Below are 47573 nucleotides of genomic sequence, written 5' to 3' on the forward strand. Positions count from 1 at the left end.
TCCATCGACCTGGCGGCGGTCGCGGAGGAGACGGCCAAGGTCCGCGAGGAGATCCGCCGGCCGATCGGCTGACCGTCGCTCAGCGATGTCCCGGTGGCGGCGGCGTCGGCGCGGCGGGCAGGGCATCCTCCACCGCGCGGGCCGCGGCGAGCAGCCCCAGGTCCGCGCCGCGCGAGGCCACCAGCTGGAGACCCACCGGACAGCCGTCCCCGGTGAACCCGGCGGGCAGGCTCGCCGCCGGATGCCCGCTCAGGTTGAACGCCCAGGTGAGCGCCGTGGAGTAGCGGGAGCCCGGGCCCTCATGGCCGTGCGGCCGGTTCGGGGTGGCCGGGGTCAGCAGCAGGGCCCCTCCGGAGAACAGCGCCTCCAGCCGCTCGCCGTTCGTCCGCCGCACCCGCACCGCCTCCGGGTCGTCCGGCGGCCCGCCCCGTACCGCCGTCCAGGCTCCCGCCGGGTCGAGCAGTCCGGCGTCGCGGTCCAGCAGGCGTACGGTCCCCGCCGCGACGAGCCGGTCCACCGCCGCCCGGACGACGGCCGCCACCTCCGGGTCCACCTCCGCGAACCCGAGGTCCTCGCTGTACACGGCGGGCAGGGGGAGAGGCAGCGGAAGCCCGAAGGCCTCGTCCGGCGGGCCGCCACCGCCCAGCACCCGGCGCAGATACGGCTCCGCTGCCGCCGCCGACCGGGCGAACACGCCGGCCGAGGCCAGTCCGGTCCGGTCGGGGGAGGGGAGCAGCCCGTTCGTCGTCTTCAGCCCGAACACCCCGCACCAGGCGGCCGGGATGCGGACCGAGCCGGCCCCGTCGCTGCCCGTCGCCGCCTCCGCCATCCCGGCCGCCACCGCGACCGCCGACCCGGCCGACGACCCGCCCGGAGTACGGTCAGCCCGCCACGGGTTGACCGTACGACCGCGCGCGCCCTGCCCCCAGGTCTGCCAGACGGTGCCGGGGTCGGGCACCGAGGTCGCGCCCACCGGGACCCCGCCCGCCGCGATCAGCCGGCGGGCCGCGTACGAGCGGATGCCGGAAGGGCCCTTCACCGCGAACGGCAGCCCGCCCAGGGGGAGTCGCCGCGCCAGGGCCTCCCGCTCCCGGGCGAGCGCCGTCTCCGGCCAGACCTCGATGAACGCGTGCAGCGCCGGGTCCAGCCGCTCGATCCGTTCCAGGGCCCGCGCCACGGCGGAGGTCGTACGCGTCATGGGCCCAGTCTGCCCGCACCGTCCGACGCCTGGCGGGTCACTCCTCCATTGCCGCCTCCATCACGGCCCGGGCGATCGGGGCCGCGCTGCCGCCGCCGCTGATGTCGGCCCGGTCGGCGGCCGCGTCCTCCACCACCACCGCCACCGCGACGGCGGGGCGGCCGGAGTCGGGGGCCTGGGCCCAGGAGATGAACCAGGCGTACGGCAGACCGGAGTTGTCGACGCCGTGCTGGGCGGTGCCGGTCTTGCCGCCGACCCGGACCCCGTCGATCGCCGCGTTCGACCCGGTGCCGTTCTCCACCACCTCGACCATCATCCGCTGGAGCTGCACGGCCGTCGCCGGGTTCATCGGCCGCTCGTACGACTCCGACCCCTCCTGCCGGACGGTGTCCCCGGTGTTCGTGGTCACCCGGTCCACCAGATGCGGGCGCCGCAGATCCCCGCCGTTGGCGACCGCCGACGCGACCATCGCCATCTGGAGCGGGGTCGCCGTCGTGTTGAACTGCCCGATCGAGGACAGGGCCAACTGGTCCTCGCTCATGTCCGTGTCGAAGTTGCTCCTCGCCACCCCGGACGGGATGCGCAGCCCGGTGTCGTTGAAGCCGAACTTCTCCGCCGTCCCCACCATCCCGTCGAGGCCGACCTCCACCCCCAGATGGGCCATCACCGTGTTGCAGGAGACCCGGATCGCGTCCGCCAGCGACGCGTTCTCGCAGCCCCTCGCCTCGTTCGGCAGGGTCGTCCGCGTCCCCGGCAGGACGTACGGCGACGGGGTGTCCGTGGCCGCGTCCGCGTCCGTCACCACCCGGTCGTCCAGAGCCGCCGCCGCCGTCACGATCTTGAACGTGGAGCCCGGCGGATAGGTCTGCCGGATGGCCCGGTTGAGCATCGGCATGCTCGTGGAGTCGTTCAGCCGGGACCACGCGTCGGTCACCGCCGCCCCGGTCCCTGACAGCCGCTCGGGGTCGTACGAGGGGGTCGACACCAGGGCCAGGATCGCGCCCGTCGACGGGTCCAGGGCAGCCACCGCGCCCCGCCGCCCGCGCAGCCCCTCGTACGCGGCCTGCTGCATCGAGGCCTTGATGGTCGTGACGACATCGCCGCCCGGCTGCCGGCCCCGGGTGAACTCGTTCCAGAAGGGCAGCGGAGCCAGCAGCGAGTCCGTACCGGAGAGCACGGCGTCCTCGGCGTTCTCGATCAGCGTGGTGCCGTACGTCTGCGAGGCGTATCCGGTCACCGGTGCGTACAGCGGGCCGTGCAGATAGGTGCGCTCGAAACTGAGCTGTTCGCCGGTCTCCTTGTTGCCGGTCACGGACCGGTCGCCGACCAGGATGTTCCCGCGCGGCTGGTCGTAACGGACGATGGCGTCACGGCGGTTGGCCGGGTTGTCGTCCAGCTCGTCGGCCTCGAAGAGCTGGACGCGGGCCGCGTTGACGAGCAGCGCCACGAGCAGCAGCAGACAGAAGGCGGCGGCCCGCCGGATGTAGCGGATCACCGGTTCTCCTCCTCCACGGCCGCCGCGACGACCCCCGTCTCCACCTGCTCCGGATGGGGCCGGCGTGCCACGTCGCTGAGCCGGATCAGCAGCGCCACGATGATCCAGTTGGTGACGACGGACGAGCCGCCCTGCGCGAGGAACGGCATCGCCATCCCGGTCAGCGGGATCAGCCCCATCACCCCGCCCGCGATCACGAACATTTGGAGCGCCAGGATCGAGGCGAGACCGATGGCGAGCAGCCGCCCGAACGGGTCGCGCAGGGCGAGCCCGGCCCGGTAGCCGCGCGCCACGAGCAGCGCGTAGAGCAGGAAGATCGCGGTCAGCCCGGACAGGCCCAGCTCCTCGCCCGCGGTCGCGAGGATGAAGTCGGACTTGGCGGCGAAGCCGATCAGGATGGAGTTCCCGGCGCCGAGCCCCGTCCCGAGCATCCCGCCCGCCGCGAACGCGAACAGCGACTGGGCGAGCTGGCCCGGGCCCCGCCCCGCGTCGATCGAGGCGAACGGGTCCAGCCAGTCCTCCACCCGGCTGTGGACGTGCGGTTCGAAGGAGCCGACGACGAACGCCCCCACGGCCGCCAGGAGCAGCCCGACCGCGATCCAGCCGGTCCGGCCCGTCGCCACGTACAGCATGATGACGAACAGCCCGAAGAACAGCAGCGAGGTGCCGAGGTCGCGCTCCAGCACCAGCACGCCGACGCTCAGCAGCCAGATCGCCACGATCGGCCCGAGCACCCGGCCCGCGGGCAGTTGCAGCTTCCACACCCTGCGGCCGGTGTACGCGAGCGCATTGCGGTTGGCGGCGAGATAGGCGGCGAAGAAGACCGCCAGCAGGATCTTGGCGAACTCCCCGGGCTGGAAGGAGAGTCCGCCGATCCGGATCCAGATCTTCGCCCCGTTCACCGCCGGGAAGAAGATCGGCACGATCAGGAGCACCAGCGCCGTGGCCACCGAGAGGTACGCGTACCGCTGGAGCACCCGGTGGTCGCGCAGCAGCACCACCACGGCGGTGAACAGCGCGACGCCGAGCGTGGACCAGACGAGCTGGGTGGGCGCGGCCTGGTCCCTCGGGGTCTCCAGGTCGAGCCGGTAGATCAGCACCAGGCCGAGGCCGTTGAGCAGCACGGCGATCGGCAGCAGCAGCGGATCGGCGTACGGGGCCCGGAAGCGGACCGCGACATGGGCGAGCAGCGCGAGCGCCCCGAGCCCGGCGCCGTATCCGGCGACATCGGGCGGCACGGCTCCGTCGTGGGTGAGCCCGACCGCCGCATAGCCGAAGACGGAGATCAGGACGCCCCCGACGAGGAGGGCGAGCTCCACCCCGCGCCGCTTGGGCAGGCGGAGCTCGGGCGGGGGAGCGTCCGCCGTCTTTGCGGTCATGCTCCGCAACGTAGCAAGAGGTGGGCGGTATTTCCCTTATGTCACAACTTTGTCGCTTCCGAAGCCCTCTCGCACCCGCGCCCGCCCGTGGAGCGCGCGGCGACAGGGGCCGGGCTCCAGGGGCGGGCGCAGGTGCGGATGTGCGGGTGACGCGAGGTCAGCACCACTTCGGCGCGGTGCCGATGTTCTCGATGTAGCGGGCCGAACCCCAGGCCCAGGTGCCGTCGGTCAGCAGGTACCAGCGGTTGTTGCCGTCGACGTTGTCGCCCTTCGTCTTGCAGAAGATGTTGACGTACGAGCCGTACTTCACCGAGCCGACGACGCGGCTGCTGCGGGTCGGCTTGTCACGGAGCAGCAGGTACGGCTTGGCGATGACCCGTCCCTTGTAGGTCCGCTTGGGCGCCTGGGGCCGCGCCTGGCCCTGCTGCTGCGCCTCCTTCTGCTGCGCCTCCTTCTGCTGCGCCTCGTGCTCGCGCTGCAGCGCCGAGGCGGAGAGCTCGTCGGACGTCGGGTCCGGAGCGGTGGCCTCCGCACGCTGGCCGACGGGCTGGGGGTCGGCCGCCATGGCGGCGGGAGCGGCGGCCGTGAGCGCCGCGAGCGTGCCGGTGGCGACGCAGAGACCGAGCCGGCGGAGCCGCGAGGGGCGGGACAGGGGGGACATGCTGCCTCCATGCGATGAGGAAAGCGGAACGTGGGGGACACGAGCTGGGCTCGTGATCGTCACGCTAAAATCGCCACTCACGGTCTGCAACGCGTCACGATGCGTGAGGGCCGTTCCCCGTTGAGCCGTCCGGGTCGTCCGGGCCCCGCCGACCCCTGTCCCCACCGGGATTCCCGGCGGAATCACCGTCGTCGAGCCGCACGTACTCCGGCAGGGTCAACCGGGCGAGCGCCCCGCCGTCCGGCGCGTTGCCGAAGTCCAGCCGGGCGCCGATGACCTGGGCCTGGCCGAGCGCGATGGTCAGCCCGAGACCGTGCCCCTTGCCCGCGCCGTCCGTACGGAACCGCTGCGGTCCGCCGTCCAGCAGATACGCCGGGAACCCGGGCCCGTGGTCCGTTACGGAGACCACCGCGCCGTCCACGCTCAGCACCACCGGAGGGGCCCCGTGCCGGTGGGCGTTGGCCACCAGATTGCCGATCACCCGCTCCAGCCGCCGCCGGTCGGTCTCCACCCGGGCCGCGCCGCTCACCCGTACCTCGGTGTCGGTGCCCGACGCCCGGACGACCCGCTCCGCGATCGGCGCGAGATCGTGCACGGCGAGGTCGACCTGCTCGGTACGGGCGTCCAGTCGGGAGATCTCCAGCAGGTCCTCCGTCAGCGCCCGCATCGCCTGCACCCGGTCGCGCACCAGCTCCGCCGGGCGGCCCGGCGGCAGCAGTTCGGCGGCGGCCGACAGACCGGTCAGCGGAGTGCGCAGCTCGTGCGCCACATCGGCGGTGAACCGCTGCTCGGTCTGGAGCTTGCGCTGGAGGGTCGAGGCCATCGTGTCGAGCGCGCCCGCCACGATCGCCACCTCGTCCTGGGCGCGGACCGGACGCGCCGTACGCGGATCGTTCACCCGCGCGTCGAGATCGCCCGCGCTGATCCGGCGGGCCACCCGGGCGCTCTGGTGGAGGCGGCGGGTCACCCGGCCGACGGCGAACAGCCCGACGAGCAGCGTGGCGGCGATGGCCAGCAGCGAGGAGCCGATGATCGCCCGGTCGAGGCCGCCGATGGTGCGCGCGCTGTGGCTGTAGTCCGTCCAGGTGGCCAGCGCCCGCCCGTCCGCCGGGCCCGCCGCCCACATCGCGGGGCCGCCCTGGCCGTCCGGGTCGCCCGGCCGGTGCGGCCCGTCCGCGACGACCGTGCCCCGCTCGCCCCCGGCCGCGAGGGCGCGCAGCGAGCCCGGCAGGCCGGGCGGGTCGATACCGGACCCCCGGGGCAGCGGCTCCCCGGCCTCGTACGCGTCGGTGACGACCTCCAGCCGGGCGAGCGCCTTCTCGCGGGCGTGCTCGACGGTCTGCCGGGTGACGGCGGTGTGCACTAGGACGCCGAGGAGGGCGGCCAGGGTGCAGCACATGGCGGTCAGGAAGACCGCGGACTTCCAGGTGAGGCTCGCGGTCCAGGAGGGCGAGCGGAACCGGCGCCGACGCCTCATCGCGTCCCCGTGGCGGAGTCGGAAGGCGTCGGCGTGCCCGGGCTCGATGGGGCGTCGGCGGACGGGGTGGGCGTGCCCGTCGCCGGGTTCGTCGGCGTGCCCGTCGGTGTGCGTTTCGGCCTCGGGGCCTTCCGGTGTTCGGGCGTCCGCAGGATCTCGTCCCGGGTCGGCAGCATCGCGCGCTGCCGGTCGTCCCAGGACCACGCGGTCCGGTACTCGTACCCCGGGATCACCGAGGGCGCCCGCATGATCAGGTCCCGGCCCGCCAGCTCCACGCTGATCACGGCGTCGTAGGTGGACATGATCCGGGTCAGCCCGCCCGCGTCGGGCATGTAGACGCGCACGGCGAGCTGCTGATCGGGCATGCGGATGCCGAGCACGAGTTCGTCCCTGCCGTCACCGGTCAGGTCGCGGTAGTACGGCGGGAGGACCGGGCAGTCGTCCGGGGCGGTCCGGCACGCCTTGATCTGCCGCACCGTGCCGTCCGGCAGCTCGTCCAGGCCGCTGTCCCGGTCCGTCTTGGCCTTCAGGCCGGCCTGCGCCACGGCCACCGGATCCAGTCGCCGCACATCCCCGCCGGTGACCCGGATCCCCGGGATCCGCGCGGTCTCGCCCTCCCCGTAGTCGTACGGGGCGGAGGAGGCGGGCGGCAGCTCCGGCCACAGGGCCTTGGGCTCGACGGCCGACGGCGCGTCCCCCGCGCTCTTCAGCCCGCCCGCCGCGCCGCAGCCGGACAGCAGGGCGAGCGCGGCGACGGCGCACACGGCGGTGCGGGTCGCCGCCGGGGCGCGGTGCGGTCGCACGGCTCGCCTCCTCCTCGACGACAGAGGCTTCACACCCTAATCGGACGGCCGTGTGCAATGCCCGGTTCGCACCACTGTGTGACGTTGCGTGGCCCTACGGTCGCCGCAGGGTCAGCGCCGGGGGCAGGACCGGGTCAGCGCTGGTACGGGTTCTGCCCGGGCGGCGTGACACCGGGCTGCTGCGGGGCCTGGCCGTAGGCGTTGCCGTCCTGCCCGGCCGCGGCCTGGGCGAGCAGCTGGTCCGCCTCCTCCTTGGATATCTGCCGCTCCCCGCCGCAGAACGTGCACTGCGTGGCGTACTTCGTCGAGAACGGGAACAGCGGCACGAAGAACAGCGTGAACTTCGTGACCCGCTTGCGCAGGGTGTGCGCCGCCGGATTGCCGCACCAGCCGCACACCATCGTCAGGACGGCCAGTTGGTAGAGGTAGCCCTTGGTACCGAAAATGATCATGACGTGCTTCCTTTCCCCGTCCCCCGCAGTGCCTGCCGGCACAGCGCCAGGAGCTTTTCGTCCTCGTGGATGTCATGACTGCCGTACCCGCCGTCCATCGCGTTGTGACGGCGTACGGAGACGAGTTCGCTCCGCAGGACGTGTGCCGCGGCCGACCCCTCCGGGACCGGCCCCATCCGTGCCAGGCATTCTGCCACCCGGACCCGGACATGGCGGTTCTGCTCCCAGGCGGTGAGCAGGGCCCCGACGGTCTCCCGCGTCCGGCCGGACACCTCCCACAGCGCGATCGCCGCGTCCACCCGCAGCCACAGCTCCTCGTGCGCCAGCAGCCCGCGCAGCCGGGGCGCGACCACCGCGGCTTGCGGCCCGAGGGCACCCAGCGCCACCGCCGCCGCCCGCCGGTCGTGCACCTGGTCCGACTGGAGGCCCTCGATCAGCACCGGCAGCACCGCTTCGGCATCCCCGGAGACCGCCCACAGGGCCTCGGCCGCCTCCGTCGCGGACGCCGTCCCCGGGCGGCGGACCAGCGCCCGCAGCTCGGGGACGGCCTCCCGCGCGGCGGGCCCGAAAGCGCCGAGTGCCCGCAGCGCCGCCGTACGCAGCCACTCGCCCCGGTACTCCGGTGCCCCGCGCAGCACCCGCAGCACCTCGGGGGCCGCCTCGCCCGCCCGCAGCGCGGTCAGCCCGGCCAGCAGCGGGCTCGCCCGGTCGTAGGCGCCCTCGTCCAGCTCCACCTCCGCGAGCCTGCGCCGCAGCGCCCCGGCGAGCGGCCGGGCCGTCGCCCCCAGGTGCCCCACCGCGAACCCGACGTCGTGCGCCACCTCCGGCAGCTCCAGGGCCCCCGCGAGCGCGGGCACCGCACGGGCGTCGCCGAGCCGGGCCAGGGCCTTCACGGTGGAGGAGAGCCCGGGCGGACCGCTGGCCCACGTCTTCACCCAGCTCCCGGGATCGGCGGCCAGCCGGGCGGCCAGGGCGTCCGCGGCGGGCGCGGCGAGCCCGAACAACTCCTCCAGCACATGGGACGCGGCCTCGGCGAGCCGTGGCTCGGGGTCGGACAACTGCTCGCCGACGAGCGCCACCAACTCCTCGTAGGGGCCGCGCCAGGCCCGTATGAGCCCGCCGCTCATCCGTACGGCGTCGATGCGCTGGCGGCGGTCGGGGCTGCGCAACTGGTCGGCGAGCAGCGCGGTGCGGTCGCCCACCCGGTCGTCGAGTCCGACGTGCAGGGTGCGCAGCAGATCCGCGGCCCAGGGGGCGCCGCGCCCGGCGTTCTCCTGGGCGGACAGCGAACGCAGCTGCCCCACGAGCGTCGGCGTCGCGACGTGCTCGCAACGCCCGGTCTCCGCCGAGGGCAGCGGCTCGGGGTCCACGGGCTCCGCGTCCGGCGTCGTGTCCTGGCCGGGCTCCGGCTCGTCGTCCTCCCGCGCGGCGATCCCTCCGGCAGGGGCGTGCTCACCCCCGTCGCCGGACTCCTCCGGCGCCGAACGCATCTCGCGCAGCAGCCCCGCGACCACCGGCACCACATCGCCGGGCAGCCCGTCGGGCGAACAGCGCGCCAGCTGGGCCAGCGCCGCGAGCCGCAGCCCGGGGGAGTCGGCCCGCTCCGCCAGCAGGCCCAGCCACTTCCCGACCCGCTCCGCCAGCGGCCGGTGCCGCAGGGCGACCCGCCCGGCCGCCTCCACGAGGGCGAGCCGCACCTCTTCGTCGGGCTCCACCGGCAACCGCTCCCGCAGCAGCGCGAGCACCCGCACCGGGTGCCGGTGCAGCGTGGCGAGCGCCAGCGGGGCCGCGAGCCGCACCCCGGGATCCTCGTCGGCGATCAGCTCGAAGAACACCCCGGCGCCCGCGGTGACCGCGGCCGCCGCCATCGCGTAGTTCGCGGCGCCCTCGATCTCGTCCTCGTCGATCTCCGCCTCGTCGTCCTCGTCGAGGTCGAAGCCCCCGATGCTGGTGAGCAGTTCGACGACACCGCCGCGGTCCTGCACCCCCGGGTCCACCACCAGCTCGAACAGGAACGGGATGCACGCGAGCGTGCACGCGTACACATCGCCCTGGTGGTGCACGGCCCCGTACATACCGTCGAGCGCGGCCTCCCGCTCCGCCGGATCGGCGGAGGCGAGCCCCCGCAGCAGCTCCGGTACGTCGTCGGCCGGCCCGTAGGCATGCTCCATCGAAGCCCAGTCGACCTCGTCGATCCCCGAGAACACGCCATCCCCTCCCCACGATCACGACAGCGCCCGGACCGGCGCACCGCATGGCGCACCCGGCCCGTCACACCCCTCCCGGCGCGCCCCGTAGAAAGCGCCTGCGCAGAGTGTGCACCACGGCCCCGACAATCCACCCGCCACTTGTGGCCTTTCCTCGCGCCGTAACCAGGTCATGACCGGGTCAAGACGATCCGGCTGTGAGGCCGCTGTGAGCGGTGGGCGTCGCAGGGCTCCCCAAGGTGTCACGCGGGCAGCGGACGCGCCTGTTCCGGGTCGTTCAGCGGGGCGAGCAGATCGCCGTGCAGGTCCAGGCGGGCGGCCATGTCCCCGGCCCGGAACACCAGGGCCCCGGCCTCCCGGCACCCCGTGATCTCGTCCCAGGTGACGGGGGCCGAGACGGTGGGCTCGGGCCGGGCGCGGAGGGTGTAGGGCGTGGCGGTCGTCTTCGACGCGGAGTTCTGGCTGAAGTCGACGAACACCTTGCCCGGCCGCAGGGCGCGCTTCATCCGGTGCAGGGCGAGCGCCGGAAGGGCCTCCTCCGCCTCCATGGCGAGCCGCTTCGCGTACGCGGACACCTCGCCGGACGGTGTGGGCTCCAGCGGAACCAGCAGATGCAGCCCCTTGGACCCGGACGTCTTCCCGTACGCCGCCAGCCCGTCGTCCGCGAGCCGCTTCCGCAGCCAGAGCGTCACCGCGCAGCACTCCACGACGGTCGCGGGGGAGCCGGGGTCCAGGTCGAAGACCATCCGGTCGGCGACCCCCGGCGCGCCCGTGCGCCACTGCGGGGTGTGGAACTCCACCACCAGGTTCGCCGCCCACATCAACGAGGCCAGATCGCGCACGACCACCTGCCGCGCACCCTGGTCCTCGCTCCGGGGGACCGGGGTGGTCTCCACCCAGGCGGGTGTACCGGGCGGCGGATTCTTGGTGAAGAAGAGCTGGCCGCCGGGCCCGTCCGGATACCGCAGGAAGGAGACGGGACGGTCGGCCAGGTGGGGCAGGATCACGCTGCCCACGGTGGCCGCGTAGTAGTGCAGCACCTCGCCCTTGGTCGTTCCCGTGGCCGGATACAGGACCTTGTCGAGATTGCTGAGCGAGACCCGTCGCCCCTCCACCTCGGTGATCGGCGTCATACGATAAGAGTCACACGAAATCAGGCCAAAGCGTCTTTATCCGCCACAGAGTCCTTCACGGTCGACAAGGGGTGAACGGTGAGGTCCATATGGAACGGCGCGATCTCCTTCGGTCTGGTCAGCATCCCGATCAAGCTGGTCAACGCCACTGAGAACCACTCGATCCACTTCCGGCAGATCCACCTCGCCGACGGTGGCCGGATCCGGTACCGCAAGGTCTGTGAACTGGACGAGGAAGAGGTCCAGGGCGGCGAGATCGGCAAGGCGTACGAGGACGCCGACGGCACGATGATCCCGATCACCGACGAGGATCTCGCCCAGCTCCCGCTGCCCACCGCGAAGACCATCGAGATCGTCGCCTTCGTGCCCGCGGACCAGATCGACCCGCTCCAGATGGACGCGGCGTACTACCTCTCCGCCAACGGCGTACCCGCCGCCAAGCCGTACACCCTGCTCCGCGAGGCCCTCAAGCGCAGCAACAAGGTCGCCGTCGCCAAGTACGCCCTGCGCGGCCGTGAACGGCTCGGCATGCTCCGCGTCGTGGACGACGTGATCGCCATGCACGGACTGCTCTGGCCCGACGAGATCCGCGCCCCCGAGGGCGTCGCGCCGGACGGTGACGTCACGGTCCGCGACGCCGAACTCGACCTGGCGGACGCCCTGATGGACACCCTCGGCGAGGTCGACATGGACAGCCTCCACGACGACTACCGGGAAGCGGTGGAGGAACTCATCGCCGCGAAGGCCTCCGGCGAGACCGTGCGCCCGGCCGAGTCCGGGGACGCCGGCGGCGGCAAGGTCATCGACCTGATCGCGGCCCTGGAGAACAGCGTCCAGGCGGCGAAGAAGTCCCGGGGCGAGGAGGGGGCCGGGGCGGAGGACAAGAGCGACGGCGAGATGGCCGACGTGCACCCCATCAAGAAGACGTCCGGGAAGCCGACCGGGAAGTCCTCCGCGCAGACCACGAAGAAGAGCACCACGGCAGCGAAGAAGTCCACCCCCAAGTCCACCGGCGCGAAGAAGTCCACGTCGACGACGAAGAAGGCCACCGGAAGCCGGTCGACCGCGAAGAAGACGACGACGAAGACGGCGGCGAAGAAGCAGACGTCGTCGGGCGGCGGCACCGGGACGAAGAAGACGGCATCGTCCCGCAAACGCGCCTCGGCCTGACGGCGGTTGCCGACCCGGCCCCCGGCCCCGCCCCCGCTCCCCGCTGTCCGACGCCCCCCGTACGCTACGGCCCATGAGCGAAGAGGTCCCCTCGGGACGGGTGATCGACGGCCGTTTCACGCTGGTCGAGCGGCTCGGCAGCGGTGGCATGGGCATGGTATGGCGGGCCCGCGACGAGGCGCTCCACCGCGACGTCGCGCTCAAGGAGGTGCGGCCCCCGGACCCCGCGCTCGCGGAGTACGACCCCGAGGGCGCCCGCACCCTGCGCGCCCGGGTGCTCCGTGAGGCCCGCGCCCTGGCCCGGGTCGACCACCCCAACGTGGTCACCGTCCACCACATCGTCGACCCCGGCGAGGACGGCTACCCGTGGATCGTGATGGAGCTGGTGGCCGGCTCCTCCCTGCACGACCGGCTCGCCACCGGCCCCATGGAGCCCGACGACGCCGCCGAGCTGGGGCGCGGCATCCTCTCCGCCCTCCGCGCCGCCCATGCGGCCGGAATCCAGCACCGGGACGTCAAGCCCGCCAACGTCCTGCTGCGCCCCGACGGCCGCCCCGTCCTCACGGACTTCGGCATCGCCGCCATCCGCGAGTCGACCAGCCTGACGATGACGGGCGCCCTCATCGGCTCGCCCGACTACATAGCCCCCGAGCGCATCCGGGGCACGGAGGGCGACCCGTCCTCCGACCTCTGGTCGCTCGGCATGATGCTGTACGTCGCCGTCGAGGGCCGCCACCCGCTGCGCCGGGCCACCACCCTCGCCACGCTGGCCGCCGTGCTCGACGAGGAGATCCCGCCGCCGGTACGGGCCGGGGCCCTCGCCCCGGTCCTGAGCGCGCTCCTCACCCGGGACATTCCGGCCCGCCCGGACGCGGCAACCCTCGACCGGCTGCTGGACGAGGCCGCACGGGGTGTCGGGAGCACGCCCCCGACACCCACGCAGCCCGTACGGGAACGGCCCGCCTCCGCACACCCCGTCTCCGCGCACCCCGTCTCCGCGCACCCCGGGTCCGTACACGCCGCGCCCACGCAGTCTGCCGCCACACCGCCGCCCCGGCCGGGGCCCGCGCCCTTCGGAGCCCCGGAGGACCGCGTCCCGACGGGCTACGGCACCCCGCCCCCCGCTTCCGACACCGTCTCGCGGGAGCGCGGACGCCGCATCGAGCGCCGGGTCTGGCGGATCAGTGCCGCGTCGTCCGTCGTCTCGGCCGTGGTGATCGCGGGCGCCATCCTCTGGACGGCCGGTGCCTTCTCCTCCGAGGGCTCCGGCGGCGACGACCTCCCGCGCGACCGGGCGAGCGCACCCCAGGTCCCGGCCCCCACGCCGGACCCGATCGCCGACGGATCCGACGAGCAGGACGTACCGGGGGCGGACGCGGCGAACCTCCTGACCCCGGACGGCGCGCGGACCGCGATCGAGGCGCTGAAGCCGCTCATGGGCGGAACGAAGGTCACCGACTTCACGCTCTACGGCGAACACGCCTCCGCCGAGGCGCCGCTGAAGTCCAACGCCGCTCTGTACGACCGTTTCAGCTACCGAGACGGCCGGGCGAAGAACGACGACATGGGCGGCACCCTGATGTCCGGGTCCACGACGGTCGACCTGGACTCCGTCGACTGGGACGCGCTGCCCGCGCTGCTGAAGGCGGCGGAGAAGACGCTCAACGTCGAGGATCCGGAGAGCAGTTACGTGATCGTGGACCCCTCGTCGCCCTTCCACGACGACCGCCCGGTGCTGCGCGTGTACGTCTCCGACGCGCACGGCGGCGCCTTCCTCACCGCCGAACTGGACGGCCGGGTCATCGAGAAGAACCCGCGCCCCAAGGGCTGACCACCGGCTGGATCGGATCGGGGAGCAGCGGCAGGTCCAGGTCGAACGGGCTCCGCTCGATGACGTAGGTGCAACTGGTGTAGGTGTAGCCCGGCTGGACCCGGGTCCCGGAGGAGTAGCTGTCCACCCGGGCGGCCGCGCCCGTGCCGTGCTTGTAGAGGAAGTGGTACTCCCCGGCGGGCAGTTGGAGCCGCGCCTTCGGGTAGTTCCTGCCGCTCGCCTTGCAGGCCCGCCGCGGTCCTTCGGAGGCGCTGTACCGCTCGCACCCCGCGCACGCCCTCAGCGTGACGGTGCCGGTGACCGGGCCGGTGTAGAGGACCTCGACCGTGTTCGGCGCGTCATTGCTGATGACCAGCTCCATCCGGGCCCCGCCGGGCCGCTTCGACGGCGGCAGCCGCTTGCCCGCGGCCGGCCGGTCGTCGGCTATCTCCGCGGCTACCGCGATGTTGCGGGCCTGCCGCACCCGACCGTCGCTCTTGTACGTCCGCGCGAAATCGGTCAGCGTCGTGCGCGCGGCGCCGAACTTCCCGTCCTTGAACTGGTCGACCCCGCAGGCGTACACCCCGTCCACGACCCCCTCGTCGGCGTCGGCGCTCAGCTTCTTCACGCTGTCGTCGGGCAGCCGGGACGCGGTGGCGCCGAGGCCGCGCAGCACTTCGGTGGCCGTACACGGCTCGGCCCCCTTCAACGCCGTGACCTGGTCCTCGATCCGCTCGTCGATCGCAGGCGCGACCCGCCGCGCGGAGGCGGAATCGGGGAACGTACGCAGCAACTGCCCCAGCTCCGCACCGCCGTCACCGCCACCACTGCTGCCGCTACCGCTCCCCGCCCCGCCCAGGCGCGAGACGCCGCACGCATAGAGCGACTCGGCGAGCGGTGTGTCGGGCCAGGCGGCCAGCTCGCCCAGCACCTTCTTGTCCACCGAGTCCGGCAGCGTCCGCAGATACGTCAACGGCGCGACGGCCTCGCAGTGCCGCTTCTTCGCGTACGGGGCGGAGACGGCGTCGTAGTACGCCTCCAGCCGGTCCGGCACGAGCTTCGCGGCCCGGGACCCGGGATGGTCCTCGCCGAGCGCGCGATAGACGTCGAGGGCCTTCCCGTACTCGCCCTTCGCCGCCTCGAACGGCTGCCCCGAGGCGGTGGCGACCCGCTCGTCCCCGGACTCCAGCCTCTCCAGCAGCATCTGCTCCCGCGCCTCGTCCCGCGCGGAGCCGTACACCACGGCCCCACCCGCCGGCACGGCCAGCAGCACCACGCCGAGACCGACCGCAAGCCCGGGCCGCCACGCCCCGCCCACCGCCGAACGCCGGGCGATCCGGCCCCCGTCGACGGCGGCGAGCACCAGGACGAGCAGATACCCGACGAGCACCCCCGCGGGCACCCCGTCCGGATCGGCGGGCAACGCCACCCACAGCAGCACCGCCGTGGCCGCCCAGCACACCGCGGCCCGCCCCCAGCGCCCCAACAGGGCGTAACCGAGCCCGAGCCCGGTCAGGTTGAGCAACGCGGCGGCGGCCGCCCGCAACGACGCACCGGGCGGCGGCGGCCCGACGGACGGCGCGTGAGCAGGCGGAGGCGGCACCGCCCCGTCGCCCCCGGACCCGTACCCCGCAACGCCGTAACGATCACCGGACTCCATAACGGTCCCCCACCGCCGAGCCGAAAAAGTCACCGGGAATCTGCCCCGTTCTGTCACCGATCACGCACGGTCGCGGCAGCCTCTTCGTGCGCCGGGCCACCGCCGCCCGGGCCCACCCCCTAAACTGCCGAACGCCGCGACTGGCGCGCGCCCCGGCAGGGGCGCTCCGTGGAACCGACCACGAGGAAGCGGCACACCCCGGGCGTGCCCGGGGCGTCATCTCCGGAGAGCCGTCCGCCTGGGCATCCGGGTCCACGCCGCGTCGAGCGGCCGACCCGGAAGGACCTCTTCCATGACCACCCGGCCCATCACCGCCACCGCGACCACCACCGCGCCCCACCATCCGGCCCTCACCGCGTCCGACCCGGAACTGGCCGCCCTGATCGGTGCGGAGGAGCAGCTCCAGGCCGACACCCTGCGCCTGATCCCCAGCGAGAACTACGTCTCCGCCGCCGTGCTCGAAGCCTCGGGCACCGTGCTCCAGAACAAGTACTCCGAGGGCTACCCCGGCAAGCGGTACTACGAGGGCCAGCAGGTCATCGACCAGGTCGAGACCTTGGCGATCCGCCGCGCCCAGGCCCTCTTCGGGATGGACCACGCCAACGTCCAGCCGTACTCCGGCTCCCCGGCCAACCTCGCCGCCTACCTGGCCTTCCTCCAGCCCGGTGACACCGTCCTCGGCATGTCCCTCCCGATGGGCGGCCACCTCACGCACGGCTGGGACGTCTCGGCCACCGGCCGCTGGTTCCGGGGTGTCCGGTACGGGGTGCGCCGGGACACCGGCCGGATCGACCTGGACGAGGTCCGCGACCTGGCCCTCGCCGAACGGCCCCAGCTCATCTTCTGCGGCGGTACGGCCGTTCCCCGCACGATCGACTTCGCGGGCTTCGCGGAGATCGCCCGCGAGACGGGCGCCGTCCTGGTCGCGGACATCGCGCACATCGCCGGCCTGATCGCGGGCGGCGCGCACCCCTCGCCCGCCGGTCACGCGGACGTCGTCTCCACCACCACGCACAAGACCCTGCGCGGCCCGCGCGGCGCGATGCTGCTCTCCACCGCCGAACACGCCCGCGCCGTCGACCGCGCGGTCTTCCCCGGCCTCCAGGGCGGCCCGCACAACCAGACCACGGCCGCCATCGCGGTCGCCCTCGGCGAAGCCGCCACCGCCGGCTTCTGCTCCTACGCCCACCAGGTCGTCGCCAACGCCCGCGCTCTGGGCGAGGAGTTGGCCGCCCGCGGCTTCGACCTGGTCTCCGGCGGCACCGACAACCACCTGCTGCTGATCGACCTCACGAACAAGGACGTCCCCGGCAAGACCGCGGCCAAGGCCCTCGACCGCGCGGGCATCGTCGTCAACTACAACACCGTCCCCTACGACCCCCGTAAGCCCTTCGACCCCTCCGGCATCCGGATCGGCACCCCGGCCCTCACCTCCCGGGGCGTCCCGGCCTCCGCGATGGGCACGGTCGCCACCTGGATCACCACGGCGGTCGACGCGGCACGCACGGGCGACGAGGCGGCGATCAGGAAGGTACGGGAAGAGGTGAAGGAGCTGATGGACGCTTATCCGGCACCGGGGCTGCCGGTCGGCTGACGCGGCACTCTCTGCGCCTTCTTCACCTGATCTCCGCCCGCCCAACCCCCCTCTGTGGCACCGTGGATCGACTGATGACCCGGGTGTCCGGGCATCCGCGTAGGGGGGATTTCCATGCGACTTCGTACCGCCGCGGCTTCAGCCGCCCTCGTCCTGTGCGCCACGGCGGGCCTGGCGGCCTGTTCGTCCTCGCCGGGCACGGCGGACGCCGAGCGGCCCGCCGCCCCCACGGGACCGGCTTCGGTGAAGGAACTCGCGGAGAACATCGAGACGGGCAAGCTGCAGACGGAGCCGCCCGAGCTGAACGAGCAGAGCGTGGCGGGCCCCGAGAAGTGCGCCCGCTCCGCCGCCGACATCCCGGCGGAGTGCGCCGTCGACCCCTCGTTCGCCGAAGTCACCGAGGGGGAGCGGGCCGCCGAACCGCCCACCCTGCCGTGAGCGCGTCCCCGGTGAGCGGGTGAGAGAACCGGAACGGGAGGGCGGGCACACAACCGTGTGCCCGCCCTCCCGTTCCGCGTACCCCACCGTCCTCGGCACCCGTGCGACTCGCAGGATCACGGGCACCGTTAACCACTTGCGTCACAGGGGCCCCTTCCTTCCGTCACAGCGATCTCTTAGTCTCACACCCTGTTCACATTTGATAATTGATGATCTCGCCACAGAGGTCAGGCGCGGGGGTAGTGAAGCATGCGTGAAAACTGGCGCTCGAAGTTGAGCGTTCTCGCCGGGGCGTCGGCACTCGCCCTCTCGGCCGTCACCGCGACGCCGGCGCTCGCCGACGATGCCCCGGAGACCCCCGTGGAAGTCCAGCTGCCCATCGACGTGAAGATCGTCGAAGGCCTCGCCACGGAACCCGGCACGGAGTTCCCCTTCCCGTCGGACGAGGACGAGAAGACGGGACCGGCGGGCGCGATGGCCGCCAAGGCCGCCCCGCCGTCGAACACCTGCCTGGGCGCGACCGCCGCCTACGGCACCAGCGGGTGCTTCCAGCACAACGGCGACATCATCTGGGCGGGCGACACGAAGAAGGACGGCATGTCCGCCGCCGTCGGGGTCTACACCGACTACGGGCGCGCCGAGGAGGTCTGTGTCAACAAGCTCGGCGTGAACACCTGGGCGACCTGCAACAAGGACTACCGCGAGACCGGCAACGTACGCCTGCGCGTCCTGCGCTACGACGGCGACACCGGCAAGTTCTACCAGCCCGAGGCGTGGTCCGGCTGGATCCCGGTCGACGGGAAGTTCTGACCACCCCCTGTGAGGGCGAGCCGGACCGCATCCCGCTCGCCCTCACAGGGCTGCGGCATGCGCGGCGGACACGAAAAAACCGGACCAGCCTCTGCTGGTCCGGTTCTTCAATCCGGAAGTGCCCCCGGCAGGATTCGAACCTGCGCACCCGGCTCCGGAGGCCGATGCTCTATCCCCTGAGCTACGGGGGCGAATCGCGGTGTTGCTCTGCGACGGGTGAAACACTACCAGCTCCCACGGGGTCTCCGTGAACAGGTATTCCGCCGTGCCTCCGCGCCTCTTCCTCCCGGTCGGGCGGGGTGCGGAAGCGGCGTGGTGAGGCAGTGGCCACCCGTCCGGGGTCGAAGTGGACAAAACCCGGACGCGGTCCCTCGGGCCGACCTACTCTCGAAGGGTGTCAGGGGCGTACGGCCGCGTGCTTGTTGTCGACGACAACAAGGTCATCCGGCAGCTGATCAGGGTCAATCTCGAGCTGGAGGGCTTCGAGGTCGTGACCGCGGCCGATGGTGTCGAGGCCCTGGACCTGGTCGCGAGAGTCCGCCCCGACGCCATCACGCTCGACGTCGTGATGCCCCGGCTGGACGGTCTGGAGACCGCCACCCGGCTGCGCTCCGACCCCCGCACCCGCCGGCTTCCCATCGCCGTCATCAGCGCCTGTACGCCTCACGAGGTCGACGCGGGCGTGGCGGCCGGGGTCGACGCGTTCCTGGCGAAGCCGTTCGAGCCGAGCGAACTGGTGCGGATCATGCGCCGGCTGGTGACCGGGGAGGAAGAGGCACCGGCGGACGGGCGGCGCGGTGCCGGGCGGGCGGGGAGCACCGCCGGCTGACCGGCGTGGCGGGCCGGGAGCGGCTGCCCCGCGCCGTGGAACCGGGCCCGGCTGACCGGATGGCGAAACCGGGTCGCAAAGTGCCCCCCTCTCTCACCTACGCTTGACCCGTGACCCCCGCCGACCTCTCCCGGACCGTGCTGCACGCCGTGCGCCGCGCGGTCGACGAGGATGCGTTGCGCGCGCCCGTGCCCGCGCGCGTACGGGTGGAGCGGACCCGGCCCGGCGGCAGCGGCGACTACGCCTGCGCCGTCGCCCTCCAGCTCGCCGGGCCCGCCGCGCTGCCCGCCCTGGAGGTCGCCCGCATCCTGCGCGAACGCGTCGCCGCCGAGCCCGGCGTCGGGCGGGTCGAGATCACCGGGCCGGGGTTCCTGAGCTTCACCCTCGACGCCCCGGCCGAGAGCGACCGGGCCGTGCTCGCCGCTGTACGGGAACAGGGCCTCGCTTACGGGCACGGGGGCGCTCTCGGGGACGAGATCCACCAGCTCCACCACGCGCGGGAGGCCCGCGCCGCCGTCACCGCCCAGGCCGTGTTCCGGCTCCTCGTCGCCCAGGGCGCCCGGGGCCGGACCACCTGCGAACAGGCGCCCGACCCGGACTGGGTCCGCCTCGGCGTCACCGTCAACGCGTACGGGACACCGCCCACACCGCTCACCGAGATCCGCCCCGTCCCCGCCGGGGTCACCGCGGGGGAGCTGCTGGAGCGGCTCGGGCCCGACGCGGCCCGGTGGGGGCTCCTGCGGGCCGCCGGACACGACCACGCCGCCCTCGGCCCCGAACTGCTCGTCCAGGGCGAGGCCAATCCGCTCTTCCGGGTCCGTTACGCCCACGCCCGGGCCCGCGCCCTCACCCGGAGTGCCACCGCCCTCGGCTTCACCGCCGAGGCAGCCCCGTACGGCGAAAGCCCCGCCCCGTACGACCGCGCCGCCCGCCCCCTCCTCGACCTCCTCGCCGACCACCCCGGCGTCCTGCTCGCCGGGGCCCGTCACCGCGCGCCCGACCGGGTCGCCCGGCAGCTGGAAGCCGTCGCGCACGCGTTCTTCGACTTCCACGACTCCTGCCCGCCCCTGCCCGCCGGTGACGAGAAACCCTCGGCCGCCCACCGTGCCCGGCTGGCCATCGCCGAAGCCGCCGGGACGGTGCTGGCAGGCGGCCTGTCCCTGCTCGGCATCCGCGCGCCCGAACATCTCTGACGAGATCAGAAAAGACCCGAGAGAGCATCACGATGAGCCGCTCCGCACACCCCGCAGGCCCCCGTCACGCCGACGTCCTCCCCGAGGGGCACTACTCCGCCCCCGCCGCCGACCTCAACGCCCTCGACGAGAAGGTCTGGTCGCGCACCGTCACCCGTGACGCGGACGGCGCCCTCACCGTCGGCGGGATCGCCGTCGCCCGGCTCGCCGAGGAGTTCGGCACCCCCGCCTACTTCCTCGACGAGAGCGACTTCCGGGCCCGCTGCCGCGCCTGGGCCGACGCCTTCGGGCCCGACGCCGACGTCTTCTACGCCGGGAAGGCCTTCCTCTCCCGCGCGATCGTCCGCTGGCTCAAGGAGGAAGGACTCAATCTCGACGTGTGCTCCGGCGGAGAGCTGACCACCGCTCTCGACGCCGGTATGCCCGCCGAGCGCATCGCCTTCCACGGCAACAACAAGACCGTCGCCGAGATCGAGCGCGCCGTCGAGGCGGGCGTCGGGCGGATCGTGCTCGACTCCTTCCAGGAGATCGTCCGCGTCGCCCACATCGCCCAGCGCCACGGGGTGCGCCAGCGCGTGCAGATCCGCGTCACCGTCGGCGTCGAGGCCCACACCCACGAGTTCATCGCCACCGCGCACGAGGACCAGAAGTTCGGCATCGCGCTCGCCGACGGGCAGGCCGCCGAGGCCGTGCGCCGCGCGCTCGCGCTCGACGGCCTCGAACTCATCGGCGTCCACTCCCACATCGGTTCGCAGATCTTCGACATGGCCGGCTTCGAGGTCTCCGCCCGGCGCGTGGTGCAGCTGCTCGCCGAGATCCGCGACGAGCACGGCGTCGAACTGCCCGAGATCGACCTCGGAGGCGGCCTCGGCATCGCGTACACCTCGGACGACGACCCCCGCGAGCCGCACGAGATCGCGAAGGCGCTCAGCGACATCGTCACGCGGGAGTGCGAGTCCGCGAAGCTGCGCACGCCCCGGATCTCCGTCGAGCCGGGCCGCGCCATCGTCGGCCCCACCGCGTTCACGCTCTACGAGGTCGGCACGATCAAGCCCCTGGAGGGGCTGCGGACGTACGTCAGCGTCGACGGCGGCATGTCGGACAACATCCGCACCGCGCTGTACGACGCCGAGTACAGCGTCGCGCTGGTCTCCCGCACCTCGGACGCCGAACCGATGCTCGTCCGGGTCGTCGGCAAGCACTGCGAGAGCGGCGACATCGTGGTCAAGGACGCGTTCCTCCCCGCCGACCTGGCCCCCGGCGACCTGATCGCCGTCCCCGCCACCGGCGCGTACTGCCGTTCCATGGCGAGCAACTACAACCACGCGCTGCGCCCGCCGGTCGTCGCGGTGCGCGACGGCGAGGCGCGTGTGATCGTCCGGCGCGAGACGGAGGAAGATCTCCTGCGTCTCGATGTCGGCTGATGAAATAGTCATCTCAGGATCCGGACGGGGGTCAGAAACTCCCGTCCGGTGAGTGAGACTGGTCCCCAATGAGCATGTATGAGAAACGAGGTCGGATGATGCGTACGCGTCCGCTGAAGGTGGCGCTGCTGGGCTGTGGTGTGGTCGGCTCAGAGGTGGCGCGCATCATGACGACGCACGCCGACGACCTCGCGGCGCGCATCGGCGCGCCCGTCGAGCTCGCCGGAGTGGCCGTCCGCCGGCCCTCGAAGGTGCGGGAGGGCATCGACCCCGCACTGATCACCACCGACGCGACCGCGCTCGTGCGGCGCGGCGACATCGACGTCGTCGTCGAGGTCATCGGGGGCATCGAGCCCGCCCGTACGCTCATCACCACCGCGTTCGAGAACGGCGCGAGCGTCGTCTCCGCCAACAAGGCGCTGCTCGCCGAGGACGGCGCCGCCCTGCACGCCGCCGCCGAGAAGTACGGCCGCGACCTCTACTACGAGGCCGCCGTCGCCGGGGCCATCCCGCTGGTCCGGCCGCTGCGCGAGTCGCTCGCCGGCGACAAGGTCAACCGGGTGCTCGGCATCGTCAACGGCACGACCAACTTCATCCTCGACAAGATGGACACCAGCGGCGCCGGTTACTCCGAGGCGCTCGACGAGGCCACCGCCCTCGGGTACGCCGAGGCCGACCCGACCGCCGACGTCGAGGGCTTCGACGCCGCCGCGAAGGCCGCGATCCTCGCCGGGATCGCCTTCCACACCCGCGTGAAGATCGGTGACGTGCACCGCGAGGGCATCACCGAGGTCACCGCCGCCGACATCGCCTCCGCCCGCCGCATGGGCTGCACCGTCAAGCTGCTGGCCATCTGCGAGCGCGCCGCCGACGGGGCCTCCGTCACCGCCCGCGTCCACCCCGCGATGATCCCGCTCAGCCACCCGCTGGCCTCCGTCCGCGAGGCGTACAACGCGGTGTTCGTCGAGGCCGAGGCCGCCGGACAGCTCATGTTCTACGGGCCCGGCGCCGGCGGCTCCCCGACCGCATCCGCGGTCCTCGGCGACCTCGTCGCGGTCTGCCGCAACAAACTGGGCGAGGCCACCGGACCCGGTGAGTCCGCCTACACGCGCCTGCCGGTCAGCCCCATGGGCGAGGTCGTCACGCGCTACCACATCAGCCTCGACGTGGCCGACAAGCCGGGCGTCCTCGCCCAGGTCGCGACGGTCTTCGCCGAGCAGGGGGTATCGATCGATACCGTCCGCCAGCAGGGAAAGGACGGCGAGGCATCGCTCGTCGTCGTCACCCACCGCGCGCCCGACGCCGCCCTCTCCGGGACCGTCGAAGCGCTGCGCAAGCTCGACACCGTGCGCGGTGTCGCCAGCATCATGCGTGTTGAAGGGGAGTAAAGGACCCATGACCAGCAAGGGCACCCACCAGTGGCGCGGCATCATCGAGGAGTACCGGGACCGGCTTCCGGTCACGGCCACGACGCCGGTCGTCACGCTTCGTGAGGGCGGTACGCCGCTCGTACCGGCGCAGGTCCTCTCCGAGCGCACGGGCTGCGAGGTGCACCTCAAGGTCGAGGGCGCCAACCCCACCGGTTCCTTCAAGGACCGCGGCATGACCATGGCCATCACCCGGGCCAAGGAGGAGGGCGCGAAGGCCGTCATCTGCGCCTCCACCGGCAACACCTCGGCCTCCGCCGCGGCGTACGCGGTGCGCGCGGGGATGGTCTGCGCCGTCCTCGTACCGCAGGGCAAGATCGCGCTCGGCAAGATGGGCCAGGCCCTCGTGCACGGCGCCAAGATCCTCCAGGTCGACGGCAACTTCGACGACTGCCTGACCCTGGCCCGCGCACTCTCGGACAACTACCCGGTGGCGCTGGTCAATTCGGTCAACCCGGTCCGGATCGAGGGCCAGAAGACCGCCGCGTTCGAGATCGTCGACGCGCTCGGCGACGCCCCCGACATCCACGTCCTGCCGGTCGGCAACGCGGGCAACATCACCGCGTACTGGAAGGGGTACACCGAGTACGCCGGTGACGGCGTCTCCTCCCGCTCCCCGCGCATGTGGGGCTTCCAGGCCTCCGGTTCGGCGCCCATCGTGCGCGGCGAGGTCGTCAAGGACCCGTCCACCATCGCCACCGCGATCCGCATCGGGAATCCGGCCTCCTGGAACTACGCGCTCGCCGCGCGGGACGAGTCGGGCGGCTTCATCGACGAGGTGACGGACCGGCAGATCCTGTCCGCCTACCGGCTGTTGGCCTCCCAGGAGGGCGTCTTCGTGGAGCCCGCGTCGGCCGCGTCCGTCGCCGGTCTGCTCAAGGCCGCGGAGGAGGGCAAGGTCGACCCCGGCCAGAAGATCGTCTGCACGGTCACCGGCAACGGCCTCAAGGACCCCGACTGGGCCGTCGCGGGCGCACCGCAGCCGGTCACGGTCCCGGTCGACGCGGCCACCGCCGCCGAGAAGCTCGGCCTCGTCTGATCCAGTGCCGGACGGGCCGCGGCGGCCGCCGCGGCCCGTCCGGCCGACCAGGGTGACGCCGCCCGTGCCGACGCCGCCCGGCCAACCGTGACAACCCAGCTCAACCGCCCTCTTTCCCGGGCGGAGAGCGCATAGGAGGCGGGCGACACGCATCGTGCGCCTCCTGTGCGCCCTATGTCGCGACAGAACCTTCCTTCGATAAGCTGTACCCCATCCGCCCGACACCCGCCCGACGGTCCGCTGCGGTACGGCAGCCGTCGTGGGCGAACGCGGGACGGGCCACCGGATCCCCTGAACACCCCGGTGCGCACCGTGTCCCGCCCCCGTCCCCGCAGACCCCGCCGCAGATCCACCGCACTGCATCCCCGCCGCCTTACAAGGAGTGGTCCGACCGATGGCCGGTCCCGCGTTCCGAGCCGCCGCCGTCCGGGTGCGCGTCCCCGCCACCAGCGCCAACCTGGGGCCGGGTTTCGACGCCCTCGGCCTCTCGCTGGGGCTGTACGACGACGTCGTCGTCCGGGTCGCCGACTCCGGGCTGCACATCGACATCGCAGGTGAGGGCAGCGAGAGCCTGCCGCGCGACGAGAGCCACCTGCTCGTGCGCTCCCTGCGCACCGCGTTCGACCTGCTCGGCGGCCAGCCCCGCGGGCTGGAGATCGTCTGCGCCAACCGCATCCCGCACGGCCGCGGCCTCGGCTCCTCCTCCGCCGCCATCTGCGCCGGAATCGTCGCCGCCCGCGCCGTGACGACCGGCGGCGACGCCCGCCTCGACGACGCGGCCCTGCTGGAGCTGGCGACCGAGATCGAGGGGCACCCCGACAACGTCGCGGCCTGTCTGCTCGGTGGATTCACCCTCGCCTGGATGGACGGCGGCTCGGCCCGGGCGATCCGGATGGACCCCGCCGACTCCGTCGTGCCCGTCGTCTTCGTGCCCGGGCGCCCCGTGCTCACCGAGACGGCGCGCGGCCTGCTGCCGCGCACCGTCCCGCACGTCGACGCGGCCCTCAACGCCGGCCGGGCGGCCCTGCTCGTCGAGGCCCTGACCCGCCGCCCCGAGCTGCTGCTCGCCGCCACCGAGGACCGGATCCACCAGGAATACCGGGGCCCGGCCATGCCGGAGAGCGTGGAGCTGGTGCACCGCCTGCGCGCCGACGGCGTGCCCGCGGTCATCTCCGGTGCCGGACCCACGGTCCTCGCGCTGACGGAGGAGGGTTCGGCCGACAAGGTCGCCCGACTGGCGGGGGAGGGCTGGGCGGCGAATCGGCTGGCCCTCGACGCGACGGGCGCCACTGTGCTGCCGCTGGCCGCGTAACCGCATGTGATTACCGGTGAGCGAGAGGGGGAATGTTTGTTGGAGCCGGTAGTGTTAACCTCAAGTCTGCAACCGACGTCTTTGAGGCGCGTTGCTTCGTGTCCCCCTCCGGGACCACCATTCTTCCGGGAGCCTCCCCAACTGCCTGAGCAGCCTGCCTGAGCAGTTTCGAGCACGCTCCGGAACCGGCACGACACCCCTCGCTCGTCCAGGAGTGGGCCGAGCAGGGGGATCTCGCGCCGGACCCCGCATGTTCATCTCTCCGCCGTACCCGGCGGACCACCGCCCCGGCAAGGTCCGCGATCCAGCAAGATCAACAGACCGCAGTCGGACAGCACAACCGGTCGCCGAGCCAGAAGGCCGACGTCCGCTCCAGGGAAGGACCCTTCGTGAGCGACACCACCGATCTGATGGGCGTCACTGCCGACAAGAACGTCGACAGCGCCGCGCCCGCCGAAGGTGCTGCCACTGGCACCACCGCACGGCGCCGCCGCTCCGGCACCGGCCTCGAGGGCATGGTCCTGGCCGAGCTGCAGCAGGTCGCGTCCGGCCTCGGCATCAGGGGCACCGCGCGGATGCGCAAGAGCCAGCTGATCGAGGTCATCAAGGAGGCGCAGGCGGGTGGCGGATCCGCCGCCCCCAAGGCCTCCTCCAAGGCCGCAGAGGCCCCCGCCGAGGCGGAGAGCAAGCCCAAGCGCCGCGCGACCTCGAAGGCGCGCACCGGGGACGAGGGCGCTGCCGCCGCCGAGAAGAGCACGGCCGCGCAGCAGCAGATCGACATCCCCGGCCAGCCGGCCAGCGACGACCAGCCCGCGGGCGAGCGCCGTCGCCGCCGTGCCACCGCGCAGGCGGGCAGCCCCGACACCAAGACCGAGGCGAAGACCGAGGTCAAGGCGAAGGCGGAGCCCGAGGTGCAGCAGAAGACCGAGGAGCGGGCCGAGCCCAAGGGCGACGCCCGGGCCGAGAACGCCGCCGACACGGCCGAGGGCCGTCGCGGTGACCGCCAGGGCCAGGGCCGCGGTGACCGGGAGGGCCGCCGTGAGCGCCAGCGCGACCGTCGCGGCAAGGGCGACGACCAGGGCCAGCAGGGCGGCGGCGGGCAGCGCCCGCAGCGCCAGGGCCAGGGTCAGGGCCAGCAGAACCGTGACAACGGTCCGCAGGACGACTTCGACGACGAGGCGGGCGGCCGCCGCGGCCGTCGTGGCCGCTACCGCGACCGCCGCGGCCGCCGCGGGCGCGACGACTTCGCCGGCGATGTGCAGGTGGCCGAGGACGACGTCCTGATCCCCGTCGCGGGCATCCTGGACATCCTCGACAACTACGCGTTCATCCGGACCTCCGGCTACCTGCCGGGCCCGAACGACGTGTACGTCTCGCTCGCCCAGGTCCGCAAGAACGGCCTGCGCAAGGGTGACCACGTCACCGGCGCGGTGCGCCAGCCCAAGGACGGCGAGCGGCGCGAGAAGTTCAACGCGCTGGTCCGCCTCGACTCGGTCAACGGCATGGCGCCGGAGTCCGGCCGCGGCCGCCCCGAGTTCCAGAAGCTGACCCCGCTCTACCCGCAGGACCGGCTCCGTCTGGAGACCGACTCCAACATCCTGACGACGCGGATCATCGACCTGGTGGCCCCGATCGGCAAGGGCCAGCGCGGGCTCATCGTGGCCCCGCCGAAGACCGGCAAGACCATGATCCTTCAGTCGATCGCCAACGCGATCACGGTCAACAGCCCCGAGTGCCACCTGATGGTCGTCCTGGTCGACGAGCGTCCGGAAGAGGTCACCGACATGCAGCGGTCGGTGAAGGGCGAGGTCATCTCCTCGACCTTCGACCGTCCCGCCGAGGACCACACCACCGTCGCCGAGCTGGCCATCGAGCGCGCCAAGCGCCTCGTCGAGCTGGGTCACGACGTGGTCGTCCTGCTCGACTCGATCACCCGACTGGGCCGCGCGTACAACCTCGCGGCGCCGGCCTCCGGCCGCATCCTCTCCGGTGGTGTCGACTCGACCGCGCTGTACCCCCCGAAGCGCTTCTTCGGCGCCGCGCGCAACATCGAGGACGGCGGCTCGCTGACCATCCTGGCCACCGCGCTCGTCGAGACCGGCTCGCGCATGGACGAGGTGATCTTCGAGGAGTTCAAGGGCACCGGCAACATGGAGCTCAAGCTCGACCGGAAGCTCTCGGACAAGCGCATCTTCCCGGCGGTGGACGTCGACGCGTCCTCCACCCGTAAGGAAGAGATCCTGCTCGGCACCGACGAGCTGGCGGTCGTCTGGAAGCTGCGCCGGGTGCTGCACGCGCTCGACCAGCAGCAGGCGATCGAGCTCCTCCTGGACCGGATGAAGAAGACCCAGTCCAACGCGGAGTTCCTGCTCCAGATCCAGAAGACGACGCCGGGCAGCGGAAACGGCAACGACTGACCTGGTCACCGGCATGCAAGGCTCCGCCCCCTCACCTCGGTGAGGGGGCGGAGCCTTTTTCCGTCACTCCGGTTCCCTTTTCTTCTTCTTTTCTTTCCCTGCACATTCCCTTGCCGTTGTTACTGACGTAATGTCTGGGGCAGTTGAGGTGGGGGGCCATCGAGGCGGAACGGCAGAGGCGTGAGCCCTGCGGTGATCCGCCCTGCGCAGCGGACAGTTCACGCACCCCCCGCCGTTTCCCGACCGGCGGGGCTTTCGCGTCTCCCCGGTTCCTATCCGAAGGATCACCGCGTGCACATACGCACCACGGGGGGCCGGCACGCGCGCCGGCTCAGACTCGCCGTTCCGGCGGCGGCCGTCACCGTCCTCGCCCTCGTCGGCACCGCGCTGACGATGTCCTCCTCCCAGGCCGAGGAGCCCGCGCCCTCGTTGCCGATGGCAGCCCCCGAACGGCCCGCCGCCCCGGCCGAGTCGCAGCTGCGCGAGCTGGTGGCCGACGCGGCCGGATCGGACCGCGAGGTGCTCCCGCCGGCCAAGTTCGCCGGGGACGGCCCGGGCACCCCCGCCCCGATGGTCATCGGCGGAACGCAGACCTCGATCTCCAGCGCCCCGTGGATGGCGCAGCTCTGGTACTACGACGACCAGGGCACCCCGGCCGACGAGAGCGACGACACCGGCTTCTTCTGCGGCGGCGTCGTCATCGCGCCCACGAAGATCGCCACGGCCGCCCACTGCGTCAAGGGCTACGACTGGAACGCCAACGGCGCGGTCGTCACCGGCAGCACCTCCACCGAGCCCAACAGCAGCGGCACCGTCTCCTGGCCCTACCGCCAGTGGAACAGCCCGGTCTACAAGGACGTGCAGGGCGCGGCCGACAACGACGTCGCCGTCCTCACCCTCTTCGAGCCGGTCACGGCCAAGTCCCTTCCGGTGGCGGCCAACACGGACACCGGCCTGTACACCGCGGGCACCCAGGCCAAGGTCTACGGCTGGGGCCGCACCAGCTCCACCGACGACGCCATCTCCACCACCCTGCGCTCGGCGACCCTGCCGATCGTCTCGGACTCGGCGTGCCGCAGTTCGTACGGCAGCTACTTCGTCGCGGGCCACATGGTCTGCGCGGGCAAGACCGGCGCGAGCGACGCGGAGACCGTCGGGGCGTGCAACGGTGACTCCGGCGGCCCGCTGGTCATCGGCGGCAAGCTGGCCGGCATCGTCTCCTGGGGCATCGAGGACTGCGTCGGACAGGGCGCGTACAGCGTCTTCGCGAAGGTGACCAGCTACACGTCCGCCATCAACGCGCGCGCCTACGACACCAACATGACCTGGGACCACCGTGCGGACCTGATGGCCCGCAGCAAGTCCAACAAGACGATGTACCAGTTCAAGTCGACCGGCACCGGCATGACGAAGGCCACGTACAGCAGCGACTGGGGCGGCATCAACGTCCTGCTCCAGACGGACCTGAACCGGGACGACAACCAGGACCTGCTCGTGCGCGGCACGGACGGCAACCTGTACTGGCAGTGGTACAGCATCGCGGCCGACGACTGGCAGACCACGCGCCTGGCCACCGGCTGGGGCACCCGCAAGCAGATCCTCGCCCCCGGCGACCTGACGAGCGACGGCCACCCGGACATCCTGTCGACCGACTCCTCCGGCGGCTTCTGGCTGTACCCGGGCAAGGGCAACGGCACCTTCGCCGCCCGGATCAAGATCGGCGGCGGTGGTCTCAGCTACAACATGGTCCGCGGCAGCGGTGACTTCACCAACGACGGCAAGGCCGACATCATCGCCCGCGGCAGCGGCGGCAAGATGTACCTCTTCAAGGGCACCGGCAAGGCGAGCGCCCCGTTCGCGCCCAAGGTCCTCGTCCGGACCTGGGACGTCGCCACGGCCCTGGTCACCACCGGTGACTTCACCGGCGACGGCCACGCGGACATCATCGTCCGGGTGAAGACCGGGGAGCTGTACCTCTACCCGGGCACCGGCAAGGCCAACAGCGACATCTTCGGCGCCCGCAAGCTGCTCGGCACCGGAGCCAACAACTACGACCTGTTCGGCTGACCCGAGACCTTGACCACATCCCGTACGGCTCACCGGCAGTCCGCACGATCGCCGTACGGGGAACGAAACCCCAGGTGAACGCCGCCTCACGGCTCGTACGCCCGTAAGACCTGTGGCCCCCGTCCTCCGACGGGGGCCACAGGCGTCTGTGCAACCCTTCTTGGTGCTTCGGCCGTCCCAACAGGAGAGGCCGACCGCGCGTGGGACACCACGGCAGGGGGCACACGGGCACACAGGAGTGACGAGGGAGACGCGTGAGCGAGCAGAGCAGGGGCACGGGTCGCATACGCGGCACCGGCAGCCGACGGAGGAAGCCGACCCGCCGGCACCGCGCCAAGGTCATCGCGGCCTGGACGGTGGCGGGAGTCGTGGTCGTCGGCGGGGCCGGGCTCGGCTACGCGTACATGGCGCTCGACGGCAACCTCTCCAGCATCGACATCGACGCCAAGCTGGGCACCGACCGTCCCGACGACGTCGACGACGGCTCGCAGGACATCCTGGTGCTGGGCTCCGACTCGCGCTCCGGCGACAACGGCAAGTACGGCCAGGACGAAGGTGCGGCCCGCTCGGACACCGCGATGGTCGTCCACGTCGACAAGGGCCACAACTCCGCGAGCGTCGTCTCGATACCGCGCGACACCCTGATAGAGCGCCCCGCCTGCGCGAGCGATACCACGGACGAGACGGTCCCCGCCGAGCACCGGGCGATGTTCAACACCGCCTACGAGGTCGGCGGACCCGCCTGCGCGGTGAAGACCGTCGAGTCGATGTCCGGCATCCGCATGGACCACTACCTGGAAGTCGACTTCACCGGCTTCAAGAAGCTCATCGACGAGCTCGGCGGCGTCGAGATCACCACGAAGACCGCGATCGACGACTCCAAGAGCCACCTCGACCTGGAGCCCGGCACCCACACCCTGAACGGCGAGGAGTCCCTCGGGCTCGTCCGTACCCGCAAGAGCGTCGGCGACGGCAGCGACCTGGGACGCATCCAGCTCCAGCAGGCGTTCATCAAGGCGCTCATCGACCAGACGAAGAGCGTCGGGGTGTTCTCCAGCCCCAAGAAGCTCTACGGTCTCGCGGACGCCGCCACCAAGGCCGTCACCACCGACTCCGGACTCGGATCGGTCAAGAAGCTCACCGGTTTCGCCAACGGTCTCAAGGGGCTCGGCGCCGACAACGTGCACATGGTGACCCTGCCCGTGGAGTACGACCCGGCCGACCCGAACCGGGTCCTGCCGCAGGAGAAGGCCGGCCGGCAGGTGTGGGCCGCGCTCAGGAACGACCGGCCGATCCCCGCCTCCGCCACCGAGAAGTCGGCCGGCGACAAGGGCGACGCCGACAAGGTCGTCGAGTAGCCCACCGGTCACCCCGGGTGCACGGCCGGGCGGCGGGAATACCCGCGCCCCGCCCCCGGTTTTGGGAGATACGGCCGGTCCTGGCAGACTGGTACGTCGGCCCCGGTTCACGGCCCCGCAAATCCGCGCGGACGACCCGGCGCCCTCCCGAAACTAGGAGACACCTTGAAGCGCGACATCCACCCCGAGTACGTCGAGACGCAGGTCAGCTGCACCTGCGGTGCGTCGTTCACCACCCGGAGCACCATCGACAACGGCACCATCCGTGCCGACGTCTGCTCCGAGTGCCACCCGTTCTACACGGGCAAGCAGAAGATCCTCGACACCGGCGGCCGCGTGGCCCGCTTCGAGGCCCGCTTCGGCAAGGCTGCCGGCTCCGCCAGCAAGTAGCGAGCCACTGCGCCGGTTCCTGGCGCCCTCTTCCCGGGGGCGTCGGAACCGGCGTTTTTTCCGGTCGGGTGTCCGGGGGAGACCCGCCGGACGCCAACACCGGGCAGTCACGCCCTCCAGCAGGCCCGCAGATCTCAGAGCAACCAGGAGCCCCCGCATGTTCGAGGCGGTCGAGGAACTGATCGGTGAACACACCGGTCTCGAGAAGAAGCTCGCCGACCCGTCGGTCCACGCCGACCAGGCCAACGCGCGCAAGCTGAACAAGCGCTACGCGGAGCTGACCCCGATCGTCTCCACGTACCGGGCCTGGAAGCAGACCGGCGACGACATCGAGACCGCCCGCGAGTTCGCCGCGGACGACCCCGACTTCGCCGCCGAGGTCAAGGAGCTGGAGAAGCAGCGCGAGGAGATCACGGAGAAGCTCCGCCTCCTCCTCGTCCCGCGCGACCCCAGCGACGACAAGGACGTGCTCCTGGAGATCAAGGCGGGCGCCGGCGGCGACGAGTCCGCCCTGTTCGCCGGTGACCTGCTGCGCATGTATCTGCGCTACGCCGAGCGCGTCGGCTGGAAGACCGAGATCATCGACTCCACCGAGTCCGAACTCGGCGGCTACAAGGACGTCCAGGTCGCGGTCAAGACCAAGGGCGGCAACGGCGCCACCGAGCCCGGCCAGGGCGTCTGGGCCCGGATGAAGTACGAGGGCGGCGTGCACCGCGTGCAGCGCGTTCCCTCCACCGAGTCCCAGGGCCGCATCCACACCTCCGCCGCGGGCGTGCTCGTCACCCCCGAGGCCGAGGAGGTCGACGTCGAGATCCACGCCAACGACCTGCGCATCGACGTCTACCGCTCGTCCGGCCCCGGCGGCCAGTCCGTCAACACGACCGACTCCGCCGTCCGCATCACGCACCTGCCGACCGGCGTCGTCGCCTCCTGCCAGAACGAGAAGAGCCAGCTCCAGAACAAGGAGCAGGCCATGCGCATCCTGCGGTCCCGGCTGCTCGCCGCCGCCCAGGAGGCCGCTGAGCAGGAAGCCTCCGACGTCCGCCGCAGCCAGGTCCGTACCGTCGACCGCTCCGAGAAGATCCGGACGTACAACTTCCCGGAAAACCGCATCTCGGACCACCGCGTCGGCTTCAAGGCGTACAACTTGGACCAGGTGCTCGACGGCGACCTGGACGCGGTGATCCAGGCGTGCGTCGACGCCGACTCCGCCGCCAAGCTCGCCAACGCGTAAGCGACCCGCCCGCCCCGCATCCCCCGTACGGAGAACCGCGATGAACCTGCTGCTCGCCGAGGTGGCCCAGGCCACCCAGCGGCTGGCCGACGCCGGTGTCCCCTCACCGCGATTCGACGCCGAGGAACTCGCGGCCTTCGTCCACGGGGTGAAGCGGGGCGCGCTCCACGCGGTCCCCGACAGCGACTTCGACGCCCGCTACTGGGAGACCATCGCCCGCCGCGAGGCCCGCGAACCCCTCCAGCACATCACCGGCCGCGCCTTCTTCCGCTACCTGGAGCTCCAGGTCGGACCCGGCGTCTTCGTGCCCCGCCCGGAGACCGAGTCGGTCGTCGGCTGGGCCATAGACGCCGTGCGCGCGATGGATGTCGTCGAGCCCGTCGTCGTCGACCTGTGCACCGGATCGGGCGCCATCGCGCTCGCCATGGCCCAGGAGGTCCCCCGCTCCCGCGTCCACGCCGTGGAGCTCTCCGAGGACGCCCTCAGGTGGACGCGGAAGAACGCCGAGGGGTCCAGGGTCACCGTGCACAAGGGAGACGCCCTGAGCGCCCTTCCCGAGCTCGACGGCCAGGTCGACCTGGTGATCTCCAACCCGCCGTACATCCCGCTCACCGAATGGGAGTACGTCGCCCCCGAGGCCCGCGACCACGACCCGGAGATGGCCCTCTTCTCCGGCGAGGACGGCCTCGACACCATCCGCGGCATCGAACGCACCGCCCACCGTCTGCTGCGCCCCGGCGGCCTCGTCGTCATCGAGCACGCCGACACCCAGGGCGGCCAGGTCCCCTGGATCTTCACCGAGGAGCGGGGCTGGGCCGACGCGGCCGACCACCCCGACCTCAACAAGCGCCCCCGGTTCGCCACCGCCCGCAAGGCCATGCCGTGACCGGCCCCCGGCACCACCACCCGTACCCGCATCTGTCCGAGGAGGCCGGCTGATGGCTCGGCGATACGACTGCAACGACGCCACCGACCGGACCACGGGCCTGCGCGAGGCCGCATCGGCCGTCCGCCGGGGCGAACTGGTCGTGCTGCCCACCGACACCGTGTACGGGATCGGTGCGGACGCCTTCACCGCGGAGGCCGTCGCGGACCTGCTGGACGCCAAGGGCCGGGGCCGCAACATGCCCACGCCCGTCCTCATCGGCTCCCCGAACACCCTCCACGGCCTGGTCACCGACTTCTCCGAGCAGGCCTGGGAGCTCGTCGACGCCTTCTGGCCCGGAGCCCTCACCCTCGTCGCCCGGCACCAGCCCTCCCTCCAGTGGGACCTCGGCGACACCCGGGGCACCGTGGCGATCCGGATGCCGCTGCACCCGGTCGCCATCGAGCTGCTCACCGAGGTCGGCCCGATGGCCGTCTCCAGCGCCAACCTCACCGGACACCCCTCGCCCGAGGACTGCGACGCCGCCCAGGGCATGCTCGGCGACTCCGTCTCCGTCTACCTCGACGGCGGCCCGACGCCCGGCATCGTGCCGTCCTCCATCGTCGACGTCACCGGCGCCACCCCGGTCCTGCTGCGCGCCGGCGCCCTCTCCGCGGAGGAGCTGCGCAAGGTGGTCCCCGACCTCGAGGTGGCCAATTGACCGCCCCCGAGGGGCGTGGCATAGCGGGGCGGACCGACACCTTCCGCATCCTCCACGTCAGCACCGGCAACGTCTGCCGCTCGCCCATCACCGAGCGGCTGACCCGCCATGCCCTGGTGGACCGCCTCGGCGATCCGCTCAGCGGCGGCCTGATCGTGGAGAGCGCGGGCACCTGGGGCCATGAAGGCGCCCCCATGGAGGCCAACGCCGAGGTCGTCCTCGCCGACTTCGGCGCGGACGCCAGCGGCTTCGTCGGCCGCGAACTGCTCGACGAGCACGTCATCCGCGCCGACCTGGTCCTCACCGCCACCCGCGACCACCGCGCCCAGGTCATCTCCATGGGCCACTCCGCGGGCCTGCGCACCTTCACGCTCAAGGAGTTCACCCGGCTGGTCCGGGCGATAGACCCGGCCACCCTGCCCGACCCGCGCGACGAGGGCGTCGTCGAGCGCGCCCGCGCCCTGGTGCGCGCCGCCGCTGCCCTGCGCGGCTGGCTGCTGGCCCCGACCGCCGACGCGGACGAGGTCTACGACCCCTACGGCGCCCCCATCACCTTCTTCCGCTCGATCGGCGACGAGATCAACCAGGCGCTCGACCCGGTCGTCACCGCGCTCACCGGCGTACGCGCCCCGCACTGACCGGCCCTCCCGCGCCGTGCGGTACGCCGGTGCGCCGACCGGCGTACGGCACCCTCCGACAGCGGGCACGCCGCCCCGCCCCGGCGTACGTTGGAGCTGACACCGGCACCCCTCGCCGGCGCACCCACCTCCAGGCCCGGAGCCGTCCCATGCCGGTCACCTCTCCCGCCGCACCCCCGTCCGCGGCCGTGCCGCCCGCGCCCGACCGCCCCGACGCCCTGCCCCAGGACTTCGGCACGCTGCTGGGCCAGGACCCGGAGATCGCCGGGATCCTCCTCGCGGAGCGGGACCGGCAGGCGGGCACCCTCCAGCTGATCGCCGCCGAGAACTTCACCTCGCCCGCGGTCCTGGCCGCCCTCGGCTCCCCGCTCGCCAACAAGTACGCCGAGGGGTACCCGGGAGCCCGCCACCACGGCGGCTGCGAGCAGGCGGACGCCGCCGAACGCATCGCCGTACGCCGGGCCACCGCCCTCTTCGGCGCCGAACACGCCAACGTCCAGCCGCACTCCGGCTCCTCCGCCGTCCTCGCTGCCTACGCCGCGCTGCTGCGCCCCGGCGACACGGTCCTCGCGATGGGACTCCCGTACGGGGGCCACCTCACCCACGGGGCGCCGGGCAACTTCTCCGGCCGCTGGTTCGACTTCGTCGGCTACGGGGTCGACCCGGACACCGGGCTCATCGACCACACCCGGCTCCGCGCCCTGGCCCGCGCCCGCCGCCCCAAGGCCATCGTCTGCGGCTCCATCTCCTATCCCCGCCACCCCGACTACGCGCTGTTCCGGGAGATCGCCGACGAGGTCGGGGCGTATCTGATCGTGGACGCCGCCCACCCGATGGGGCTGATCGCCGGGGGAGCGGCGCCGAACCCGGTCCCGTACGCCGACGTGGTCTGCGCCACCACGCACAAGGTGCTGCGCGGACCGCGCGGCGGCATGATCCTGTGCGGCGCCGATCTCGCGGAGCGGATCGACCGGGCCGTGTTCCCGTTCACCCAGGGCGGGGCGCAGATGCACACGGTGGCGGCGAAGGCGGTCGCGTTCGGGGAGGCGGCCACCCCCGCTTACACGCTCTACGCCCACCAGGTCGTCGCCCACGCCCGGGTGCTCGCCGCCGGCCTGGAGGCGGAGGGTTTCGAGGTGACCACGGGCGGCACGGACACCCATATCGTCGTCGCGGACCCGGCCCCGCTCGGTGTCGACGGCCGCACCGCCCGTGAGCGCCTGGCGGCGGCCGGTATGGTCCTCGACACGTGCGCCCTGCCGTACGGGGACGCCCGGGGCATCCGGCTCGGCACCGCCGCCGTCACCACGCAGGGCATGGACGACGGGGACATGGCCCGCATCGCGGCCCTGTTCGGAGCGGCCGTACGGGAGCCGGGCGATGTGAGCCCGATCGCGGCGGAGGTCCGGGCGCTGGCGGAGCGGAATCCTCCCTATCCGGGGTAGGCGAGGCGCATGGAACCATCACCCGTACCGTTGAGTCCTTGTATCAGAGACTAGGGTGTGGGGCTGAGATGGCCGGCGAAACCTGTGGGGCAGCCCGTGCGTGATTACCTGCTGACGCTCTGTGTCACGGCAGCGGTGACCTATCTGCTGACCGGACCGGTGCGTAAGTTCGCCATCGCGATCGGGGCGATGCCCGCGATCCGTGCGCGCGACGTCCACCGCGAGCCGACACCCCGGCTCGGTGGGATCGCCATGTTCGGCGGACTGTGTGCGGGACTGATCGTCGCCGACCACCTGTTCAATCTGCAGGGTGTCTTCGAACTCTCCAACGAGCCACGGGCGTTGCTCTCCGGAGCCGCCCTGATCTGGCTGATCGGCGTGCTCGACGACAAGTTCGAGATCGACGCCCTGATCAAGCTCGGCGGCCAGATGATCGCCGCCGCCGTCATGGTCATCCAGGGGCTCACGATCCTGTGGCTGCCGATCCCCGGCGTCGGCACGGTCGCCCTCACCCAGTGGCAGGGCACGCTGCTCACCGTGGCGCTGGTCGTCATCACGATCAACGCGGTGAACTTCGTCGACGGCCTGGACGGGCTCGCGGCGGGCATGGTGTGCATCGCCTCGGCGGCGTTCTTCCTCTACGCCTACCGGCTCTGGATGGGGTACGGGATCGAGGCGGCGGCCCCCGCGACGCTCTTCTCGGCGATCCTGATGGGCATGTGCCTCGGCTTCCTGCCGCACAACATGCACCCGGCGCGGATCTTCATGGGCGACTCGGGCTCGATGCTGATCGGCCTGGTGCTGGCGGCGGGCGCGATCTCGATCACGGGCCAGGTCGACCCGGACAACATGCGGCTCTTCTTCGAGGGCAGTGAGCGCGGGGCGACCCACGCGATGTTCCCGGTCTTCATCCCGCTGCTGCTGCCGCTGACGATCATCGCGATCCCGGCCGCCGACCTGATCCTGGCCATCGTCCGGCGTACCTGGAACGGCCAGTCGCCGTTCGCCGCCGACCGGGGCCACCTGCACCACCGGCTGCTGGAGATCGGTCACTCGCACAGCCGGGCCGTGCTGATCATGTACTTCTGGTCGGCCCTGATCGCCTTCGGCACGGTCAGCTACTCGGTGCACTCGGCCTCGATGTGGATCGTGTTCGTGATCGTGGGGGCGAGCGCGGTCGGTCTGATCCTGCTGCTGCTGCCGCGCTTCACCCCGCGTACCCCGCACTGGGCCAACCGCTTCGTGCCGCCGCGCTACCGCCACCGGGCCGCGGAGCAGGAATCCTCTCCCTCGCCCCCCTCGGGCGACCAGCCGGCGCCTGTGGCCTCCGGGGCCCAACAGGGCGCGGGGGGCGCTCAGATGGGCGAGGAAGCCGCCGACCGGGCCCCTGTGGCGGTCGGGGTGTCCGGCGTCAACGGCGCTACCGCGATCGGCGCTCGTTCGCGGTTCTCCGATCGCCGTTCCGTCGACTCCTCCCGTTGACGATTCGGAAGTCGCGGTGCATTAGCAGACATTGCGACGCCTTGTCGTGCACACACGCGCGGGTTAACTCTCATGTGTGACAGTTGGCACACTTTCCAGGTAAAGACCTCATCAAATAGTTTGTGATACCGTTCACGAGACCCGGTGACGGAGCCGAAGGACCCTAGTGAGACGGTCCATTGGCCTGGTAAACCGCCTCGCGGACCGGGCCTACGCTCGTCCATGACGACGCCCCATTCCTCCTCTCAGACCAGTGGAGCTGCCGCCATGCAGTCCGACATGCGCGAAGTACTGCGCATCGCCACCCCCACCGCCGCGGTGGGAGCCATCGCCACGCTCGTCGGCGGGCTCGTCGTCGGCGGCAAGGGGGCGATCGGCGCCGTCGTGGGCTGCGTGGTGGTCATCCTCTTCATGGCCCTCGGACAGCTGGCGCTGCAGTGGGTCGCCAAGTCGATGCCGCACCTCTTCCAGGGCATGGGGCTGCTGGTCTACTCGGTCCAGCTCGTGCTCCTGCTCGGCCTCATCATGGCCATCAGGAACACCACTCTCTTCGACCTCCAGGTCTTCGCCCTCACGCTGGTCGTTTCGGTGATCACGTGGATCGTCACGCAGACCGTGCTGCACGCCAGGAGCAAGACCCTGTACGTCGATCCCGACGGGGAGAGCGGGAAGACCCCGGGCGGAACCGAGGGGAAGCATGACCAGTAGGGCCGGGATAAAGCCCTGTTCGACATGCTGCTATCGTCCGGTCTCGGTTGCGGTACTGCGGGCGCGGACAACACGGCTGTCGCCTGATACATCGCGAGGCTTCGGGCCCGGCCGCCGCCTCCCCACCGTAAGAACCAGTCCGGTGCCGACCTGCGGCTGCCAGCCGCTCCGATACAACGAGGTAGCCGTATCCATGCGCCATGCAGAAGGAGCTCCTGGTGACTGCTGACGCCCAGACGCTCGCCTTCGAGGTTGACTGCCACCTGTTCCAGGGCTCGTGCGGATTCCCAGCCCCGAGCGCGTGGTCGTTCATCTTCGACCCGATCTTCTCGATCGGGCCGGTCGAGTTCAACAAGCCGATGCTGCTCGCGATCATCGGGACCTTCGCCATCCTGGCTCTGTTCTGGGCCGGCTTCTCCAAGCCCAAGGTCGTCCCGGGCAAGCTCCAGATGATCGCGGAGACGCTCTACGACTTCGTGCACCGGGGTATCGCCAAGGAGATCATCGGCAAGAAGGGCGAGCCCTTCGTCCCGCTGCTGGTGTCCCTGTTCTTCTTCGTCTGGATGCTGAACCTCTGGGCGATCATCCCGATCGCGCAGTTCCCGGTGAGCTCGCTCATCGCGTACCCGGTCGGACTGGCTCTGCTGGTCTGGGTCGTCTACATGACGGTGACCTTCCGGAGCAACGGCTTCGTCGGCGGTATCCGCAACCTGTGCGTACCCAGCGGCCTGCCCAAGCCGATCTACGTGATCCTGACGCCGATCGAGTTCGTCTCGAACATCTTCGTGCGCCCCTTCACGCTGGCGGTCCGGCTCTTCGCGAACATGTTCGCCGGCCACATCCTGATCCTGGTCTTCACGATCGCGACCTGGTACATGCTCGGCACCGTGCTCGGCACCGTCTACGCCACCGCGTCGTTCGCCGTGACCCTGGCCCTGACCGTCTTCGAGATGTTCATCCAGGCGCTCCAGGCCTACGTGTTCACCGTGCTGACCGCCACGTACTTGTCCCAGGCGCTCGAAGAAGCGCACTGAGGACACCCGGGCCACCACCCGGACACCCCCTAGAACGTCCGGTGGACGCAATCTCCACCGGCCAATCAAGAGAAGGAATCACAGATCCATGTCTGAGACTCTCGCAGCCGTTGTGGGCAACGTCGGCACCATCGGTTACGGCCTCGCGGCGATCGGCCCCGGCGTCGGTATCGGCATCATCTTCGGTAACGGTGTGCAGGCCATCGCCCGCCAGCCCGAGGCGGCCGGCCTGATCCGCCAGAACATGCTGCTCGGCTTCGCGGTCATCGAGGCCCTGGCCCTGATCGGCTTCGTCGCCCCCTTCATCTACCCGAAGTAGTCCCGGCGACCTGACGATACGTTTCCGACGAAAGGTCCACCATGTTGCATCTGGCAGCCGAGGAGCCGCAGTCACCGCTGCTGCCGGTCTGGCCCGAGATCGTCATCGGTCTGATCTGCTTCAGCATTGTCTTCTTCGCGTTCTACAAGAAGCTCCTCCCGGCCATCAACAAGGCCCTGGACGAGCGTCGCGAGGCGATCGAAGGTGGCATCGAGAAGGCCGAAGCGGCTCAGACCGAGGCGCAGAGCGTTCTTGAGCAGTACAAGGCCCAGCTCGCCGAGGCCCGTCACGAGGCCGCCCGTCTGCGCCAGGAGGCGCAGGAGCAGGGCGCCGTCATCATCCAGGAGATGAAGGCGGAGGGTCAGCGCCAGCGCGAGGAGATCATCGCCGCCGGCCACACCCAGATCGAGGCCGACCGCAAGGCCGCCGCCTCGGCGCTGCGTCAGGACGTGGGCAAGCTCGCCACCGACCTGGCCGGCAAGCTCGTCGGCGAGTCCCTCCAGGACCACGCCCGGCAGAGCGGCACCGTCGACCGGTTCCTCGACGAGCTCGAGGCGAAGGCCGAGGCGGCCCGATGAACGGCGCGAGCCGCGAAGCACTGGCTGCCGCACGCGAGCGTCTCGACGCGCTGACCGACAACACGTCGGTCGACGCGGCGAAGCTCGCCGAGGAGCTGGCCTCGGTCACCTCGCTGCTCGACCGCGAAGTATCCCTGCGCCGGGTTCTCACCGACCCGGCCCAGAGCGGCGAGAGCAAGGCCGAGCTGGCCACGCGTCTGCTCAGCGGACAGGTCGGCGGCGAGACCGTCGACCTGGTCTCCGGACTCGTCCGGTCCCGCTGGTCGCAGTCCCGTGACCTGGTGGACTCGGTCGAGGAACTGGCGAACACCGCCGACCTCACCGCGGCCCAGCGCGGCGGCAGCCTCGACGACGTCGAGGACGAGCTGTTCCGGTTCGGCCGGATCGTCGGCTCCGACACGGAGCTGCGTTCCGCGCTGACCAGCCGTACGGCCACGGCCACCGCCAAGGGCGAGCTGCTGCGCAGCCTGCTCGGCGGCAAGGCGCAGCCGGTCACCGAGCGGATCATCGTCCGCCTCGTGACCCAGCCGCGTGGACGTAGCCTGGAAGCAGGGCTGGACTCGCTGTCCAAGCTCGCCGCGGAGCGCCGGAACCGCATGGTCGCCGTCGTCACCTCGGCGGTGCCGCTCAGCGACCGGCAGAAGCAGCGCCTCGGCGCCGCTCTGGCGAAGCTCTACGGCCGCGAGATGCACCTGAACCTGGACGTGGACCCCTCGGTCCTCGGCGGGGTGTCGGTGCGTGTCGGTGACGAGATCATCAACGGCACCGTCGCGGAGCGCCTCGACGAGGCGACCCGTCGCATGGCCGGCTGAGACAGAGCAAGACCTAGCAAGACCAGCGGCCCGGTTGGGCCGTGCAGAAATTGCAGAAGATTCCTGGGGGTCGGCCCCCAGACCCCCTTAAGAAACTTCGGGCCCAACAAGGAGAGCAGGGAACCCAGATGGCGGAGCTCACGATCCGGCCGGAGGAGATCCGGGACGCACTGGATAACTTTGTCCAGTCGTACCAGCCGGACGCGGCCTCGCGCGAGGAGGTCGGTACGGTCAGCGTTGCCGGCGACGGCATCGCGAAGGTGGAGGGTCTGCCCTCCGCCATGGCGAACGAGCTGCTGAAGTTCGAGGACGGCACCCTCGGTCTCGCCCTCAACCTCGAGGAGCGCGAGATCGGTGCGATCGTCCTCGGCGAGTTCAGCGGAATCGAGGAGGGCCAGCCGGTGCAGCGCACCGGTGAGGTGCTCTCCGTCGGCGTCGGCGAGGGCTACCTCGGCCGCGTCGTCGACCCGCTCGGCAACCCGATCGACGGTCTCGGCGAGATCGAGACCGACAGCCGTCGCGCCCTCGAGCTGCAGGCCCCTGGCGTCATGGTCCGCAAGTCGGTGCACGAGCCGATGCAGACCGGCTACAAGGCCGTCGACGCCATGGTGCCGATCGGCCGCGGCCAGCGTCAGCTGATCATCGGCGACCGTCAGACGGGTAAGACCGCGCTGGCCGTCGACACGATCATCAACCAGCGCGACAACTGGCGCTCGGGCGACGTGAACAAGCAGGTCCGCTGCATCTACGTCGCCATCGGTCAGAAGGGTTCCACCATCGCCTCCGTGCGTGGTGCGCTCGAAGAGGCCGGTGCGCTGGAGTACACGACCATCGTCGCCGCCCCGGCGTCCGACCCGGCCGGCTTCAAGTACCTGGCGCCGTACACCGGTTCGGCCATCGGCCAGCACTGGATGTACCAGGGCAAGCACGTCCTGATCATCTTCGACGACCTCTCGAAGCAGGCCGACGCCTACCGCGCCGTGTCCCTGCTGCTGCGCCGCCCGCCGGGCCGTGAGGCCTACCCGGGTGACGTCTTCTACCTGCACTCCCGTCTGCTGGAGCGCTGCGCGAAGCTCTCCGACGACATGGGCGCCGGTTCGATGACGGGCCTCCCGATCGTCGAGACCAAGGCGAACGACGTGTCGGCGTTCATCCCGACCAACGTCATCTCCATCACCGACGGCCAGTGCTTCCTGGAGTCCGACCTGTTCAACGCGGGTCAGCGTCCGGCGCTCAACGTCGGTATCTCGGTCTCCCGAGTCGGTGGCTCCGCCCAGCACAAGGCCATGAAGCAGGTCTCCGGCCGGCTTCGCGTGGACCTCGCCCAGTACCGCGAGCTGGAGGCGTTCGCCGCCTTCGGTTCCGACCTGGACGCGGCCTCGAAGGCCTCGCTGGAGCGCGGTAAGCGCATGGTCGAGCTGCTGAAGCAGCCGCAGTACGCCCCGTTCCCGATGGAGGAGCAGGTCGTCTCGGTCTGGGCCGGCACCACGGGCAAGATGGACGACGTCCCGGTCGAGGACATCCGCCGCTTCGAGAGCGAGCTGCTGGAGTACCTGCGCCGTGAGCGCAAGGACCTCCTGACCAGCATCGCCGAGGGCGGCAAGATGTCCGACGACACGCTGCAGTCGATCGCCGACGCGATCGCCGCCTTCAAGCAGCAGTTCGAGACCTCGGACGGCAAGCTCCTGGGCGAGGGCTGATCGATGGGCGCTCAGCTTCGCGTTTACAAGCGCCGCATCCAAGCCGTCACCGCGACCAAGAAGATCACCAAGGCGATGGAGATGATCGCCGCCTCGCGCATCGTCAAGGCGCAGCGCAAGGTGGCGGCATCGCAGCCGTACGCGACCGAGCTCACCCGCGCGGTGACCGCGGTGGCGACCGGCTCCGACGCCAACCACCCGCTCACCACCGAGGTCGAGACCCCGACCCGGGCCGCGGTCCTGCTCATCACGAGCGACCGCGGTCTGGCCGGCGGTTACTCCTCCAACGCCATCAAGGCCGCGGAGCGACTGCGGGAGCGCCTTGCCTCCGAGGGCAAGGAGGTCGACACGTACATCGTCGGCCGCAAGGGTGTCGCGTACTACGGCTTCCGCGAGCGCAAGGTCGCCGACTCCTGGACCGGCTTCACCGACAACCCGGCGTACAGCGATGCCAAGCGCGTCGCCGCCCCGTTGATCGAGGCCATCCAGAAGGAGACGGCCGAGGGCGGCGTCGACGAGCTGCACATCGTCTTCACGGAATTCGTGTCGATGATGACGCAGAACGCGGTCGACGCCCGGATGCTGCCGCTTTCGCTCGACGACGTCGCCGAGGAGAGCACCCGCAAGGGTGAGATCCTCCCGCTCTTCGAGTTCGAGCCGTCGGCCGAGGACGTCCTCGACGCCCTTCTGCCGCGCTACGTCGAGAGCCGTATCTACAACGCACTGCTGCAGGCTGCCGCTTCCGAGCACGCCGCCCGCCGCCGCGCGATGAAGTCGGCCACCGACAACGCCGGGGACCTCATCAAGAGCCTGTCCCGGCTTGCCAACGCGGCCCGCCAGGCCGAAATCACCCAGGAAATCAGCGAGATCGTCGGCGGTGCCAGTGCTCTGGCCGACGCGACCGCGGGGAGTGACAAGTAATGACGACCACTGTTGAGACGGCCGCTGCCACGGGCCGCGTCGCCCGGGTCATCGGCCCGGTCGTCGACGTGGAGTTCCCCGTCGACGCGATGCCGGAGATCTACAACGCCCTCCACATCGAGGTCGCCGACCCGGCTGAGGAGGGCGCTCGCAAGACGCTGACCCTCGAAGTCGCCCAGCACCTGGGCGACGGCATGGTCCGCGCGATCTCGATGCAGCCGACCGACGGCGTGGTGCGCCAGGCCCCGGTCATCGACACGGGCACGGGCATCACCGTTCCCGTCGGTGACATCACCAAGGGCAAGGTGTTCAACACCCTCGGTCAGATCCTGAACGAGCCGGAGGCCGAGGCGCAGATCACCGAGCGCTGGCCGATCCACCGCAAGGCCCCGGCCTTCGACCAGCTCGAGTCCAAGACCGAGATGTTCGAGACCGGCCTGAAGGTCGTCGACCTGCTGACCCCGTACGTCAAGGGCGGCAAGATCGGTCTGTTCGGTGGTGCGGGCGTCGGCAAGACGGTCCTCATCCAGGAAATGATCATGCGTGTGGCGAAGCTGCACGACGGTGTGTCGGTGTTCGCCGGTGTCGGCGAGCGCACCCGTGAGGGCAACGACCTCATCGACGAGATGACCGAGTCGGGCGTTCTGGAGAAGACCGCGCTCGTCTTCGGCCAGATGGACGAGCCGCCGGGGACGCGTCTGCGCGTGGCCCTGTCCGCCCTGACCATGGCGGAGTACTTCCGCGATGTGCAGAAGCAGGACGTGCTGCTCTTCATCGACAACATCTTCCGCTTCACGCAGGCCGGCTCCGAGGTCTCCACGCTGCTCGGCCGTATGCCGTCCGCGGTGGGTTACCAGCCGACCCTGGCCGACGAGATGGGTGTGCTCCAGGAGCGCATCACCTCGACGCGTGGTCACTCGATCACCTCGATGCAGGCGATCTACGTCCCCGCGGACGACCTGACCGACCCGGCCCCGGCCACCACGTTCGCCCACCTCGACGCGACGACGGTTCTCTCCCGTCCGATCTCGGAGAAGGGCATCTACCCGGCCGTGGACCCGCTGGACTCGACGTCCCGCATCCTGGACCCGCGGTACATCTCCCAGGACCACTACGCCGCGGCCAGCCGCGTCAAGGGGATCCTGCAGAAGTACAAGGACCTGCAGGACATCATCGCGATCCTCGGTATCGACGAGCTGGGCGAGGAGGACAAGCTCGTTGTCCACCGTGCCCGTCGCGTCGAGCGCTTCCTGTCGCAGAACACCCACGCCGCCAAGCAGTTCACCGGCCTGGACGGTTCGGACGTCCCGCTCGACGAGTCGATCGCCGCGTTCAACGCGATCTGCGACGGGGACTACGACCACTTCCCCGAGCAGGCGTTCTTCATGTGCGGTGGCCTGGACGACCTCAAGGCCAAGGCCAAGGAGCTCGGCGTCTCCTGAGCCTCCGGCTCACCGAGGGGGGTGGGTGTGTCCCGCCCCCCTCACCACGCCCCGTAGAATTGACCCAACACCCGGCCGGGCGGCCGGGTGGTGACCCGAGGAGCCACCCTTGGCTGCTGAGCTGCATGTCGAGCTGGTCGCCGCGGACCGAAGTGTCTGGTCCGGCGAGGCCACCCTGGTCGTCGCGCGTACCACGTCCGGCGACATCGGCGTCATGCCCGGTCACCAGCCGCTTCTCGGTGTGCTGGAATCGGGCCCGGTGACGATCCGCACGAGCGAGGGCGGCACCGTCGTCGCCGCTGTGCACGGTGGATTCATCTCGTTCGCGGACGACAAGCTGTCGCTGCTGGCCGAGATCGCCGAGCTGGCCGACGAGATCGATGTCCAGCGCGCCGAGCGGGCGCTGGAGCTCGCGAAGTCGGATGCCGACGCTGCCGCCGAGCGGCGCGCCGAGATCCGTCTGCGCGCGGTGGCGGTGCTCTAGCACCCCCACGGACAGATGTTTTTACTCAGCCGCGGCCCGAGCTGGAGCGATCCAGCCGTGTCGCGGCTGAGGCGATGCAGGTGAAATACGGTTTCGGTGTTCGTTACTCGACGATGCGAGGAGGTCGGTGGAGATGGTCCTCGCATTGTGGGTGGGCTTGTCCGTCGTCGTCATGGTCCTGCTGGGACTGTTCGTCTTCGGTCTGCGCCGGCGGCTGATCCAGCGCTCCGGAGGGACCTTCGACTGCAGTCTGCGCTGGGATGTGCCCGAGGAACCGGACTCCCTCGGAAAAGGCTGGGTGTACGGGGTCGCCCGCTACAGCGGTGACCGCGTCGACTGGTTCCGCGTCTTCTCCTACGCTCCTCGCCCCCGCCGGGGCCTGGAGCGTTCTGCGATCGAGGTGATCGCCCGCCGGATGCCGGAGGGCGAGGAGGAGCTCGCGCTGCTGTCCGACTCCGTCGTGCTCGGCTGTCTCCACCGGGGGACGCGCCTGGAGCTGGCGATGAGCGAGGACGCCCTCACCGGCTTCCTGGCCTGGCTGGAGGCGGCACCGCCCGGCCAGCGGGTCAACGTCGCGTAACCGCGTACGTACACAGCGAAAAACCGGGGAGACGGGGGGCGGACCCGTCTCCCCGGCGCTTTTTCCGGGGTCGTGCTTTTCGTGCTGCTTCGGGCTACGGCGTGGGGATCACTTGAGACCGTTGGCGATCGCGGTCACGAGTTCGCCGTTGGTGGTGTCACCGGAGAACTCCCAGGAGAACGCGCCTCCCAGGCCCTGGTTCTTCGCCCAGGTCATCTTCGAGCCGATGGTGGCCGGGGTGTCGTAGCTCCACCAGTTGGTGCCGCAGTGGGCGTACGCGGTGCCGGCGATGGTGCCGGTCGCCGGGCAGGAGCTCTTGAGGACCTTGTAGTCCTCGATGCCGGCCTCGTACGTGCCCGGGGCCGCGCCGGTCGCCGTGCCGCCGGGGGCGGCCTGGGTGACGCCGGTCCAGCCGCGGCCGTAGAAGCCGATGCCGAGGAGCAGCTTCTTGGCCGGGACGCCCTTCGCCTTCAGCTTGGCGATGGCGTCGGCGGAGGTGAAGCCCTGCTGGGGGATTCCGGTGTACGAGGTCAGCGGGGAGTGCGGGGCCGTCGGGCCCTTGGCCGCCCAGGCGCCGAAGAAGTCGTACGTCATCACGTTGTACCAGTCGAAGGACTGGGCCGCGCCCCCGTAGTCGGCGGCGTCGATCTTGCCGCCGCTGGAGCCGTCCGCGGTGATGGCGGCGGTGACCAGGTTGTTCGCGCCGAACTTGGCGCGCATCGCGTCGGCCATGGTCTTGATCGCGGCCGGGCCGCTGGTGTCACAGGTCAGACCACAGGCGTTGGGGTACTCCCAGTCCAGGTCGATGCCGTCGAAGACATCGGCCCAGCGGGGGTCCTCGACCAGGTCGTAGCAGGACTGGGCGAA

43 protein-coding genes and 1 tRNA gene (1 of these 44 running past the window's edge) are annotated in these 47573 nt (G+C 71.4%); 32 read left to right on the forward strand and 12 right to left on the reverse strand.

Annotation, left to right across the window (positions count from 1 at the left end):
• Window positions 1-72, forward strand: partial view of a hypothetical protein gene (locus tag IE134_RS14530; protein WP_030715345.1) — the final stretch only. It extends 777 nt beyond the left edge of the window; the window shows 72 of its 849 coding nt (coding positions 778-849); its start codon lies beyond the left edge, outside the window; it ends in the stop codon at window positions 70-72.
• A gap of 7 nt (window positions 73-79) precedes the next feature.
• Here IE134_RS14530 and IE134_RS14535 read toward each other — a convergent pair whose 3' ends face one another.
• The 9 genes from IE134_RS14535 to ligD form a co-directional block, all read right to left on the reverse strand.
• Window positions 80-1198, reverse strand: coding sequence for an amidase family protein (locus IE134_RS14535; RefSeq protein ID WP_126930753.1), 1119 nt, complete (start codon window positions 1196-1198; stop codon window positions 80-82).
• A gap of 37 nt (window positions 1199-1235) precedes the next feature.
• On the reverse strand, window positions 1236-2693 hold the full coding sequence (locus tag IE134_RS14540) for a peptidoglycan D,D-transpeptidase FtsI family protein (RefSeq protein WP_126930752.1): 1458 nt from the start codon (window positions 2691-2693) through the stop codon (window positions 1236-1238).
• Window positions 2690-4072 carry an FtsW/RodA/SpoVE family cell cycle protein gene (locus IE134_RS14545; protein WP_126930751.1) on the reverse strand — a complete coding sequence of 461 codons (1383 nt, stop codon included), beginning with the start codon at window positions 4070-4072 and terminating at the stop codon, window positions 2690-2692. The genes IE134_RS14540 and IE134_RS14545 overlap by 4 nt, the downstream gene beginning before the upstream one ends.
• Window positions 4073-4229: 157 nt before the next feature.
• Complete coding sequence (locus IE134_RS14550; protein WP_126930750.1) at window positions 4230-4733, reverse strand: SH3 domain-containing protein; 504 nt, start codon at window positions 4731-4733, stop codon at window positions 4230-4232.
• 94 nt (window positions 4734-4827) lie between these two features.
• Window positions 4828-6210, reverse strand: coding sequence for an ATP-binding protein (locus IE134_RS14555; RefSeq protein WP_098018988.1), 1383 nt, complete (start codon window positions 6208-6210; stop codon window positions 4828-4830).
• Complete coding sequence (locus IE134_RS14560; protein ID WP_098895592.1) at window positions 6207-7013, reverse strand: hypothetical protein; 807 nt, start codon at window positions 7011-7013, stop codon at window positions 6207-6209. Before IE134_RS14560 ends, IE134_RS14555 begins: the two co-directional genes overlap by 4 nt.
• A 134-nt stretch (window positions 7014-7147) precedes the next feature.
• Window positions 7148-7465, reverse strand: a complete 318-nt coding sequence (locus tag IE134_RS14565) for a zinc ribbon domain-containing protein (RefSeq protein ID WP_030810911.1) — start codon at window positions 7463-7465, stop codon at window positions 7148-7150.
• Window positions 7462-9672 carry a HEAT repeat domain-containing protein gene (locus IE134_RS14570; RefSeq protein WP_189430703.1) on the reverse strand — a complete coding sequence of 737 codons (2211 nt, stop codon included), beginning with the start codon at window positions 9670-9672 and terminating at the stop codon, window positions 7462-7464. Before IE134_RS14570 ends, IE134_RS14565 begins: the two co-directional genes overlap by 4 nt.
• Before the next feature lie 242 nt (window positions 9673-9914).
• Window positions 9915-10805: a non-homologous end-joining DNA ligase gene (gene ligD, locus IE134_RS14575; protein WP_189430705.1), complete on the reverse strand. Its 891-nt coding sequence runs from the start codon at window positions 10803-10805 to the stop codon at window positions 9915-9917.
• A 78-nt stretch (window positions 10806-10883) separates the two neighbouring features.
• Here ligD and ku point away from each other — a divergent pair, with 78 nt between their 5' ends.
• Window positions 10884-11975, forward strand: a complete 1092-nt coding sequence (ku, locus tag IE134_RS14580; RefSeq protein ID WP_030715310.1) for a non-homologous end joining protein Ku — start codon at window positions 10884-10886, stop codon at window positions 11973-11975.
• Between the two features lie 73 nt (window positions 11976-12048).
• The gene (locus tag IE134_RS14585; protein ID WP_189430707.1) at window positions 12049-13806 is read left to right on the forward strand and encodes a serine/threonine-protein kinase; all 1758 of its coding nucleotides are present in this window, start codon (window positions 12049-12051) and stop codon (window positions 13804-13806) included.
• Here the strand turns inward: IE134_RS14585 and IE134_RS14590 are convergent.
• Window positions 13775-15445, reverse strand: coding sequence for a hypothetical protein (locus IE134_RS14590; protein WP_229823558.1), 1671 nt, complete (start codon window positions 15443-15445; stop codon window positions 13775-13777). The two genes, IE134_RS14585 and IE134_RS14590, sit on opposite strands and share 32 nt — an antisense overlap.
• Window positions 15446-15737: 292 nt before the next feature.
• Here IE134_RS14590 and glyA (IE134_RS14595) point away from each other — a divergent pair, with 292 nt between their 5' ends.
• The 3 genes from glyA (IE134_RS14595) to IE134_RS14605 all read left to right on the forward strand — a co-directional run bounded on the left by glyA (IE134_RS14595) (window position 15738) and on the right by IE134_RS14605 (window position 18287).
• Window positions 15738-17039: a serine hydroxymethyltransferase gene (glyA, locus tag IE134_RS14595; RefSeq protein ID WP_030715293.1), complete on the forward strand. Its 1302-nt coding sequence runs from the start codon at window positions 15738-15740 to the stop codon at window positions 17037-17039.
• Between the two features lie 114 nt (window positions 17040-17153).
• The gene (locus IE134_RS14600) at window positions 17154-17477 is read left to right on the forward strand and encodes a hypothetical protein (RefSeq protein ID WP_030715290.1); all 324 of its coding nucleotides are present in this window, start codon (window positions 17154-17156) and stop codon (window positions 17475-17477) included.
• Window positions 17478-17726: 249 nt separating this feature from the next.
• The gene (locus IE134_RS14605) at window positions 17727-18287 is read left to right on the forward strand and encodes a hypothetical protein (protein WP_030715287.1); all 561 of its coding nucleotides are present in this window, start codon (window positions 17727-17729) and stop codon (window positions 18285-18287) included.
• Window positions 18288-18406: 119 nt separating this feature from the next.
• On the opposite strand, the gene IE134_RS14610 is transcribed toward IE134_RS14605, so the two are convergent.
• A tRNA-Arg gene (locus IE134_RS14610) sits at window positions 18407-18478 on the reverse strand.
• 224 nt (window positions 18479-18702) lie between these two features.
• On the opposite strand from IE134_RS14610, the gene IE134_RS14615 reads away from it, so the two are divergent.
• The 26 genes from IE134_RS14615 to IE134_RS14740 all read left to right on the forward strand — a co-directional run bounded on the left by IE134_RS14615 (window position 18703) and on the right by IE134_RS14740 (window position 46706).
• A complete protein-coding gene (locus IE134_RS14615) occupies window positions 18703-19116 on the forward strand; it encodes a response regulator (protein ID WP_030715284.1) in 414 nt (137 codons plus the stop codon).
• 110 nt (window positions 19117-19226) lie between these two features.
• Window positions 19227-20309, forward strand: coding sequence for an ArgS-related anticodon-binding protein NrtL (nrtL, locus tag IE134_RS14620; protein ID WP_030715279.1), 1083 nt, complete (start codon window positions 19227-19229; stop codon window positions 20307-20309).
• 32 nt (window positions 20310-20341) lie between these two features.
• Entirely contained in the window at window positions 20342-21733 is a 1392-nt protein-coding gene (lysA, locus tag IE134_RS14625) for a diaminopimelate decarboxylase (RefSeq protein WP_097986044.1), read from the forward strand.
• A gap of 98 nt (window positions 21734-21831) precedes the next feature.
• Window positions 21832-23121 (forward strand): homoserine dehydrogenase, encoded by a 1290-nt coding sequence (locus IE134_RS14630; RefSeq protein WP_030715273.1) that lies wholly within the window; start codon window positions 21832-21834, stop codon window positions 23119-23121.
• A gap of 7 nt (window positions 23122-23128) precedes the next feature.
• Window positions 23129-24199 carry a threonine synthase gene (thrC, locus tag IE134_RS14635; protein WP_010060188.1) on the forward strand — a complete coding sequence of 357 codons (1071 nt, stop codon included), beginning with the start codon at window positions 23129-23131 and terminating at the stop codon, window positions 24197-24199.
• Window positions 24200-24593: 394 nt separating this feature from the next.
• On the forward strand, window positions 24594-25511 hold the full coding sequence (gene thrB / locus IE134_RS14640) for a homoserine kinase (protein ID WP_030715269.1): 918 nt from the start codon (window positions 24594-24596) through the stop codon (window positions 25509-25511).
• A 389-nt stretch (window positions 25512-25900) separates the two neighbouring features.
• Window positions 25901-27928 (forward strand): transcription termination factor Rho, encoded by a 2028-nt coding sequence (gene rho / locus IE134_RS14645; RefSeq protein WP_030715267.1) that lies wholly within the window; start codon window positions 25901-25903, stop codon window positions 27926-27928.
• A 291-nt stretch (window positions 27929-28219) separates the two neighbouring features.
• Window positions 28220-29995 (forward strand): trypsin-like serine protease, encoded by a 1776-nt coding sequence (locus IE134_RS14650; protein WP_098018968.1) that lies wholly within the window; start codon window positions 28220-28222, stop codon window positions 29993-29995.
• Between the two features lie 254 nt (window positions 29996-30249).
• A complete protein-coding gene (locus IE134_RS14655) occupies window positions 30250-31353 on the forward strand; it encodes an LCP family protein (protein ID WP_098895439.1) in 1104 nt (367 codons plus the stop codon).
• Between the two features lie 165 nt (window positions 31354-31518).
• Window positions 31519-31743, forward strand: a complete 225-nt coding sequence (rpmE, locus tag IE134_RS14660) for a 50S ribosomal protein L31 (RefSeq protein WP_003966263.1) — start codon at window positions 31519-31521, stop codon at window positions 31741-31743.
• 157 nt (window positions 31744-31900) lie between these two features.
• Window positions 31901-32977 (forward strand): peptide chain release factor 1, encoded by a 1077-nt coding sequence (gene prfA, locus IE134_RS14665; protein WP_030715261.1) that lies wholly within the window; start codon window positions 31901-31903, stop codon window positions 32975-32977.
• A gap of 40 nt (window positions 32978-33017) precedes the next feature.
• Window positions 33018-33863 carry a peptide chain release factor N(5)-glutamine methyltransferase gene (gene prmC / locus IE134_RS14670; protein WP_030715259.1) on the forward strand — a complete coding sequence of 282 codons (846 nt, stop codon included), beginning with the start codon at window positions 33018-33020 and terminating at the stop codon, window positions 33861-33863.
• A 52-nt stretch (window positions 33864-33915) separates the two neighbouring features.
• Window positions 33916-34563: an L-threonylcarbamoyladenylate synthase gene (locus IE134_RS14675; RefSeq protein WP_010060177.1), complete on the forward strand. Its 648-nt coding sequence runs from the start codon at window positions 33916-33918 to the stop codon at window positions 34561-34563.
• Complete coding sequence (locus tag IE134_RS14680) at window positions 34560-35201, forward strand: arsenate reductase/protein-tyrosine-phosphatase family protein (RefSeq protein WP_189430709.1); 642 nt, start codon at window positions 34560-34562, stop codon at window positions 35199-35201. Before IE134_RS14675 ends, IE134_RS14680 begins: the two co-directional genes overlap by 4 nt.
• 149 nt (window positions 35202-35350) lie before the next feature.
• Entirely contained in the window at window positions 35351-36646 is a 1296-nt protein-coding gene (gene glyA, locus IE134_RS14685) for a serine hydroxymethyltransferase (protein ID WP_030715255.1), read from the forward strand.
• Window positions 36647-36730: 84 nt separating this feature from the next.
• On the forward strand, window positions 36731-38128 hold the full coding sequence (locus tag IE134_RS14690) for an MraY family glycosyltransferase (protein WP_189430711.1): 1398 nt from the start codon (window positions 36731-36733) through the stop codon (window positions 38126-38128).
• Window positions 38129-38395: 267 nt separating this feature from the next.
• Entirely contained in the window at window positions 38396-38836 is a 441-nt protein-coding gene (locus tag IE134_RS14695) for a Cg1360 family ATP-synthase-associated protein (RefSeq protein ID WP_010072149.1), read from the forward strand.
• Window positions 38837-39036: 200 nt separating this feature from the next.
• A complete protein-coding gene (gene atpB, locus IE134_RS14700) occupies window positions 39037-39870 on the forward strand; it encodes a F0F1 ATP synthase subunit A (RefSeq protein WP_010060171.1) in 834 nt (277 codons plus the stop codon).
• Between the two features lie 88 nt (window positions 39871-39958).
• The gene (atpE, locus tag IE134_RS14705) at window positions 39959-40189 is read left to right on the forward strand and encodes an ATP synthase F0 subunit C (protein WP_006127588.1); all 231 of its coding nucleotides are present in this window, start codon (window positions 39959-39961) and stop codon (window positions 40187-40189) included.
• Window positions 40190-40230: 41 nt separating this feature from the next.
• Window positions 40231-40767 carry a F0F1 ATP synthase subunit B gene (locus IE134_RS14710; protein ID WP_010060169.1) on the forward strand — a complete coding sequence of 179 codons (537 nt, stop codon included), beginning with the start codon at window positions 40231-40233 and terminating at the stop codon, window positions 40765-40767.
• On the forward strand, window positions 40764-41579 hold the full coding sequence (locus tag IE134_RS14715; protein WP_030715247.1) for a F0F1 ATP synthase subunit delta: 816 nt from the start codon (window positions 40764-40766) through the stop codon (window positions 41577-41579). Before IE134_RS14710 ends, IE134_RS14715 begins: the two co-directional genes overlap by 4 nt.
• A gap of 128 nt (window positions 41580-41707) precedes the next feature.
• Window positions 41708-43279 (forward strand): F0F1 ATP synthase subunit alpha, encoded by a 1572-nt coding sequence (atpA, locus tag IE134_RS14720; RefSeq protein WP_030715245.1) that lies wholly within the window; start codon window positions 41708-41710, stop codon window positions 43277-43279.
• A 3-nt stretch (window positions 43280-43282) separates the two neighbouring features.
• On the forward strand, window positions 43283-44200 hold the full coding sequence (locus tag IE134_RS14725) for a F0F1 ATP synthase subunit gamma (RefSeq protein ID WP_010060166.1): 918 nt from the start codon (window positions 43283-43285) through the stop codon (window positions 44198-44200).
• Window positions 44200-45642: a F0F1 ATP synthase subunit beta gene (atpD, locus tag IE134_RS14730; RefSeq protein ID WP_010060165.1), complete on the forward strand. Its 1443-nt coding sequence runs from the start codon at window positions 44200-44202 to the stop codon at window positions 45640-45642. The genes IE134_RS14725 and atpD overlap by 1 nt, the downstream gene beginning before the upstream one ends.
• A 109-nt stretch (window positions 45643-45751) precedes the next feature.
• Window positions 45752-46126 (forward strand): F0F1 ATP synthase subunit epsilon, encoded by a 375-nt coding sequence (locus tag IE134_RS14735; protein WP_030715243.1) that lies wholly within the window; start codon window positions 45752-45754, stop codon window positions 46124-46126.
• Window positions 46127-46259: 133 nt separating this feature from the next.
• Window positions 46260-46706 (forward strand): DUF2550 domain-containing protein, encoded by a 447-nt coding sequence (locus IE134_RS14740; RefSeq protein WP_030715238.1) that lies wholly within the window; start codon window positions 46260-46262, stop codon window positions 46704-46706.
• Window positions 46707-46814: 108 nt separating this feature from the next.
• On the opposite strand, the gene IE134_RS34130 is transcribed toward IE134_RS14740, so the two are convergent.
• Window positions 46815-47573 (reverse strand): glycoside hydrolase family 18 protein (locus IE134_RS34130; protein ID WP_229823560.1); only part of this gene is annotated, 759 nt, incomplete at its 5' end.

The sequence above is a fragment of the Streptomyces rubiginosohelvolus genome, from assembly GCF_014649875.1.
GTDB lineage: Bacteria > Actinomycetota > Actinomycetes > Streptomycetales > Streptomycetaceae > Streptomyces > Streptomyces rubiginosohelvolus.

Coding starts and splice junctions, on each gene's coding strand:
- atpE (WP_006127588.1), top strand. CDS start 39,959: ATGTCTGAGACTCTCGCAGCCGTTGTGGGCAACGTCGGCACCATCGGT.
- IE134_RS14710 (WP_010060169.1), top strand. CDS start 40,231: ATGTTGCATCTGGCAGCCGAGGAGCCGCAGTCACCGCTGCTGCCGGTC.
- prmC (WP_030715259.1), top strand. CDS start 33,018: ATGAACCTGCTGCTCGCCGAGGTGGCCCAGGCCACCCAGCGGCTGGCC.
- IE134_RS14600 (WP_030715290.1), top strand. CDS start 17,154: ATGCGACTTCGTACCGCCGCGGCTTCAGCCGCCCTCGTCCTGTGCGCC.
- thrB (WP_030715269.1), top strand. CDS start 24,594: ATGGCCGGTCCCGCGTTCCGAGCCGCCGCCGTCCGGGTGCGCGTCCCC.
- IE134_RS14590 (WP_229823558.1), bottom strand. CDS start 15,445: ATGGAGTCCGGTGATCGTTACGGCGTTGCGGGGTACGGGTCCGGGGGC.
- IE134_RS14695 (WP_010072149.1), top strand. CDS start 38,396: ATGCAGTCCGACATGCGCGAAGTACTGCGCATCGCCACCCCCACCGCC.
- IE134_RS14545 (WP_126930751.1), bottom strand. CDS start 4,072: ATGACCGCAAAGACGGCGGACGCTCCCCCGCCCGAGCTCCGCCTGCCC.
- IE134_RS14555 (WP_098018988.1), bottom strand. CDS start 6,210: ATGAGGCGTCGGCGCCGGTTCCGCTCGCCCTCCTGGACCGCGAGCCTC.
- IE134_RS14550 (WP_126930750.1), bottom strand. CDS start 4,733: ATGTCCCCCCTGTCCCGCCCCTCGCGGCTCCGCCGGCTCGGTCTCTGC.
- prfA (WP_030715261.1), top strand. CDS start 31,901: ATGTTCGAGGCGGTCGAGGAACTGATCGGTGAACACACCGGTCTCGAG.
- IE134_RS14585 (WP_189430707.1), top strand. CDS start 12,049: ATGAGCGAAGAGGTCCCCTCGGGACGGGTGATCGACGGCCGTTTCACG.
- IE134_RS14715 (WP_030715247.1), top strand. CDS start 40,764: ATGAACGGCGCGAGCCGCGAAGCACTGGCTGCCGCACGCGAGCGTCTC.
- IE134_RS14535 (WP_126930753.1), bottom strand. CDS start 1,198: ATGACGCGTACGACCTCCGCCGTGGCGCGGGCCCTGGAACGGATCGAG.
- glyA (WP_030715255.1), top strand. CDS start 35,351: ATGCCGGTCACCTCTCCCGCCGCACCCCCGTCCGCGGCCGTGCCGCCC.
- glyA (WP_030715293.1), top strand. CDS start 15,738: ATGACCACCCGGCCCATCACCGCCACCGCGACCACCACCGCGCCCCAC.
- IE134_RS14605 (WP_030715287.1), top strand. CDS start 17,727: ATGCGTGAAAACTGGCGCTCGAAGTTGAGCGTTCTCGCCGGGGCGTCG.
- atpA (WP_030715245.1), top strand. CDS start 41,708: ATGGCGGAGCTCACGATCCGGCCGGAGGAGATCCGGGACGCACTGGAT.
- lysA (WP_097986044.1), top strand. CDS start 20,342: ATGAGCCGCTCCGCACACCCCGCAGGCCCCCGTCACGCCGACGTCCTC.
- IE134_RS14740 (WP_030715238.1), top strand. CDS start 46,260: ATGGTCCTCGCATTGTGGGTGGGCTTGTCCGTCGTCGTCATGGTCCTG.
- IE134_RS14565 (WP_030810911.1), bottom strand. CDS start 7,465: ATGATCATTTTCGGTACCAAGGGCTACCTCTACCAACTGGCCGTCCTG.
- atpD (WP_010060165.1), top strand. CDS start 44,200: ATGACGACCACTGTTGAGACGGCCGCTGCCACGGGCCGCGTCGCCCGG.
- ligD (WP_189430705.1), bottom strand. CDS start 10,805: ATGACGCCGATCACCGAGGTGGAGGGGCGACGGGTCTCGCTCAGCAAT.
- IE134_RS14675 (WP_010060177.1), top strand. CDS start 33,916: ATGGCTCGGCGATACGACTGCAACGACGCCACCGACCGGACCACGGGC.
- atpB (WP_010060171.1), top strand. CDS start 39,037: ATGCAGAAGGAGCTCCTGGTGACTGCTGACGCCCAGACGCTCGCCTTC.
- thrC (WP_010060188.1), top strand. CDS start 23,129: ATGACCAGCAAGGGCACCCACCAGTGGCGCGGCATCATCGAGGAGTAC.
- IE134_RS14725 (WP_010060166.1), top strand. CDS start 43,283: ATGGGCGCTCAGCTTCGCGTTTACAAGCGCCGCATCCAAGCCGTCACC.
- IE134_RS14630 (WP_030715273.1), top strand. CDS start 21,832: ATGCGTACGCGTCCGCTGAAGGTGGCGCTGCTGGGCTGTGGTGTGGTC.